Source organism: Thalassolituus sp. (assembly GCF_984348125.1).
Map to the genome: position 1 here is coordinate 1 of NZ_CFHJLR010000022.1, position 53,981 is coordinate 53,981.

Sequence of the window (53,981 nt, forward strand, 5' to 3'; positions counted from 1 at the left end):
GGTAGATTACGAGAAATTAGCAAATTAATGTGTCCGGTTTTGTTGACCAGAACAGGGCGTATTTATATATTGGTGGTATTCGAAAAAAGAAGGGTCGATGTCAGCAGATAGAAGTATTGGGGACTGGATATTGCTGGTGTTTACGATCATTGCTTATGCTTGGCTGGCGATTGGTTTGGTGGTGCTCCCACTTGCACAATAATGAATCCATAGTCACGAGAGTAGTCACATCTACAGAATACTTGCTCTAACAGCCACTTAAAAATGCCTAGAGGGAAACGTTATGCTTGATATAGCAGAAGAAAATGAACTGGTCCGAATTAAAGCCAGAGGTACGCCCGGAGGTTCAGATTATGATCGCTTCGTGCCGATCTTCGAGCGCATAGCGGCCAAGGAATCAGCTTCAGTTCCCATGCTCATCGAGCTCGCGTCCAACTTCTCCGGCTGGGACTTAAGCGGCCTTTGGCGCGATTTAAAGTTCGATGCGAAACACCAGGATAAGTTTGGCCGAATTGCTATCGTGGGTAACAAGAACTGGCAGGAATGGGGAACGAAGCTTTTCGACCCATTATTCCCCTCCGCTGAAATGCGCTTTTTTGACTCCAATGAAATAGACAGCGCTGAATTATGGGCGAGTGCTGGTCATGGAGATATTGCCTATGAGTGAAGCCAATTTTGATCTCGATTCGGCTGACAAGCGTCGCACGCTTTGGATTGTGCTCTGGCTAAACGTGGCTATCGCGGTGGGGTTCTTGGCGACGGGTTTTGTCGGTGACTCCAACGCGCTTATCGCCAACGGCCTTGATAACTCATCCGACGCTATTGTGTATGGATTAAGTCTGCTTGCCTTATCTCGTTCTCGCACGTGGAAGCGCGGCGCGGCACGTTTTTCCGGGATTATGCTATTAATCTTCGCCGGCGGCGTGGTGCTAGATGCGATTCGTCGCTATTTTGAGGGATCGGAACCTGCGGGCGCAATGATGATGACGATGGCTGTCATCGCAGCGGTGGTGAATCTTCTGTCACTCTACCTGTTGAAGAAATTGCAAAGTAAAGATGTAAATTTGCGCGCAGCGACCACTTTCAGCATGAATGATTTTGTCGCAAATGGCGGCGTGATACTTGCGGGCATCATTGTTATCTGGACAGGTTCAAATTTGCCGGACTTGCTGGTAGGGATCGCTGTTGCATGCATTGCACTCTATGGTGGCATCGATATTTTGCGGGATGCTCACATGGATAAACATGATGAGCATGGCACCAAGCATGGCGAATAAAGCAAGTATTGACGAGCATCACAAAAACGCAACGGCGATCAATACACTGATTCCACAAGGCGGCGGTGATCATTATCAAAACCAACGCTGTCCTGGAGAATAGATCGCCTGCCGGCAATACCCGAAAGTCATTTCATCCTCCAAAATGTTCGTATTAAAAAGCGCGAATAACTTTGCCCCCTATTCGGATTTATTGGTGGCCGACCGGCGAGAGTCTAGAGTGCTTTGTTGATCAAAGCGTCTATTTGCTCAACAGTCTTTTTGCCCCGTACGACCTTGCCATTAACAACAAACGTGGGCGTACCGATTATATCAAATTCTGTTTTGGCTTGCAGTTGCACGGCTATTATAGCTTGGTCTTGACTCGGATCATTGATGCAGACATAAAAGTCTTCCTCATCTATGTTGAGGGCGGCAGCCTGCTGAATCAGCGCTCTGTCAACATCATCCGCCTCGGCCCAAGCTCCTACTCGCGCGAACAACACATCTAGCATCTTATAGTATAGGTCACCAGCACAGCGCGCAGCCACCGCGCCGCGTATTGCCGCATTGCTGGTTGGAAAATTACGATAGATAAAACGCACTTGGCCAGTATCGATATATCGTGATTGTATGTGCGGCAGTACTTCTCTGTGAAAATAGATGCAGTAGTCGCATGTTAACGAGCCGTACTCGATGATAGTCACCGGTGCCTGTACGCGGCCAAGCGCAACCTCGTCATCAGCAGTTACCGGATATACTGACAGCATCACAATGGTAAAAAGCAGAAATTGAATCCATAAAGTTGGTATTTTTTTCAAAAGTATTTTCATTATATTTCCCTTGCTTTGAAGTTGCTGACGGCAATTTCAGGCCTCTGTTATTATAAATAATTTAGTACATCAGCTAATCGCCACGACGACTCAGCCGGAGTTAGCTACCCCGGCTTTCGCCGGGGTATGACAATTATTTGCTAACTTTGTTATCTCGGCGGTGGACCCACTGATACAGCACCGGAAGTACGAGCAAGGTTAAGATAGTTGAAGAGATAATCCCTCCAATCACAACTGTCGCGAGTGGTCGTTGAACCTCTGCACCGGTACCGGTATTCAGTGCCATCGGCACAAACCCCAAACTTGCGACAAGTGCCGTCATTAAGACTGGCCGTAGTCGGATCATGGCTCCGTCTACGATGGACTGGGTCAATTCTCCCGTCTCATGCCAAAGTTGACGTATGAAAGCGAGCATCACCAGACCATTCAAAACGGCTACGCCTGATAAGGCAATGAACCCAATGCCAGCAGAGATCGATAACGGCATATCACGTAAATACAGTGATAACACGCCACCAGTGAGCGCGAGGGGCACACCACTGAAAATAATCAATGCGTCTTTGAGTGATGCAAAAGCCATGACCAGTAAACCCAAAATCACCATCAAAGTGAGTGGCACCACAAGGGATAGTCGCTGACTGGCCGATTCCAACTGTTCAAAGGTGCCGCCGTAATCTAACCAGTAGCCTGGAGGGATATCGGCTTGTTCGTGAATTTCCTTTTTTACCTCACTAACAAAACTTCCCAGGTCTCGCCCGCGCACGTTTGCTGTTACCACAACACGTCGTTTCCCATTTTCTCGACTAATTTGTGCCGGAGAAGGCGCAATAGTGAGAGAAGCCACTTCTTCCAGAGGGACATAGTCGCCGCTGGGAAGAGGAACAGGTAAGGATTTCAGTCCTTCGATATCCCGTCTGAGCAACTCGGGAAGGCGCACGATCAGCTCGAAGCGACGATCTCCTTCGTATAAAACACCCGCTGATTCGCCACCTATTGCTGCAGCAATCCAATCCTGTAGTTGAATCACATTCAAACCATAGCGACCGAGCGTTTCTCGTTTAGGACTTACTGATAACGATGGTAACCCCTCAACTTGCTCCATTCGGACATCGGCCGCGCCTTCAATCTTGCTTACAACCTGTAGGATGTCTTTTGCGGTAAGGGTCAGTTGGTCCAGGTCATCACCAAAAATCTTTATTCCTAGATCTGCTCGCACACCCGAAATGAGTTCGTTAAAACGCATTTGTATGGGTTGGGTAAATTCATAATTATTACCGGGTAGTTGCCACAGCGCTTCTTCAATTTCTTCAAGTAATTCATTCTTTGTTTTTGATGGTTCTGCCCATTCATTCCTGGGTTTTAGAATCACAAACATATCAGCAATACTTGGCGGCATGGGATCAGTGGCCACTTCTGGTGTGCCTATTCGAGCAAAGACTTTATCGACCTCCGGAAACGCTTTAATGCGCTGTTCCAGAACCTCCTGCATTTCGACAGATTGTTCCAAGCCTGTACCGGGTATGCGTAGCGCTTGAAGAGCAATGTCACCTTCGTTTAATTGCGGCACAAATTCTGAACCTAGAGTGGTCGCCAGCCAAATGCTGAACGCCACAAGTAGAGCAGCACCTGAGACGACTACCCAGCGAAACTTGAGTGTGGCAAGCAGTAACGGACGATAAACAGATTTGGCTGCGCTGATGACGACGCTTTCTTTTTCACTAATTTTTCCATTCATAATCACCGCGACGGCTGCAGGAACCAGCGTTAACGACAATATCATGGCAGAAATTAGCGCCATCACGACGGTCGCAGCCATCGGGTGGAACATTTTTCCTTCAACGCCAGTCAAGCTAAATATCGGGATGTAGACGATGGTAATGATGGCGACACCGAACAGGCTTGGGCGTATCACTTCGGATGTAGCTTCAAATACCGTATTCAATCGTTCACGAAGATCTTGCCGTCCACTCTGATGCTGTGCTTCAGCCAAGCGTCGAATACAATTTTCAACGATAATTACAGCGCCATCGACAATCAAACCAAAATCGAGCGCTCCCAAGCTCATTAAATTGGCTGACACGCCCGTTTTTACCATGCCGGTTATCGTCATCAGCATCGCCAAAGGAATGACTGCAGCGGTGATAAGTGCAGCACGTATATTCCCCAGCAATACAAATAACACAACAATAACGAGTAGCGCGCCTTCTAATAAATTTTTGCTTACTGTCTTAACGGCCTTATCAACCAGGCTTGTGCGATCGTATACCGCTTCCGCAATAACGCCTTCTGGCAGCGAGGCTTGTATATCCGCCAGTTTAAGCGCGACATCTCGAGCAACAGTACGAGAGTTCTCGCCTATCAACATCATGGCGGTTCCCAGCACTGTCTCCACACCATTTCGCGTTGCGGCACCGGTACGGAGTTCCTTGCCTATCGCAACTTCTGCGACATCATCTATTTTCACAGGCACACCATCATTTTGTTTGATGATGACCTGACGAATCTCTTCAATCGTGGCTAATTGACCTTGAGAACGAACCAATAGTTGCTGACCATTGGCTTCGATGTAGCCGGCACCTCGGTTATCGTTATTTGACCGTAGGGCATCAGCAACATCTTCGAGACTGACCTGGTGGTATAACAGTTTTTCCGGGTTTGGTAGCACATGGTATTGCTTGTTGTATCCGCCAATACTGTTAACTTCGATGACGCCTTTTACTTGGGCGAGCTGAGGTTTAATAATCCAGTCCTGAATCTCTCGTAACGCAGTGGCTGTATACGGCTCGCCATTACTCATGCGCGCAGACGGATCTGCTTGAACCGTATACATAAATATCTCACCAAGGCCCGTTGATATGGGGCCCATCTCTGGCTCTAGCCCTGCAGGTAACACACTTTTAATCGCACCAAGGCGCGCATTAATCAGGTTTCTGGCGAAATAGATATCGGTGCCTTCTTCAAATACCACCGTGACTTGAGATAAGCCATAGCGAGATAAAGAACGCGTGTGCGAAAGCTTGGGCAAGCCGGCAAGAGCCGTCTCAACGGGATAGGTGATCCGTTGTTCCGCCTCCAGAGGCGAATAGCCTGGTGCCGAGGTATTAATTTGTACCTGTACATTGGTGATATCCGGTACTGCATCGATGGGAAGTTTTTGATAACTCCACACGCCAATACCAACAATCACCAAAATAAAACTTAAAAATAGAAAACGCCTCTCTATCGCGAGGCGCAAAATTGATTCAATCATAATGCACCCCTAGTCGTCGTCTTCAGCTTCGGATTTCAAAATATCCGCTTTGATTAAGTAGCTATTTTCTGAAACATATTCGGCCCCATGTTCCAGTCCTGAAACAACCTCAATGAAATTGTCGTCGGATTTCCCTAGTACCAAAGGCGCAAACTCATAAGCTTCACCTTCTTTAACAAACACGCCTAATCGTTCCCCCAATTCTTGTACGGCGTCTTTCGTCACCACCAAAGAAACGTCAAATTCATTGGTATGTATTTTCCCTTTGGCAAGCAGACCTGGAGAAAGCCTTAATTCATCGTTATCAAGCTTGACGCGCGCAAGTACGTATGGTTTATCTTCAGCCGGTATTAGGTGGGCTACATCGGAACGAATAGTCTTATCGTTGATGGTGATAGAAACAGGCTGTCCCGCGCTCACTTTTGCCTGCTTTTCCGGGTAAATACGGAACTCTATCCACACCGTATCCAAGTTGGTAATCGTCAATAACCGCCGTTGTTGTGTCGGTTCACCTGGGTTCGCGTGGCGTTGCACAATAACCCCGGATGCCGGAGCGTGTATTGGATAGCTTTTTAAGCTTTCATTTGACTCAATGGTCGCGATGCGATCCCCTTTTTTAACGGTATCACCGATTACAACATTGACTGATTTGATAATGCCGGGGAAACGCGCATAAATTTCGTGACTGTTCTCAGGCGCTTGTGTCACGTTCCCATAGACGGTAACGGTTTGACTGATTGTCCCGGCAGTTGCTTTTGCGGTAACAATGCCTACCTTGGTAGATAACTCGTCGTTAATTCGACTGATTTCTTCATATTCATCATCGTCGTCATCCGCCAAGGTGCTTTGAATCGGCGCTAAAACGCCAAGCAATAGAAATAGTGTGAGTAAGTATTTATTCATTGTTAGTCCTGTTTGATCCATGTATTGATGGGTCATTTAAATTGTTCAAAACGGTTTATTCAGAGATCGATGCACCGGTTAACTGTTCGATCAGTACCTGGCTTATCTGCACATTCGTGGCGGCATCAATAAGGGCTTGTTTTGTCGCGAGTAACTCTTCCTGTGCTGCGACGAGATCTTGATATCGATATCGTCCGTTTTCATACGCTTTTTTGGTTAATTGAAATGCCTTTTCCAGAGCGGGGATGGCCGTGTCTTCCATCTTCATCACAGCGTCCATGTTTTGGTTTCGTAGAGACCAAGCTTCGAAGAGTTTTGCATGCAAACGCAGGAGGGAGTCTTGCTTGGCATACTCAGTGGCGTTGCGTTCAGCGAGTGCGGCTTTAACTTCACCTCGGTTTCGCTTGGATGCAAACAGCGGCATTGACAGGCCAGCGGTTAACGCAGAATCACCGGTATCTTCAAAGCGCCTAACACCTGCACGCCAGGTAATATCGCTGCGACCACTTGCGCGAGCTAACGTGACTTCCGCATCTTTTATTCGTGCATCACTCGCAAATACCTGAAGAGAAGGCGATGTTTTAATGCGCGCATAAAGCTGATCGAAACTCTCGCTCTTACCAGATTCGAATAAATTTCCATTTAGGTGACTAAATTCGGGAGATGTCTCGCCCCAAAAACGTGCCAGCAGTATTTTTTGTCGTTGAAGCTTTGAGGTCAACGCCGCTAATTGAAGCTCCGCCCGAATGACGGCAGCCTGCGCACGCATAACCTCGGCTTCAGGTGTCGCGCCTTGCCTGGCTCGTGTTTGTACGGCCTTGAACAGTGATCGCGACAGATTCAATGAGTTGTTAGCAAGGTCGATATTTGCCTGCGTTGACAAGCCTTCGATAAATACTTGGGTCAGTTGACCCAAGACATCCAATGTGGCCGCTTGCTGTTCCCAATGATTTTTATTGATTCGAGCATCTACTAGGGACATACGCGCCTTGCGCTTGCTCCCTAGTTCAATAACCGATGAGAGTTGTAGTGTGGTTTCTGCACCGTCAAACCCTTGGGTATCGCCGGATCCCGCAAAGTTTTCTACTTCGAGTTCGAGTTCTATTGCTGGACGCAAAGAGTGGGTTTGCTTTCGAGCTTCAAATATTTCAGTAGCGAGGGTGTACTGATATAGCTGCGGGTTCCGTTCTAGCGTCTGGGCAATGGCGTCTTTTAATGTAAGAGCGGGGTCAGTACTTGCATAGCTAGGAGACGCGGATATACCGGCGACCAAAACTATAGCTGACAGGCAAATCGCCCGACACCGATTAAGTGGGTTAATTCGCATAAAATGATCCTGATTAAGTCAATCTATTCCGCGTTAGCGGAGTGAATAGTTTGTTTAATTAAGATCGTAAGATAGGAGGGCGTAAGAGAGGACTAGGCACTTCAGAGGAGATGCGTTTACGATAATCAGGGACATTTGTTCGTGCTTTTTGAAACGTAAAACTCAACGTTTTAACTAAAATCACGGGACAACCATGTCCATGGCAAAGGCTGCAGTGACTGCAATCGTGCTCCTCTTCAAGCGGATCAATATTTGTTTCAGGCGGATCAATCTCGCCGAGCCCAATTAGAATATTATTAATTGAAAAATTATCAGAGCCTGACTGTGTTATCTGGTCTACATCCCCCATAGCGATACTTGACTGAAAAACCGTCAATACGAGCATCAAATATATTAGGGTGGGTTTTACCATCAGGACTGCCACTAGATTTCGATTAAAAAATACACAATAGGATGTCAAGAATTCACATTTAACTTGGGAACAATAAATATTTCTGTCTCGCGATTTAACACAAAGATGAAGTGTTCACTCTAACCAAATTTTGTGCCGCCAACCAACCTGCCGCCATAAGCTTTTACTTGAATGGGTGCTAGTTCTATATTGCCTTTCATCAATAAATACAGGCTGTGTATCGCTGCAGGGTAAAAATGTTTTAGCCAATATTCGCGATCTTTCGATAATTGAAATTCCGAAATATTCGCAAATTGTATCGTTCGTTCCTTGCAATAGCGGAAATGCACCTCGATGGAGGAATCTATGTCTGTTGAAAAGTTTTGAAATCCTAACTTAGGTAGGTTTGAGTCCCAAAACCTTAGGGTCCAGTTATAGTCTGCGTCATTGAAATGCAGATCGGCAACATCGAGCCAATCCCCAGTATATGTGGCTGTGTTATTTAGGCGTATTTTATTGGCCTTGGCTTGTTCCTTTAAAGCATTGGTTATATCTTTGGCCGCTTGATCGAAATTGTTTGTTTTTTCCTGTACTACGGGGCTTAAATTGTCAAAAATAATGGCATTCACTGCCTTTTTTTGAGTTAAGTCCTCGATACCAATAGAAGTAATATTGTTTGGCCGATTGTTGCTAACGCAAGCGCAGAGCACGCCACTGATGAGCAATAGCATCAATGGCTTATTGGTGAGTAGTTGTCGGATTGTATTGACCATATCGCGTTTAATTCAGTCGCAAGATGCGAACCGCCCCCCACATAACCAGGCCTGCTATTAATAGGCCGATGACCAAATCTGGCATTTGAGACCCTGTCACCGCCACTAGAACTCCCGCTGTTATCACGCCCGCATTGGCCAACACGTCATTGGCAGAAAATATCCAGCTCGCTTTCATATGGGAGCCTTGGTTTCGCGATTTGAAGATCAACAAGAGACAGGTAATATTTGCTATCAAGGCCACGGCGCCAAAGCTCATCATGAGCACCGAGACCGGTTCACTTCCATATAAAAAGCGTCTGGCAACCTCCGATAGAACACCCAGAGCAAGTGCAATCTGCAGCCAACCCGAAAAGTGAGCCGCTTTGAGTTTAAACTTGGCCGCCTTGCCCACTGCATATAGCGACACGCCGTAGACCGCCGCATCGGCGAACATATCCAGTGAGTCGGCGATAAGCCCTGTCGATTGCGCCACAATGCCCACGCCGAGCTCAAGTACAAACATGAAGGCATTAATGGCCAGCAGCCACTTTAATGCCTGAGCCTCCCGCGTTTCATTGATTGTTGTGACTTCCAAGGCAGCCTGAACCGCATTGTGATCTACTGACTCGAATGAGACCAAGCTTGCCCCGAGGCCAACAGACTTCATGGCTTTTTCCACTTTATCCGCCATATTAGGGTGATATATATGCACCTTGCGTCCGGGCAAGTCGAATTCGAAGACGACGGTTGCTTCAAAGCTAGCAAAAGCCGTACGAATCAAGTTCTCTTCGGATGGGCAATCCATCTTAGGAACGTCAAATACGCTCAGGTGGCTCATTTCAGCCTGAGCATCACTTTCTGCTTGCGATTCAGGTTGCAATGACGTGTCTTGACTGGCATTGCAACCACAAGTCTTCGAGTCTTCAGTCATAGCTGGCTCTTGTTTATACAGTAATAGAAACTGTAAACTCTGTAGTAACTATAGAGTCAAGAGGCGGGTTGAAGAAAGATGAAAATTGGTGAGCTGGCAAAACGCAGTGGATGCTCGATCCAGACAATTCGCTACTACGAGAAAGAAGGCTTAATTTCGGCGCCTGAGCGTACCGAAGGAAACTTTCGTTTGTATAACAGTGTGGTATTAGAAAAACTGTCTTTCATCAAAAACTGCCGTGCGCTGGACCTGACCTTAAGCGAAATTAAACACCTGGTATCGTTACAAAACTCGCCGGAGACGCCGTGCGAGGCGGTAAATGAGATGATTGATACGCACCAGCTCGCTGTAGAGTCTCGTATCGAGGACTTACAAAAGCTTCATGGCAACCTCAAGCAGCTACGGCTTAAATGCGGCAACGCGAGATCGGTCGACCAGTGCGGGATATTGGGAGAGTTACTACCAAAACCCGAGCGCTCGCCAAGCGGTACAAGGAACGAGCGCTCGCCAAGCGGTACAAGGAACGAGCGCTCGCCAAGCGGTACAAGGAAATAGGCATGACAGATGTAGATCACTACATCCGAGCGATAACACTCGGTTAAGTTACCGTGCGGCGATTGAACATTTTGAAAGTCATTGGGGTGGCTTTCTTCCTGCAACGGCCGACAGTGTGGCGAGGTATCTGGTGGATTATGCCAATACATTGTCCGTGAATACACTGCGTCAACGACTAGCCGGTTTGGCAGCTTGGCATCTTGATCAGGGCTTCCCTGATCCCACCAAAGCCCCTCATGTGAAAAAAGTCTTAAAGGGTATTGCCGAATTACACCCGGTCGTCCAAAAGCAAGCCAAACCGATTCAACTTGACCAGTTGTCGCTGTAAGCGACACGAGAACGATTTCAGGAACCGAGGTAACAACAGCTTTCAAAGCTTTCCACCACTCGGCTGTAAGATGGTGTGCCTCGTCCAAAACGACAACCTCTATGCCGCCTTGAGCAATCACAGCCAGTAGCGCCTTAGCATCAGGGGTAGCGCCTTAGCATCAGGGGTAGCGCCTTAGCATCAGGGATAGATGACTGATCGTCAGTCTCAGGCGGTTCAGGCTCATCATCAGGTGGAACCTGTGCACCCTGCCTCACGGCTTTTACATGCACTGCCTGATAAGTCGCAGACGTCAACAGAGCAGGCCGGGATAGATCAGTACTTATCCAGTGAAGATCGAACGGTTCACCTTCCACCCCAAAATCCGTGAGGCGACGTATCCACTGATCCCTGATAATACGGGTGGGCGAAAGCACCAGTGTCGGGCGACGCAATTTCCGGAACACTTCCAGACCCAGGACGGTTTTACCGGCACCCGGGCGCTCACACCAGTTACGCCTGCATATGCAGCAGATCGGGCACCCGATTGTTGGCGATACACTCTACGCAGGAGAAGCCGCAAAAACTGAGCCTCGGCTGTGTCTGCATGCCAAGGAACTGGATTTTGATCACCCGACAACAGGTGAGCGGATGGAGTTTAAGCTTGAGCCGGGGTTTTAAGTTCAGACTCGTCAGTGTCTACCATGCGGGATGACACCCACGAATACCAGATTGCGCCAAGAGTAATCCAAACGGGACTCAGCAATATCTGAGCCACTCCCACATAATAGACGGCTACAGCTGCCATATCGTCTGGATAATCATCGCTCGCTACCAAATAAAAAACCAAATGGCAGCAAATAATCGACAGCAACAGCGCAAGTCCCCAAGGTTTAAGCCACTGTCGCCAGCGACGATACCGCCGCACATCTATCCATCTGAAATAGCACGCGACTCCTAGTAAGGCAGAAGGCAAAACAAGCACAGGGCTAGAAAGCAACGTAAAGAAAATGAATCCACCTGCTGCCTGAGGAAATATCCCCGAACAAGCGACGCACAATCCAAGAATAAGGACATTGATGCCCGCAGGCAGGAGCAAAAGCTCACACGGAGTCAGGTGACGGATTGCCACAACTTCTACCTGACTAGGCGGCTGACAAGAAGCAGATACAGGCCGAAGATAACAATCCCCAGACCACCTATCGTCGCCCCAATCCCGCCAAACAGGTCCGGCGCCTTCATCATGGTGCTCATCAGTGACTCCTGATAGTAAAAGAACCATTGGTGGTCATCCGGAAAAATCCAGATGTGCAGCTGGTAGAACACGGCGGTCGGGCCAGCAATCAGAAGTACAAGACCAACGGCAGCGAGCAGCCCGCCAAGCAAAAGGCCTTGTTGTTTCCACTGGATCACGACACGACGCCGAACCAGCATAAAGGTGCCGATAGCGGCAATCAGAAGACTCACAGCGCCCGCAACTGACAGAACATCAATCAAGTTGGCAACATCCTGAAGATGTACGATTTCTGGCTCGCGCAGCAGCGGCTTAGTGCGGCCTCGATCGTCGGTAAATTCAAGTTCAGCAAGCCCATCACCCTGGGCGTGAACAGCATCTACGATGCCGCTAAACAAGTGGAGGTGCTGCACCCGGTCGAGGTCGTCAAATCCACGAATGTAGCGATTCTTCGGCCCGTAGTGGTCGATATGCCCTCTAATATCCATCTGGTCGTACCAGAACCCATAACCATAATCGACGGGCTTATGAAGCATCCAGCTGGTCGCAAGAGACGCCAGTAAGGCGCTCACAAGAACGACAAACCACAATGACTGTTGTATGGCAGGGGTGGAGCGCATCAGAGTCCTTTCCAGAAAGTGTTTACCGCATCGGCAATTGCCGGGGCAGCCTCCTCCTCCAGATGAAAGTGGTGATGACCAGGCAACTGTATAGAATCGACATTCTGCAGGTATCCCATGCGATGTTCAAAGAAACTGCCGGGTAGCAGCCCATTTTCAGCACGAACACTCAATACAGGACATTTCACCGCACGCATGAGATGCTCAACCTGAGCTTCACTCAAACGCAGGTCAGAAGTCAGCTTCAGCTGCGGGTCCGTTCGCCACTCATAATGGGATTCACATTTTGCCAGATTACGCTCAACCAGTAGCGCCAGCGCACTATCACTGAGTTCGGGAGTTGCTTTCCTTCTTGCTGTGACAGCCTCCTCGAGAGAATCAAACTGGCGCGACAGACGCAGCTTATCGCGAGAGAGAATACCGTCTCTCAGTTGCGATGCGATTTGATCCTCGGGCGTGACCATAGGGCCCGGGGAATCAAGAAGAACGATGGAACGGACAAGTTCGGGAAATGCAGCGGCAAGGCACAGAGCCAGAGAGCCCCCCAAAGAATGAGCAACCAGATCAACCGGTGACGCCATCGAATCGGCAACCGCCTTAAGCTCATACGTGTAGCCCCAAACGGGGTATCCCTGACCAGCAGCATGCCACGGAGACTTACCATGCCCGGGTAAATCAACCGCCACAACGGAATCACCCAGCAGATTTGCTAGCCTGTCCGCTAAAACAGCAAAGCTTGCGGCATTATCCAGCCATCCATGAAGACAAAGAACTTTGCTGTCTCCCTGCCCCCAGCGAAGACCAGCCAGCAGCTTTTCTTTTAACTCAACGGCCACCCAGTAACTCTCTGATTGTGTGATGAATAAGATCAGCCGTCGGTTCAGGGTTCTCCAACGGAAACATATGAGTCCCCTCAATCCAACGAAGCTTCATGCCAATCGCCTTCATATATGCGCCATTTAAAGGCTTGAAGTATTCACTGCTTCTGCCGCCGATCACCGCAGCAGGCACCTTCAGTTTGCCCTTAACCCGTGAGTGGATGTTGTGAGGAATGGTGCGCCAGATATTGGCTTCCAGTTGCGGATCATAAGTCAGCTTAAGAACCCCATCCTCTACCCGGGTACCGCTACGAATATAATCCTCGAGGCAGCGCGGATCAAAATTTTTCATCAGAGACTTACCGCTGAAATATTCCCGCGCGTCATCGAAATCTGTCCATTCCGTTTTACGCTCTTCGATTCTGCGGATAGGAAACAACCTCTCATTCAGGCGGGTCAACTTGAGAAAGCGCATGCCGTGCGCCTGCCAGGCAGGCATAACAGGAGAGTCAAGAATGATGAGTGCTTTGACGAGATCAGGCCGTCGCAAAGCAACCAACAAACTCAGCACACCGCCTAACGAATGGCCAACTGCAATCACCGGCTGATTAAACTGAGTTTCGAAATGATGAATCAGCTCCTGAACCAGGTGATTCCAGTTATCCGTGACTGGATACTTCGGGTTATGTGCTATCTGGTCAATCGCGTCGACGCGGTAATGTTCAGACAACCGATCGGCGAGAACGTTGTAGGTTCCACCCGTGAAGCCGTTGGCGTGGGCAATATGTAACGCTTGAGTCATAGCCTGTCGCTGTAGATATAAACAAACGCCAGACACTACCCTGCTAAATAACTGACCTCAAGGTGGAAAAGGTCCTTTATTCAGTGATTTGATGCCTCACCGTAGCGATTTTCCAGCGCGGGATACCAGATCTGCTCAACCGTCATGCAGCCGGGTGCAAAAACATCTCCACCGAGAACCCATCCTTCTGCCGGCGACCAAGGCTGATCGAGCGCACGACCATCAACGAGTAGCGAAGCGAGACGACCGACCAGCGGGAGGTGAGACACGACGATCACATCACGGGTCTCCTCAATGAGGAATTCCGAGACTGCCGAAGGATCCCCCGACGGTGTCAGCCCTGGCCAGACTTCTGTTTCACAGGGGGTGTTGAGGGCCAGCGCTGTTTGCTGCGCCCGAAGGTAAGGGCTGACAACCAGGCGGGTATCAGCAGAGATCAGAGGCGCCAGCCACTGCCCTGCGCTCCTGGCCTCGCCTTCGCCCAGAGGCGTAAGAGGTCGATCCGAATCGAGATCCATGCCCGGAACTGCCGTGCCATGTCGAAAGATGAAGAGCCTGGGCATACATACACCCCCTGTGGTTGCAGGCAACCGCAGGGGTCGCCTTAAATTTTATGGCTGGGCAATGCGAATTCCACATCCGACGCAAACGCGCCTGTCATAAGCCCTTTTGCCACATCCTTTGGGTCGGCATGATTAAACAGAATCTCATACGCACCCATTACCAAAGGCATATATATATCAAGTTCGAGGGCTTTTTCCCTGACATAGCGCAGGGTATTCACACCTTCGGCAACTTCTCCCAACTCATCCACCGACTCTTCAAGCGACTGACCTGAGCCAATGGCGTAACCAACCCGATAGTTGCGACTCAAGGGCGACATACAGGTAACAACAAGATCGCCAACGCCAGCAAGGCCCAGGAAGGTCAGAGGGTTCGCTCCCATCGCTTCGGCAAAACGGCTCATCTCAGCCAGCGAGCGGGTGATAATCATGGACTTGGTATTCTCACCCATCCCCAGTGCAGCAATAAAGCCCGATACGATGGCGTAAATATTCTTCAGCGCCCCGCCAAGTTCGACGCCATACAAGTCATCAGAAGCATAAACACGGAAGTAACTACAGCTCAAAGATTCCTGAAGATTCCTACGTAAGTCACTGTTTGTACTAGCAATAACTGTTGCGGCAAGCTCACGCTTGGCAATCTCTTTAGCCAGATTAGGGCCACTGATAACCGCTACCGGGTTGTTCGGGCAAAGCTCCTGAAGAACCTGACTCATCAATAGGAAACGGTCCGGCTCGATACCTTTCGTCGTACTGACCAAAGCTTGAGCAGGTTCCAGGTCATCAACAAAAGACCCGACGACCTGGCGCACGAACTTGCTCGGCACAGACACGAAGATGACCTCAGCCCCCCTAACAGCTTCCTGCAGGTCCGTCGTTGCTTTCAATGAAGGATTTAACTTGGTATCGGGAAGGTAATCGGGGTTTACGTGTTCGTGGTTGATAGACTCAGCAACCGACTCGTTGCGCATCCACTGTAAAATTTCGACGCCATTGTCTGCGAGGATATTCGCAATAACAGTTCCAAAACTACCCCCTCCAATGACGGCAGCACGCTTAATAGACACAACATCCCCCTGGTGTGTACATGGTTCTATCAGATTAACTCAGCGACCCGCTTCTAGCGTGTCCACTAATTCGCGAAAGGTTTCTTCGTTTTTATGATTAAGGCTCATCAGTACTTTATGCGCCTCGATCACTTGCTCGCGAGCGCACTCTTCATCCACCGCATCCGCAGCCCAGCGCTCAAAACCCCCGTCGTCTTCAATTTCGCTATCAACGATATGAAATACCTGATCAAACCCCATACTGAGAAGGATTCGGGTAATACCAGTATTAGGGCTGCTTATGGTGGGAGTTATATCGAAACGATCGCGGCAAAGAATGGATATTTTAGCAAGCTGACCCAGCGTCGTGCTGTCGATGCCTTCAGCGGCAGAAAGGTCAATCATCACGTTGTGAAAATGTCCCTGTGCCAGAAATTCATCGACGTATCGCTCAAGGGTTGAGCACAGGTTCAACCTGACATCGCCGCTGAGGCGAATTACATGAACGCCCTCTTCGAAGGCGACTTCAACCACACCTGAAGTCATAAAACACCTCTACACACTGTGGCTACGGCTATATCATCCGGCACTTCTTCGTGCCCGGCAACGCCTGCTATTGACCAGAAGGTGTCCAGCTTACCTTCCGACTCTCTGGCCATCGCCAGCAACTTACTCTCCTTATCATTCAAGGACGCTTCATCAATTATTTCCAGTATTCCATCTGAAAACATCATAAGACGAAAGTCATCTGCCAACTCGACATCAATCGACTTGTACTCCGCTTCCTTGAATAACCCAACCGGCATCCCGCGCCCTTCAAAGAACCGTGCCTCGCCTTTACTGATCAGGACAGGCATAGGAAAGTGTCCTCCCACAGAATACGAGAGAACACCCGTCGACAGCGTCAGCACTCCGTAAAACATCGTCAGGTGTTTATCGAGTTCAGACGCCAGCAGCTCATTATTAATACGACCAAGAACCAGATCTGGTTTCAGAATGTCGTCACTCGAGCCCCGCTGAAAGTTTCTTTTCAATCGGTAGGTAAGGTTCTTAAGAAGAACAGTGACAAACGCCGATGACGCTCCATGCCCTGACACGTCTGCGATGTAAAACGCCAGGCGGTCGTCGTCAACTTCCATAAAATCCAGAAAATCGCCACTGAGCATGAGAGATGGCTGAAGTTTGTGCTCACAGGAAACATCACCCATATTCAATGGTTCGGGGAGCATACGCAACTGGGCATGGCGTCCAGCCTGCTGATCAGCACGAAGCTCATCCAGACCGAGCTTCAGTTCTCGATTCGTTGCTTCAAGGTGCTCCCGATAAGCTTTGTTTTCGCGCTGCAAAGTCTGGTGACTCAGGGCTTTGCGCAATGAATGAACCAATACCTCCAGATCCAGGATTGGCTTCACCAGAAAATCCGCAGCTCCGAGGCGCAACGCACGCACAACATCATCCATTACCCCGGCACCAGAAACAACGATCACGGGCAGATCCGGGTGGTTTTCGCGTAGCTTTTCAAGAAGCTGAATACCATGCATGCCCGGCATTTTCAGGTCGCAGATAACGGCATCAGGAACGGAAACATCTATCAGGTCCAGGGCCTCCTGGCCACTGCCAGTAGACTGCATGTCGTAGTCGCAATCATCAAGGTAAGCAACCACACTGTCCCGAACAGTGGAATCATCATCAATGACCAGCACGGTCGCGGCCATCAGCCTCTCCCCAGCGTCGAATATCTGGCGAACGGTACCTCTAACTCATAAGCAGTGCAACGATTATGAAGCAATTGTCAGAAGCGCCGCGGGCTTAGCGGGCAATGGCATGAACTCTGCTAGATATCTGCTATTGATGTAAAAGTGGCCTTGAAACGTACCGCAGCCTACCGAAGGGGAACGCATGCAAACACTGTCTCGCACCTACGAAGAAAAACGTCGACACATGAGAATGCAGATCGACGCACCGGCTCAATTAATCACTGACGACGGAGAAACGCGGCAGGTTACGTGCATTGACCTCAGTAGTCATGGGATTCAGCTGGAAAGCCATACCGAACTGCAGGACGGCGACGTGGCCGATTTTGTGCTCGCGCCGGGAAGCGGTCCCGTTACACCCCTGCAGGCAAGAATACGTGTTTGCCGCGTTGAGGAGGTCGCACCGCAGGTATTCCGGGCCGGGGCTACCTTCGAATCACTCCAGTAGGTGCTACCCGAGGTAACCAGAACCACACAGAAACACCGGTTTCTGTTACCTCGCGACACTGGCGTGAATGGTATTTTGAAGACTATGCAATCGTGCAGGTAGGGTTCAGGTGCCCCGGCCTGGGCACCTGACAGGTATTACTTGAAACAGGTATTACTTGAAACAGGTATTACTTGAAACAGGTATTACTTGAAATAGGCGTTTTCAGTCTGCGTGTGGTCGGTCACGTCACGAACACTCTGGATCTCAGGCACCTTAGCTACAAGCGTCGCCTCTACCCCATCTTTCAGCGTCATATCTACGGCACTGCACCCCTGACAACCACCGCCAAACTTCAGGATGGCCACACCTTCCTCAGTCAGCTCCACCAGACTCACTTCGCCACCATGCGAGGCGAGCCCAGGATTGATCTCGGTGTAGAGGATGTAGTTGATTCTCTCTTCTACCGGGCTGTCTTCAGTGACCTTCGGCATTTTGGCATTCGGTGCCTTGATCGTAAGCTGACCACCCATGCGGTCTTTAGCAAAGTCGATTTTTGACTCTTCGAGATAAGGAATACTCATTGCTTCGACATACACGTTGAGCTTATCCATCTGCTGCAGCTCATCGTTCGGATTAACCTCATCCGGGCGGCAGTATGCCAGGCAGGTTTCTGCGTAGCGTGTACCAGGCTGCGTAATAAAAATGCGGACCGACATGCCTTCGACCGTCTGTTTCTCCAGAAGGCCAGCCAGATACTCTTCTGCGTCCGGCGTAATCTCAACGTATGTAGTCATATGACTCCCTCGTAAACTTGCGCGCATTGTAACGTATATGGGGCCTCATACGAAATACCCAAGCAAAACACTCGGGTTTTGCCAGCAGAACGTCTTTTGCACCCGAAACAGGACAGGCCACGTCCACTCTGGTAATATTTGCCGCCATTTTTCGCCAGTTAACCAATAGTGTTATGAGTTCAAACAACGACATCCTGATTCAACAGCGCCAAGAACGGATTGCCACCCTAAAGAAGAACATGCAGGAGCGCATTCATATACTTGATGGCGGCATGGGTACTCTTATTCAGAGCCATCAGCTGGAGGAAGCAGATTACCGCGGTGAGCGGTTTGCCGATATCAGCCAGGACGTCAAAGGCAACAACGACCTGTTGGTTATCACCCAGCCTGAGATCATTGCCGGTATTCACCGCCAATACTACGAAGCCGGTGCAGATATTGTTGAAACAAACAGTTTCAACTCCACCCGCGTTTCTCAGGCCGACTACGACATGGAAGACCTGGTACCCGAGCTCAACCGCGCAGCAGCGGCAGTCGCTCGTCAGGTCGCTGACGAAGTGGAGGCCGAAACAGGCATTCCGCGTTATGTTGCCGGTGTTCTGGGCCCAACCAGCAAGACCTGCTCTATCTCGCCTGACGTAAACGATCCGGGTTATCGCGCCATCACCTTCGACCAGCTCGTCGAAGAATACATCGAGGCCACCGAAGGTCTGATGGACGGCGGCGCCGACATCATCCTGATCGAAACCGTATTTGACACGCTGAACGCAAAAGCGGCCGTGTTTGCGGTACAGGAAGTCTTCGAGCAGCGCGGCGAAGAGCTGCCAATCATGATTTCAGGCACCATTACCGACGCCTCCGGCCGTACCCTGTCGGGCCAGACGGCAGAAGCCTTCTACAACTCGCTGGCGCACGCCAAGCCACTGACCATCGGTCTGAACTGTGCTCTGGGTGCAGAAGAGCTGCGCCCGCACGTCGAAGAGCTGTCCAATAAATCGAACTGCTACGTATCCGCACACCCGAACGCGGGTCTGCCCAACGAATTCGGTGAATATGATCAGTCGCCGGAAGAAATGGCGGTCATCGTTGAAGAATTCGCAGCCAGCGGCTTCCTGAATATCATCGGTGGTTGCTGTGGTACTTCACCGGCGCACATCAAAGCCATTGCTGAAGCCGTGAAGAAGCATAAGCCGCGCACGATCCCCGAGATCAAACCAGCCTGCCGTCTGTCTGGCCTCGAGCCGTTTAACTTTGATGAAACCAGCCTGTTTGTTAACGTCGGCGAGCGCGCCAACGTCACAGGTTCTGCGAAGTTCAAGCGCCTGATCAAAGAAGAAAATTACGACGAAGCGCTGGAAATTGCCCGCCTTCAGGTTGAAAACGGTGCTCAGATCATCGATATCAACATGGACGAAGGCATGCTCGATTCTGAAGCGGCCATGGTTCGTTATCTGAATCTGATTGCCTCTGAGCCGGACATTGCCCGTGTTCCAGTCATGGTCGACTCATCGAAGTGGGAAATCATCGAAGCTGGCCTGAAGTGCATTCAGGGTAAAGCTGTCGTGAACTCCATCTCGCTTAAAGAAGGTGAAGAGGAATTCATCGAGAAAGCCAAACGCTGCAAGCGATATGGCGCCGCCGTTGTTGTCATGGCGTTCGATGAAACAGGCCAGGCCGACACCGAACAGCGCAAAAACGAAATCTGTGAGCGTTCTTACCGCGTTCTCGTCGACAAAGTGGGCTTCGCGCCAGAAGATATTATCTTCGACCCGAACATTTTCGCTGTGGCCACCGGCATCGAAGAGCACAACAATTACGCTGTGGACTTTATTAACAGCTGTAAGTACATCACCGAAAACCTGCCACACGCCAAAATCTCTGGCGGCGTGAGTAACGTTTCCTTCTCGTTCCGTGGGAATGAGCCGGTACGTGAAGCCATCCACTCGGTATTCCTGTACTACGCCATCAAGAACGGTCTGAGCATGGGTATCGTCAACGCTGGTCAGCTGGCGGTGTACGACGACTTACCGGCAGAACTTAAGGACCGCGTCGAAGACGTCATTCTTAATAAGCGCGAAGACGGTACTGACCGCCTTCTCGAAATTGCTGAAAAGTACCGCGGCGATGGTTCTGCTCAGGAGAAAGAAACCGAAGAGTGGCGTTCACTGCCAGTGGCTGAGCGCCTGACCCATGCCCTAGTAAAAGGCATCAACTCGTTCGTCGAAGAAGATACCGAAGAAGCCCGTCAGATGTTCGATCGCCCGATTGAAGTGATCGAAGGTCCTCTGATGGACGGCATGAATGTGGTCGGCGATCTGTTTGGCTCAGGTAAAATGTTCCTGCCTCAGGTCGTAAAAAGCGCCCGCGTAATGAAACAGGCGGTTGCCTACCTGCTGCCGTACATCGAAGCAGAGAAAGACGGTAAGTCTGAGTCTCAGGGCAAGATCCTGATGGCCACTGTTAAGGGTGACGTACACGATATCGGTAAGAACATCGTGGGCGTGGTCCTGCAGTGTAATAACTTTGAGGTCGTTGACCTTGGCGTGATGGTCCCTGCCGACAAGATTCTGAAAGTCGCCAAAGAAGAAAACTGCGACATCATCGGCCTCTCTGGTCTGATCACTCCGTCACTGGACGAAATGGTCCACGTTGCACGTGAAATGCAACGTCTCGACTACCAGATCCCACTGATGATTGGTGGTGCGACAACGTCTAAGGCGCACACGGCCGTTAAGATCGAACCTCAGTTCCAGAACGACATTGCGGTCTACGTGCCCGACGCATCCCGCGCGGTAGGTGTCGCACAAAAGCTCGTTTCGCCTGAAGCCAAGAAGGCCTTTATCGCTGAGCGCCGCGAAGAGTACATCGCCGTGCGTGAGCGTAACGCTAACCGCAAGGCCAAAGCGCTACTGCCGTACGAAAAAGCCTGCGAGAACGCATTCACTGCAGACTGGGCGAGCTATCAGGTGCCGAAGCCAAACAAGCTTGGCCTGAGTGTGTACGAAAACTTCGATCTCGCCGAGCTGGTTGATTACATCGACTGGACGCCGTTCTTTATGTCCTGGGAGCTGGCCGGCAAATTCCCGCGCATTCTCGAAGACGAAGTGGTTGGCGAAGCCGCAACTAACCTGTTCAAAGACGCTCAGGCAATGCTGAAACGCATCGTCGATGAGAAGCTGTTCAATGCCCGTGGCGTTGTCGGTCTCTGGCCAGCCAACAAGCGCGGTAACGATGACATCGTCGTCTTCAACGAAGATCGCTCGGCGGAACTCGCTGTACTGCATCAACTTCGCCAGCAAACCGACAAGCCAACGGCACAGCCAAACTACTCACTTGCCGACTTCGTTGCTCCCGAAGGCACAACCGATGACTACATGGGCGGCTTTATTGTTACTGCAGGCATCGAGGCTGAAAAACTGGCCAACGATTACGATGCGAACCATGACGATTACAACAGCATCATGATGAAAGCCCTGGCCGACCGCCTGGCCGAGGCCTTTGCTGAGCGTATGCACGAAATCGTCCGCAAGGATCTCTGGGGCTACGCGCCTGACGAGGCTCTCGACAACGAAGCGCTCATCAAAGAAAAGTATCAGGGTATCCGCCCGGCACCAGGCTACCCGGCTTGTCCGGACCATACCGAGAAAGCGACCCTGTTCCGCCTGTTGGACGGAGAAGCGAATACCGGTGTGTCTCTGACTGAAAACTTTGCCATGACACCAGCAGCGTCCGTCAGTGGCTGGTACTTCTCCCACCCTGAGTCGAAGTACTTTGGCCTGGGTAAGATCGACAAAGATCAGGTTACGGACATCGCTGCCCGCAAGGATATGGATCTGGAGCAGATGGAGCGCTGGTTAGCGCCAAACCTGTCTTACGACCGCTAAGGAGTTCTGAGCTGATATGCAGTTCAGCCGTCTACTGCTGTCGAGGTTAAGCCGCGTCGAACTGACACGGCTTAACCGTATCCTCATCATTGGTATCCCAATTATTGGCAGCATGCTCTCTCAGAGCATCACCAACCTGATTGATGCCGCTATGGTCGGCCTGCTCAATGATATTGCTCTGGCGGGCGTCGGCATCGGCAGTTATGCGAACTTCCTCTGTGTATCCGTTATGATGGGGCTATCTGCCGCCGTGCAAGCCATCGTATCCCGGCACTACGGCGCTCAACGTCATCACAGAACCACTGAGCCTCTCTTCGCAGGCCTGTTTCTGACGCTTCTGATTGGTATTCCATCGACCATTCTATTTGTTGCTTTTGCGGAACAGTACATAGGGCTGTACACCGACGACGCAGCCGTTATTGCGGTTGCGTCTGAGTACTTTTCATGGCGCACCGCCGCCCTCACCTTCGTCGGCATGACCTTTGTATTCCGTGGGTTCTGGAGCGGAATTGGCGAAAGCGGCGTCTACCTTCGTATCGCTCTGATCATGCATCTGAGTAATATTGTATTCAGCTATTTTCTTATCTTCGGACTGACAGCTTTTGGTACCACCTACTGGAATGGTTTCGGCGCCGTAGGTTCTGGCATAGGGTCAGCGGCATCGCTCGTACTTGCCGCAGGACTCTTCTATTGGCGTACGTTTGCGCTGGACACCCGCTTCCGCCAGCTTTATCACTTAAGCCGCAAGACCATCCGCCAACTGGTGCGCCTGGCAATTCCAAACTCGGTTAGCCAGACACTGTTCGCTCTCGGCCTGAGTGTACTCTTCTGGATCATTGGTTTAATCGGCACCCAGGAGCAGGCGATTGGCCACATTCTAACGCAGCTGTCCCTGCTACTGATCATGCCTGCCGTAGGCCTCGGCATCGCTGGCGCAAGCCTTGTGGGCCATGCTCTTGGAGCAGAAGAAAAGGAAAATGCTCACCGCTGGGGCTGGGATGTCCTGAGATTATCTGTCGTCATCATGGCCCTTCTCGGCCTGCCGATGTGGATAGCCCCACACGCGGTACTGACTATTTTTACGAACGATGCCGCACTCATTGAACTTGGCACATGGCCTTTGCGTATTCTCGGCTTCGCCATCGCTTTTGAAGTCGCATCCATCATATTCAATCAAACACTGCTTGGTGCAGGTGCCAGCAAGCAAGTGCTTAAAATCAATCTGGTGATGCAGTGGGCGGTTTTCCTGCCGCTCGCCTGGGTGATCGGACCATACCTTGGACTTGGCCTGACAGGCATCTGGATTTTACAGGCTTGCCAGCGCATGGCTCTCGCGATCATTTACGGAACCATATGGAGCCGTAAGCACTGGGTGCACATCAAGGTTTAATGATCTAAATTTGTCTTGCTCAGGGAAAGATCACGTATTAGCGTATGCGGATAAGACGGACTCAGAGTTTACTTTATGCCTGTTCAGCTACCTGGAACACCGCCATCAGCCTATAAAGGTATTTCGCGGGTGATCGCACACCGTGGAGCAAGTGGTAGCGCACCGGAGAACACAGCGTCGGCCATGATCGAAGCCGTTCGTCAGGGCGCAGACTGGGCAGAAGTCGATGTCACTATCAGTGCTGACGGTCACGCCATCATTTTCCACGACCATAACCTCGTTCGATGCACCGATGGCAAAGGTCTGGTGATTCAGAAGACATTGGCAGAGCTGAAAGCGCTCGATGCCGGTAGCTGGTTCTCCCCCTTTTCATCCGACGAACGGATACTGACGCTTGAAGAGTTGCTCATTCTGGCGGACTCACTCAATCTCAGTCTTAACCTCGAAATAAAACCCACTATTGGCCGCGAAGCTGAAACCGTCTGGGCGATGCAGCAGGTTTTACGCAAGACCCCTTTTGGTCAGTCGATACTACTCTCGAGCTTTAACTACTTCGCTTTAAAGGAAGCGCAGTCGCTACTCTCTCATTACACCCGCGCTCTGAACGTTGAGGCGATTCCTGCTGACTGGCAGGACCGCATGGAATCGGTGGGCGCAACCGGCCTACATTTCGATGCCGAATTTATTGATACCGACATGATCGGGGAAGTAGTCAGCGCAGGCACTCCACTCGCCTGCTTCACCGTTAATAGCCTTGAGTTAGCCCAGAAGCTTTACCGCGCTGGTGTGTCCTCCGTTTTCACCGATTACCCAGACAGACTCCTGCTTGATGCGAGACCTGTTTCCCGCCATTGAGCGCAACAAGAATAATCGGCAAAACCGATTAGTAATATTCGCATTTTCTGATTTTCAGATAAGCCGTTTCAGTTTAAAGTTCGCCCCTATTCCTATAATTCCAATTACTGCAACCGGATCACTATGTACGTATACGATCAGTACGATCAGCAATTGCTGAACGAGCGCGTCGCCCAGTTTAAGGGCCAGATGGAGCGCTATCTGGACGGTAAGATCTCTGAAGAAGAGTTTCTGCCGCTGCGACTTCAAAACGGCATTTATGTGCAACGCTATGCACCTATGCTGCGCGTGGCTGTGCCATATGGCGCACTTAATTCCGCTCAGGTGCGCAAGCTGGCTTATGTTGCCCGCACTTACGACAAAGGGTATGCGCATATCTCTACGCGCCAGAACGTCCAGTTTAACTGGCCAGAACTGGAGCAATGCCCTCAGATTCTCGCGGACCTCGCTGAAGTACAGATGCACGCTGTTCAGACCAGTGGTAACTGTATCCGTAACACCACGACTGACGAGTACGCCGGTGTGATCGCTGAAGAAATCGTTGATCCACGCCCTTACTGCGAGATCATTCGCCAGTGGTCAACCTTTCACCCTGAGTTTGCCTTCCTGCCGCGTAAGTTCAAGATCGCTGTAAACGCAGTACCTGGACAGGACCGCGCAGCCATCACGATGCATGACATCGGCATCAACATTGTTAAAAACGATGCGGGTGACATTGGCTACCGTGTTCTCGTTGGTGGTGGCCTTGGCCGCACCCCGATTCTGGGCGAAGAAATCTGTGCCTTCCTGCCAGAAGAAGACCTGCTGGCCTACCTTGATGCCGTTATTCGCGTGTACAACCAGTTTGGTCGCCGCGACAACAAGTACAAAGCTCGCATTAAAATCCTGGTTAAGGCCCTTGGCGTTGACCGTATGCGCGAGCTGGTCGAGGAAGAGTTCAACCGTCTCAAAGATGGTGAAGGCAAGCTGACTCAGGCTGAACTGGAGCGCGTTAAGCAGCACTTCATCGACCCTGAGTACAAGACGCTCAGTGACAACCCGGTAGAGCTCACTGCAGCTAAGGAAGAGAACAAAGCCTTCTCACGCTGGATGGAGCGCAACGTGCGTCAGCACAAGAAAGCTGGCTACGCTGTCGTTACTCTGACCTTGAAGCAGATCGGTACGCCACCGGGTGATATCACCGCAGAGCAGCTCGATCAGGTTGCTGACCTGGCCGATGAGTACAGCTTCGGCGAACTCCGCTCTACCCACAACCAGAACCTGGTACTGGCTGACGTCGAACAAACCGAACTGTTCGGCTTGTGGCAGAAACTGAAATCATTAGGCATGGCGACACCAACGCTGGGTCTCCTGACTGACATGATCTGCTGCCCGGGCGGTGACTTCTGTGCGCTTGCAAACGCCAAGTCTATTCCAGTTGCAGAAGCTATCCAGGCACGTTTTGAAAATCTTGATTACCTGTGGGATCTGGGTGAAATCGACCTGAATATCTCAGGCTGCATGAACGCGTGTGGTCACCACCACGTTGGCAATATCGGCGTTCTGGGTGTCGACAAAAAAGGCGAAGAGTTCTACCAGGTATCACTCGGTGGCAACTCTGGCGGCAACGATGCAGATGGCTCTTCACTGGGCAAGATTCTTGGACCTTCGTTCGCACGTGAGGCCATGCCTGATGTGATTGCCAAAATTCTCGATTTCTACGTAGACCAGCGTACTGACGGTGAATCTTTCCTCGAAGTCTATCGCCGCGTTGGCCACACCCCATTTAAGGAGGCTGTCTATGGCAAACCTGATTAATACCCAGGGCCCGGTTCAGGACACGGAGCTTACAACTGTAACACTCGAACAGTGGCAGGAAGAGAAAGCTTCTTTCGCTGGTCAGTCACTTGAACTGACCGTTTCCAGCGACCAAACGGCAGATCTCTTTGGTGAAGATGCGGCGAATTTCGCACGCATCTCCATCGATTTCCCTAAGTTTGCCGATGGCCGTGGTTATTCTGCGGCCAGATTGCTGCGTGAAAAATACAAATATACCGGTGAGCTGCGTGCCGTCGGTGACGTACTGATTGATCAGGTATTTTTCATGAAGCGTTGCGGCTTCGATACGTACGCACTGCGTGAAGACCAGATCGTTGAAGACGCTATCGCCGCCTTCTCAACCTTCACCAACCCGTACCAGAATGACGTCCATGATCAGCGACCGCTGTTCAGACGCCGCCTGAGCTAAAACACGCTCTCTTTTCTGTGGCGCTCCCGCCTTCTGTGTCTTAACCTTAAGTCACATTTGGGGGAGTTATGCCACAGGATATCGTTTTTTCTTTCTTTCTTATTTTTGCCGGTGCACTCGTTCTCGCGACTTTCGCACTCTACACACGCCAACCCATACTCGTCGCCTACATAGCACTCGGTGCCATTGCAGGCCCGTATGGCATGGGCTGGATTGAGCACCCAGATGAGCTCACAGACATGGCTCATATCGGGATTATATTTCTTCTCTTTCTCCTCGGGCTGGATATGCAGCCTTCTTCGCTGTTTGCGGTACTGAAGAAAGCGATGTCCGTTGCACTACTCAGCTCGTTGCTGTTCTTTGGCCTAGGGGCCGGCGTCACACACCTGCTTGGCTACGGATTTATGGATGCCATCATCGTTGGCCTGGCGCTTATGTTTTCGAGCACCATCATTGGTTTAAAACTCCTGCCCACGACGGTTCTCCACCACAAACACAGTGGTGAACTCATGGTCGGTCTTCTCCTGATTCAGGATATGATCGCTATCCTGACTCTCATACTACTTGGCGTGCTGAGCGGTGAATCCGACCAGCCTGTCTGGCAGCCGTTTCTGGCCCTGCCTGTACTCGCGGTAGCCTGTTACCTGATCGTGAAGCTAATTCTTCTTCCGCTCATTCAACGCTTCGATCGCTATCAGGAATACCTGTTCATTATGGCCATCGGCTGGTGTCTGGCTGTTGCCGAGGCCGCTGCTGTGATCGGACTTTCCGAGGAGATAGGTGCATTCATTGCCGGGGTGACTCTGGCAACCAGCCCTATCGCTCAGTTTATGGCGATCAGCCTTAAGCCACTGAGAGACTTCTTTCTGGTCATGTTCTTTTTCACACTGGGTGCGGGCGTCAATCTTGGAATGCTGGAGGAGGTGCTGGTTGGCGCAGTGTTACTGGCGGGGGCTGTTCTGACGCTGAAACCATTGACGTTCCGGGTGCTTCTCGGGCGTTTCAGTGAAACACCGAAGCTAGCCTGGGATGTTGGATTCCGGCTGGGGCAAATCAGTGAGTTTTCACTGTTGGTAGTATTCGTGGCAATTGAGAGCGCACTCCTGACAGAGCGCGCATCCCTTCTGGTTCAGGCAACAGCGATTATCACATTCGTCCTGTCCAGCTATATCGTCGTTTTTAACTACCCCAACCCTATCGCCATCAGCGACAAGTTGAGGCGTGACTGACTCAGTCTTTATTGAGGTTGACGCGGTAACGACCGACGCCTTCCCCTTTGATGATCCGGGAGAGAACATCAGGAAGTTCTTTCCGGCCGATCTCAGTGGTCATGCTTTCAAGGCTTTCCAGTTTCCAATCGCCTGCAGCCTTATCCAGTACCGCTTGCTTGTCCGCTCGTGGAATCTCAACCGAATCCACACCGAGAAGACTGACGCCACGCAGAATAAACGGGAACACACTCGCTTCAACCTTGACGCCAGCAATCATACCGCAAGTAGTCACAGCGCCCTCAGGCATCAGCTGCGGCAGTATGGCTGACACCATATCCCCACCGACGGTATCAACAGCCGCCTGATAAACAGGCTTCGCCATCGCTTTACCTTTCAGTGACAGCAAGTCATCGCGGCTTACGATGCGTTTTGCACCAAGAGATCCAAGCCAGTCGTTTTTATCTGCTTTACCTGAAAGAGCAACAACACTGTAGCCGAGTTTAGACAGCAGAGAGACAGCCACAGAACCAACGCCGCCTGTCGCACCCGTAACCAATACAGGGCCGCGATCTGGCGAGATACCTGCGCGTTCAAGTTTTTGTACGCTCAGAGCCGCAGTAAAGCCAGCGGTACCCCACGCCATCGCCTCTGACGCTGAAATACCCTCAGGTTTCTTCAGCACCCATGCGGCAGGCACACGAATATGCTGGCCATAACCGCCGTTTGTATTCATGCCCAGGTCGTAACCGAATACGACAACCTCGTCACCCTTCGAGAACGCGCTATCACTGCTTTCAAGAACAGTACCTGCGGCATCAATACCCGGTGTGTGCGGATAGGCTTTTGTGACGCCACGATTACCACTCGCTGAAAGTGCATCTTTGTAGTTCACCGAGGAGTAGGCAACCTCGATAAGGACGTCCCCCTCCGGCAAGTCGGCATCTTCCTGCTCAACCCACGAAGCCTCGAATTTCTTATCCGCTTCCTCTACCCGATATGCTAGAAAACTCATCGTATTACCCTTTTGTCTGCATCTGATTCTGAACGGCAGTCAGGACTCGCGTCACGGCACGCTCAAAGCCTGCCTGAGCAGCAAAGCCCATACGCTCCTGGAATGACCGACGGTACTCATACGCGACCGTATACACATCCGCGCGTTCGCATGCTGAGACAAGATAATCATCACTTGTTCCCACTTCGTCTATCAGCTTTTGGTCGAGTGCCTGCTGGCCGTACCAGATATCTCCGGTAGCAACCGCATCAATGTCAACACGAGGGCGGAACTGTTTCACGTGCTGCTTGAAAAGAACGTGAGTATCGTTCAGATCAGACTGAAATTTCTCTCGCGCTTTATCAGTATTTTCACCGAACATGGTTACTGTGCGCTTATATTCACCCGCAGTGAACATTTCGAAATCTACATCGTTCTTTTTGAGAAGCTTATTGAAGTTCGGGAGCTGGGCCACAACGCCAATAGAACCAACAATTGCAAACGGAGCAGCAACCACCCGGTCTGCAAGGCAGGCCATCATGTAGCCACCGCTTGCGGCGACTTTATCGATGCATACAGTGAGCTGGATACCTTTGTCACGGATGCGCTTTAATTGCGATGCAGCAAGGCCGTAGGAGTGCACCATACCACCGCCGCTTTCGAGGCGGATAACGACTTCGTCATCCTTAGTGGCCATGGTCAGGATGGCCGTAATTTCACGGCGCATAAGATCAACATCAGATGCTTTGATGTCACCATCAAAATCGATGACGTACACACGTTTTGTTTCTTTGGAAGCATCCGCCCCAGCAGAGGCTGCTTTCTTCTCTGCCTTCTGTTTTGCCTTGTCTTCTTTCTTCCGGTCTTTTTCCAGCTGTTTCAGAGTAGCTTCTGTATTGATCTCATTTTCGAGCTGCTCTTTATAGTCTTCCAGCTGCTCGTTCAGCTTACGAATTTTCAGTTCACCCTCGGAGCCCGACTTTTTCTGTCGGCTACCTAGTGCGATCATTCCACCGACGACCACCAGAATGGCCACGACGAGTGTAACTGTCTTCAAGAGAAAGCTGCCGTAATCTGCAATAAACTCCACTCAGATATCCTTTAATCCTGTATTTGGGAAGAGCCAGCATAACGAAAACCGGGCGTGCCGCAAGCTCTGTCAGGTAAGAGAAGTAACCGCAGTCTGAAATTCAAACAATCGTTCGAATTTCGTTGACACCCTACAGAGGGCCACTTAGAGTGTCGACAGGCCTGAACGGGCACGAATCAACGGCAGTACTTCCGCCGCCGTAGAACAACACGTAAGTAACCGAAGGATATTGATATGTCATCTGCTGCTGAATTCATCAATGAAATGAACGCTAAATTCAACCCAGCTGCCGCTGAAGGCCTGGATCTGGTTTTCCAGTTCAACATCGAAGACGCGGACAACTACCACCTGATCGTTAAAGACGGCGCCTGCGAAGTTGTTCAGGGTGAAGCGGGTGATCCAAACGTAACTCTGATCATGAACAGCGAGACCCTGCAGGGTATCGTTAATGGTGATCTGGACGGCATGATGGCATTCATGTCTGGTCAGCTGAAAGTCGAAGGCGACATGATGCTGGCGACTAAGCTGGGTGAACTGTTCCCTGCTTAATATCGACAGATACGATAAAAGCGGCCGATGGCCGCTTTTTTTGTACTTGTGTTTTACCACTGCCCGGCGATGGCGCTCTCCGCAACGTCATTCACCGGCCGAGCGACCAGTCCTTTCGTGGTCCGGACAACACTGAACACAGCACCATTCTCCATAGGCATATAGACTGCGCTGCCAAAATCTGCATCCAGCCACAGATCGTAGTTGCGTAACCAGCTCCAGACATCAAAGCCTTCGGAACCACCAAACCCATAAACCGTTCTAGGTGCACTACGTTCCTGCTCAAGACTCAGATAACGCCCTGACAAGCGATCAAACCGATACAAAGGTTCCTTGCCCAGTGCCAGTAATGGGCCAGTCCATACCAGCATACGTACATCGAGCTGCCATTGATCGCCTTTTACAACGAAGCGCTCTTCTTCGCCTTCAGAGTCAACCAATGTCAGATCAAATACCTGTGGCTCGATTTCATAAATGCTTACCGACGCCAGAGGCCGTTCCTGAATGGCGGATCGATAGCTGGCCAGATCCCACACGACCAACCCTAACCAGATAGCCCCAGCAATAAGGATCATTCCTGTAGTTCCTCGGAGCCACTGCCTGAACCAGCCTTTGCCGGCCCAGAGAAAGAGTGCCACAACGACCGCAATTAGAATTGCGCCACTGCTGATTAGTGTAAGACTAGTTTGCAACATGACCGGCTCTCAACTGCACCATACTCTCTTCAGCCATGCGTAATGCATCACTGCCGCCAGAGGCTGGAGAATCATACGTGTCCAGATAGTACTCAACTGCAGTTACTGCGTCAGCAAAGGCATCCATATCCTGAGACGAAGGTGCCACTCTTGAGTCCATCACCTGATGCTCGACGAACTCCTCCAGCTCAAGCAGCATCGCGCGTAAATCGGCCTTACCCAGAAAAATAACTGCACCACTTACGTCCCGCAGGCTCTTGCCTACATTCTTCACGTGCAGTTTATCTCCGCTATCAACGTATGAAGCCACGGCTCTCTTCACCATGACCAGCGCAGTTACCGACTCAGCGACCACAGCGATATTCGCCTCTTTAAGCGTCACGGGATCAATAACCTGGGAGCCTTTCAGGCTGTTAGACTGAACAATTGCCTGAACATCCTGTTCTATACGGATAATGTCGTCAGCCAGCCCTTCAATATCCGCCTGTCCCGACCGTATCTGACGGATTACTCCGTCAGCGAGCTCGGCCGTCGGATTCATATCGACCATGATCAGGGTATCTGAGATACGCTCCAGCCGCTCGATCAACTCAGAGTCTTCGACAGCAAGTTCGGGGTTGCGCTGACTGCGATCAATGATGTCTTTTAATGCTTCAATTTCGTCCTGCAGAGCGCGTGCGAAGGACACCAGCGCAGACTGGTCCGGACCACTAAGATCGTTACGGGTGACCCTCAACTCCCGTTCGCGAACATGATCCGCCAACTGGAAACTGCTATGCAGCAGTTTCAGACGGTCAGACTCAGGCTGAGCCAACGCAACCAGGTACAGGAACTCTTTCAGCAAAGCGTCAGATGGCTGCTCGTTGAATGCTGCACCTTCAGTTGCCTGAAGTTTACGGACCTGACGATCCAACTGACCAACCAGAGAGATACGCTGTGGTGTGACGTCGAATTCATCCTGCTGCAAAGCATCCAGCGCTCCAGAAACAACTTCCCAGAATATCCAGCTGTGAGATCCTCTGGCCGCCAGCTCAAGACGTTCAACAGCCCTGACGAGCACCTGTAAGGGGCCACGTTTGCCGGAGCCACGAATTAGTCCCAGCAAGCCCAGTTGAAGCATCTGCCGCACACGACGATAAGCGACTGCACGATTCGCAGCGGCCTTCGGCTGGTCCAGCTTCGGGCGCAGGTTATTCAGAAAGAAATACCCTTCAGGCAAGCCTTTTTCTGCTCGCTCACGTCTCACGAGATTGATGGTAGGTATCAACAGCGATGGAGCAACATCCTGACCTGTAATCACAAATTCTATGTATCGTTTCAGGTACACCACAGCCTGAGTGGACGCATCAAGAAGGCCTTCACTGACACCTGAATTGAGTGATCGGCGGATGGTTTCGGTAAGCTCCTCACACAAGCGCTCACCCGCACGGAAGTCGAGCATCTTAAAAGTGCCGCGAAGCTGACGAATTTCTTCCAGAAAAGTACGGATGGTCTCTTCACTGTCATCGGTACTGTAGGTATCCAGCTGAACCGCCGCATGGTCCAGCGCGTTTTCAATCTCTTTGCGCACCACGTGTAACGACGATGCGAACTGATTTGAAACTTCTGCGCTAGGTAAATCTGCCATTTTTATTGTCTTCCTGTCCGACCAATAAAGCCGCCGGGTTATTTATTACTGAATAGTCGCTCTGGCGGATTCTACCGGAGTGATGGGTGTTTTCATCAACTGGCAGACAGACGCACCGATATCCCGTAGAAACGGCATAGTTCAACATAACCTGTCTGGTTGATAAATCCGTGCTCGCCTTCGCAGTTTCGCCATTCAGTTTTTTATTATTAAGAGCGACGCCACAGCGCCCCTTCACTTTTCTTGTCTATCAAGTCCAGAAACGCCTCGTGGGCGGCTGCTTCCTCTGTAGTGGCCTTTACTACTTTCAATGCCGCTGCATCGACTTTGATGTCGCCCAGATCAAGCTCGACAACCCCCGAATCTGATTCGTCCTCCCCAAGGGCGAGATCCGTCTGGCCGCCGGTCATCATCAGATAAACATCGGCCAGAATTTCGGCATCGAGCAAAGCGCCGTGGAGTTCACGGTGCGAGTTATCAATACCATAGCGTTTACACAAGGCATCGAGGCTGGCACGTGCACCCGGGTGCATCTGGCGGGCCATCACAAGCGTATCAAGGATGCCACAGAAATCGCGTGTTGGCGTCATATTCAAGCGCGAGAATTCCGCATCCATCATACCGACGTCAAACGGCGCGTTGTGAATAACGAGCTGAGCGCCATCAATAAACGTGCGGAAATCATCAACGACCTGACTGAATACAGGCGCGCCCTGTTCAATCAGCCACTCGTTGGTAATGCCATGGACCTCTGCTGCTTCTTCATCAATAGGCCGCTCAGGGTTGATATAAACGTGATAATGCCGTCCGGTCAGCTTGCGTTTAATAACCTCAACACAGCCGATTTCTATGATTCTGTGACCATCGCCAATACCGGTGGTTTCTGTATCAAGTACTACCTGTCTCATTTAACTGCCTCTGCTGCACCACGATTTGCCAGTTGATCCGCACGTTCATTACCATCATGGCCGGCATGCCCTTTTACCCAGTGCCACTCAACCTCATGGCGCGAGCACTCCTTATCGAGAGCTTGCCACAAATCTTTATTTTTCACCGGTTGTTTTGATGCCGTCTTCCAACCGTTTTTTTTCCAACCAGCCAACCACTGATTAATGCCTTGTTTTACGTACTTTGAGTCTGTTGTCAGAACAACCTGACAAGGGCGGGTCAAAGCCTTCAGGCCCTCGATTGCAGCCATGAGCTCCATACGATTGTTCGTCGTATTGTTTTCGCCGCCCCACAGCTCTTTTTCGTTTTCGCCGTATTTTAACAATGCGCCCCAGCCTCCCGGGCCCGGGTTACCTTTACACGCACCATCGGTGAACAGCTCTACTTTCATGTCTTACAGTGATCCTCTGGTTCTGGATACAGGCTTTCTGGTCGCAGGAATCGCGAAGCCCAGTTTCGGTTCGCGCCGCACTTTACGCCCTGAACGTATAGTTGTCATGCCTGCTACGGTTTTCCGTGCCACCAGAAGGTATATATTTCCGGCGACAATCCGATTGCCTGCCAGAACACGATCAACCCGGCGGCTCATAGCTTCAGATCCAATTTTTACAGGCCATAAATGCGCAGCGGTAGTGATATTTTCAACCCGGAAGTCCAGTAGCATCAGCCAGTCTGACAAGCGTAATGGTGCGACAGGGTTTGACACCCAGGGCAATTCTGTCGACATGGTTCGCAGCCACCGAACACCACCCCAGGTGCTGTAGGGATTAAATCCAACAACAACCAGATAACCGCCCGAAACAAGCGAGCGAGTGGCCTCCCGCACCAACTGGTGTGGCCGGTTTGTCATATCGAGCGCATGCTGAAGAACCACGACATCAAGCGCTTCATCAGGGAACGGCCAGCGCGTATTATCGATCTGAGCCTGACAATCAACCAGGCCTCTCTGCCAGGGCAAACCCACGCGAAAGGTATGATCCGCCCGACTACGACTCAGGAACTTAGGGTCTGAATCTACGCCGGCGTAAAGAAGATGACGTCCTCTTAAGTGGGAGACTCTTTCCTCAAGCCACGAGCCCTCCAGCGCCATCAGTCTTTGTGTATCCTTGCGACTCAACCATCGCTTCTGAACCTGAGTTTTTATTCTGTGGCCGTGTTTCATTTGACACTGTTCGCCTTGCGGGCATGGATTATGCTGATAGACTGACAGGAAAACGTAGTCAGACACCAGTTGTATGAAGTTATTGCAAGTATGCCTGCTGACGGCAGTCCTGTCAGCGTGCAGTTCCATCGCCCCTAAAACCGAGCCTGCCTCAGAAGACAATATCGCAGGCATCGCGCCAGGTCAGCCAGTCAGCGACACCGCACCAACCCTCCAGGCCGAACCAGTTCCCGAAGAAGAGTTTACGGAGCCTCTGGCGCCAGCAACTTCCTGGGATCATGTTGTTCGTAATTTCGGACTTGAGCTCGATACATCAAACTCGCGCGTAAAACGTCACATGGACTGGTACATCAGACACCCACGACACCTGGAACAGGTATCTGATCGTGCGCGCCGCTATCTTCACTACATCGCAAGCGAAGTTGAACGTCGCGAGATTCCGGGCGAACTGGCTTTGCTCCCGGTTGTCGAGAGTGCCTTCGACCCCTTCGCCTACAGTCATGGCCGTGCTTCAGGCGTGTGGCAGTTTATACCGTCGACAGGTCGCGCCTACGGGCTCCATCAGGACTGGTGGCATGACGGTCGCCGCGACATTCGCAGCGCTACCAACGCGGCCCTCAATTACCTCGAATACCTTGCAGGTCGCTTCGATGGCGACTGGATGCTCGCGCTTGCCAGTTACAACTCTGGTGCAGGCACCGTAAGAAAAGCCATCAGAAAGAACAAACGCAAAGGGCTGGATACCGATTTCTGGAGTCTGGATCTTCCTAAAGAGACCCGTGCTTATGTGCCTAAGCTCGTCGCTATTTCCTACCTGTTGAAGCATAGGGAAGATTACGACATCGCCTGGAGAGATATTGAAGATGCTCCCTACTTCGCTATCGTGCCAACAGGTGGTCAGATTGACCTGTCACAGGTCGCCGAACTTGCAGACACCGACCTCGATGAGATCTATCGCCTGAATCCACAATTTAATCGCTGGGCAACTCATCCTGACGGCCCTCACGAAGTCCTGATTCCTGCGACGCAGGAGTTTATCTATCGAGAGAACCTCGCCAACCTGGATGAGAACTCGAGACTGAAATGGCAACGTTACGTGGTCCGCTCCGGCGACAGCCTGATCACTATTGCCCGGAAACATAACATCACGGCGGAAGTTGTCCGCAGCGCCAATCAGTTGAAGTCAGACACCATCTACGCGGGTCAGCAGCTTCTTATTCCTTCTGCACTAAAAGCCGGCGGCGAATATGGTTTGAGCCTGAGTGAGCGCCTGACCCGCAAGCAGAATGCAGGTCAAACGGCAAACCGCTCACAGCGCGTAGATTACCGCGTTAAGAATGGCGACAGCTTCTGGAAGATTGCTCGCATGTACGACACCTCGGTCAATAAACTGAGTCGTTGGAATGGCATGGCGCCTGGCGACCCACTCAGAGTCGGTCAGAAGCTGACCATCTGGACCACGGAGTCTGACGGTCAGCGAGAGGAAGTGCGTAAGGTGTATTACAAAGTGCGCAGCGGTGACAACCTGAGCACCATCGGTTCCCGCTTCAATGTCACGGTGTCCGACATCAAGCGCTGGAACTCAAGCAAACTGGGGGGCCGTTATCTGAAGCCCGGCCAGAATCTGACTTTGTATGTAGATGTCATTCGCTAAACCCTACCTCGCTGCACTGGCGCTCTGGCTGACCCTGAGCGCCTCAATGTCCTTCGCCCTCGATGTATTTGTTGAAGATGCCAGAACGCTACCAGAGCTACCTGTCGTCGATGTCATAGAATCAGAGTCAGCCGTCAAGATAGCAGGTGCGTTCACCACCCTCACCACTACGCTCCCAAAAAACTGGAAGCGCCTGCCGTCAACACCATCAGACGACCTCCTGGACGATCTTTATGTTCCTCTGGCAGGAAAGCCGGGGACGGATGGTCTCCGGCCACCGCTTCTGGCAGCAAGCTGGCGTGACGAGCCAGACAACCACAAAATCATTTTCCGCATCCATCCAGGGGCAACCTGGAGCGATGGCATACCCGTCACAACAAAAGACGCTATATACACTCTTTTCTACTTGTCAGAGCTAACGTCCGGGACACCCTATCAACGTCAGCTGATTAATCAGTCTTTGACGGGGATTACGCAATACGATGCCGAACACTTCGCTCTCCACTACTCACAAAAGTATGACAGAGCACCCGAAGCATTATTTGGATTACGAATCATGCCCGGGCACGCCGCGGGCATGGCCGCTGATGCACGTCCACCAGTAAACGGCCCTTACCTCCCTACCGATCTGAATGGCACCACCATGAGTCTGGAGAGAAACCCTGACTGGTGGGGAGACAATGTACCTGCACTGAGTGATCGATTCAGAATACGGAAAATAGTCTTTCATAAAGCTTCAGCGGAGAGGTTCGATCAATTCATACAAGGCCAGGTTGACTGCATCAGCACGACATCAATATCCGACAGCGCCGATGAGTGGCTGAAGACACTGCTTGAAATCAAAAACATTACTCACATTATCAGTGAAGCCGAGAACCCACTCAGCGTTTTACTGATTGCTTCTGGCAGCCTGGATCAAGATCGCTTTACTCTTCTGAAGGAGCAAGTATTCAGCGCAGTTGATGGTGAGAAGTCCGAAGGCCTGGTTGCCGATGTTATTTTCAGCCCCGCACCAACACTGAACTGGGCCAGCCAGGCTGAATACTCTCAAGTGCCATCACGGATATTCAAATCCCGGGTACGAACCGGGTTTTATGAGGCGGCAATAATCGCCCTTCCGCAAAGCAAGATCGCAAACCATGCAGAAGTACTACGTTATCTTTCGTCGAATGACAGCAACCTCCATATTGCCGCTCTATACGACATTCCCTATTATCAATACGCATGCTGGCCCTGGGTGACACTCCCGGAGCCGGGAGAAGAAAAAGGTGACCTCCTCTCACCGACAGACATCTATCAGGGTGGCTACATCGGGCTAGACCGGCGACAGAGAGCGCGCGTTCTTGGCAGGCCTGACCGGGACGAGGATGAAGAGCCCGTGGTAATACGCTACCCCGCAACCAACAACACGACACAACCAGAATAACAGGAGCCTAGTGTGGGTCTACTCAGTGGCAAGAAAGCCCTTATTGTTGGCGTGGCCAGCAAACATTCAATCGCCTATGCCATTGCAGAGGCATTTCACAGAGAAGGTGCCGAGCTGGCGTTTACGTATCAGGGTGACAAGCTCGGCGAACGTGTTAAAAAAATGGCTGCAGACTGGAATTCAGATCTGTGCTTCCCCTGTGACGTATCATCAGATGACGACATTCAGGGCGTGTTTGATTCGCTTAAAGAAACATGGGACGGCATAGATATCCTCATCCACTCCGTAGGGTTTGCTCCAGCTGAGGAACTCAATGGCGATTATCTCGACGTCACCAGCCGAGAAGGTTTCCGGGTGGCACACGACATCAGCTCCTACAGCTTCGTGGCACTGGCAAAGCACGCAAAACCAATGATGGAAGGCCGGAACGGAGCCATGCTCACGCTGACGTATCACGGCTCTCAGCAGACACTGCCAAACTATAACGTCATGGGGCTCGCTAAGGCCTCGCTCGAAGCGTCTGTGCGCTACCTCGCAGGCTCAACCGGACCTGATGGTATCCGCGTCAATTCAATTTCTGCCGGGCCTATAAAAACGCTGGCTGCGTCCGGCATTAAGAGCTTCCGAAAAATGCTCAAGAAAAACGCAGAGCGTGCTCCACTCAAACGAAACATCACGGCTGCGGAAGTCGCAAATACCGCGGTATTTTTGTGTTCCGACATGGCATCAGGTGTAACGGCACAGAATATCTATGTCGACGGTGGGTTTAACACCTGTGCCATGAGTCTGGAAGAGATGGACGATTAATAAATCGTTTTTGGGGCAGTGACCCGACTAACCAATAAAAAAGGCAGCCCACGGCTGCCTTTTTTATTGTTCGGACTAACTACTGAATTACCTTACTGGGAAATCTCAGTATTAGCTTTTGACCATGCCTGGTAGCTCACCATATCGTCACGGGCAGACTGATTGCGAACAGAGGTTTTAAGCTCATCCGTTAACGCCATATCTTCCCATGACTTACGATCAACAGACGTCAGTTTGACCACTGTATACCCAGCAGGTGAAGACACTACATCTGACTCGCCTTCAGCCAGTGCAAAGGCCTTCTGCTGTGCAACACGAGGCGCATCTGTTGATTGACGCAGTGTGGTCGTCACCTCACTCCAGTCAGCATCTGCCTCACCTGCGAGAATAGCTTGAGCCTTCTCAGAAGCAGCCTCAAGCGCTTTCTGGCTGGTCAGAGCAGCAACAACCTGACCACGAACTTCATCGAGTGGCTTAGGCTGAGCATCCTGATAATCATCAACAACGAACACCATAGAGCCTGCTTCCATATCGACAAGGTCACTCAGCTCACGATCAAGCTTCATGTTATCTTCAAAGGCTGCCCGGCGAACCTGATCTGAATCAGCAACACCCTGACCACTTGTCTGGGTAAAATAATCACTGGTCTGAACCTCGAGGCCTGAACTTGCTGCCAGCTCTTCAATCGTTTCAGCCGAGAACGCTGAATTAGCGAGTTCCTGGCTACGCTCAGCGAACAGGAAGCCTGCCTTCTCAGCTTTTACGATATCGACCAGTTCATCACGAACGTCAGCCATCGCGGGAACATCTGCAGACTGAACGGATACAGCCTTAATAATGTGAACACCGAATTCAGTCACGACTGGCTCAGACACTTCGCCTTCTTCGAGCGCATAAAGAGCATCGTCGAATGCTGGGTCAAACGCACCACGAGGGTTAACACCCAGCGAGCCACCCATGTCAGCCGAACCGCCATCTTCTGATACATCCGCTGCGACAGTCGCGAACGACTCACCATTCTCGAGGCGCGTACGAGCAGCTTCTGCCAGTTCAAGCGCTTCGCTTTCAGAACGGTCTTCGGTCAGGAACAGAATATGCGCAGATTCACGCTGTTCATTCTGTTCGATATCAGCAACGTAATCCTGATATGCCACTTCGAGATCTTCTTCAGTGACTTCCTGTGCATTTTCAATACTGTCGCGAGACAGGAGCACATAACGAATGCGCGCACGCTCTGGAGTCATGAAACGCTGAATATTCTCGTCGTAATACGCAGTAATTTCGTCATCAAGCACTTCGACAGAATCTTTAAACTGATCCGCAGATACCGAAGCGTAAGAGAATGTGCGCTGTTCATTTTCAAGAGACTGACGCAACTGCATTTCGAATGGAGTTTCAATGGTCGACAGCATGAAGGCTGCACGAACCTGATTCTGACGAACACTGTCAGCCAGCATTGCACGGTACTGCGCAACCGAATAACCATTCATCCGCAGAACCAGCTTAAATTGTTCCGGATCGTACTCGCCCGCCGTCTGGAACGAAGGCGTATTTACGATCATCTGATCAACGATACCTTTCGCTGCGTACAGGTCGAGTTTATCCGCCTGAGTCTGTGCAACTTTCTCGTTAATCAATTGTTCTACCGCAGACTGCTCAAGAAACTTGTCATTGAACAGACCTTCATCGTACTGATCGCCAAACTGACGACGCAGCTGATTTTTCTGCTCAGCAACCTTCTGCTGAACTTCGACGCGGCTAATCTCATAGTCGCCAACCGTCGCTACGGGTTTTTCGCCACCGCCAAGATTGACAATACTTTCAACACCCCAAAGTGCGAAAACAACAATAATAAAACCTACGATGATTTTGGCGATGATGCCCTGCGCATTATTACGCATGGTCTGTAGCATGTTTCCTCCCTAATGCCCGGTGATTCCGGACTTAGTGCCTACCGCGACAAGCGGCATTAATAATTATGAGAGCTGATCGTCAGCAACAGCACTATACACAAAAAAAGCGCATCAAGGATGCGCTTTATTCTGGCGGACCGGACGGGACTCGAACCCGCGACCCCCGGCGTGACAGGCCGGTATTCTAACCAACTGAACTACCGGTCCTAACCCTTACAACGGTGTCTTAGTTGACAGCGTCTTTCAGCGCTTTACCAGGCTTGAAGCCAGGTACTTTAGCCGCTTTGATTTCGATCGGAGCGCCAGTCTGCGGGTTACGACCTGTACGAGCAGCACGCTCTTTAACCAGGAAAGTACCAAAGCCAACCAGAGCAACCTGGTCACCTTCTTTCAGAGCACCGCCCACTGCCTCAATCATGGCATCCAGAGCACGACCAGCCGCTGCTTTTGGCAGATCAGCAGAAGCCGCAATAGCATCAATCAGTTCAGACTTGTTCACACTTATCCCCTTATTGCATCCATATCTTTAGTTTTGTTGTGCGACTGGATGATCGCTACAGAAACTTGAGAGCGTTGATTTATACCAACTACCCCCAAGAGCGTCAAGCGACCTTAGTGTGTACTTGGCCGACCTGAGTCATCTTTTTTCGTGTTCGCATCGTCAGTGGTCATAATTTCACCAATTACATCCTCTGGCTTGCTCTCGAGCGCAACATCCAGAACTTCATCAATCCAGTCAACAGGGAGAACCTGCAAGTCGGCTTTAATGTTATCCGGGATATCCTTCAGGTCTTTTTCATTCTCTTTTGGAATGACAACCGTCTTAATTCCACCGCGATGCGCCGCAAGAAGCTTCTCTTTCAGACCACCGATCGCTAGCACTTTACCGCGCAGGGTAATTTCACCCGTCATGGCAACATCGGCACGAACCGGAATACCCGTCATAACAGAAACCAGAGCGGTTACCATACCAATACCGGCACTTGGACCATCCTTCGGTGTAGCACCCTCTGGTACGTGAATATGCAGATCGTGCTTCTCGAAGTAGTCTTCCGCGATACCCATACCCGCAGCACGCGAGCGAACGACCGTGAGTGCCGCCTGGATAGACTCCTGCATCACCTCACCCAGCTTACCGGTTTTGACGATACGCCCTTTACCCGGCGTTGCAGCGCCTTCCAGAGTCAGCAGCTCACCGCCAACCGACGTCCACGCCAGACCAGTCACCTGGCCAACCTGATTATCGGCAGCCGCCAGCCCGTAGGAGAACTTGCGCACACCCAGGTAATCCTGAAGCATTTCCTCACTGATTTCGCGCTGCACATTCGATTTATCAAGCATATTTGCTTTCACTACACGACGGCACAGTTTCGCGACCTCACGTTCAAGGCCACGCACACCCGCCTCACGTGTGTAGTAACGAATAATCTCGCGCAGACGATCATCAGACACTTCAATTTCACTGTCTTTGAGGCCATTCAGCTTAATCTGCTTAGGCAGCAGATAACGACGCGCAATATTTACTTTCTCGTCTTCGGTGTAGCCCGGGATACGAATAACTTCCATACGATCCAGCAGCGGACCAGGAATATCCATACTGTTCGAAGTACAGACAAACATCACATCAGACAGATCGTAGTCGACTTCGAGATAATGATCGGCAAATGCAGTGTTCTGCTCCGGATCAAGCACCTCAAGAAGTGCCGACGCCGGATCACCACGATGATCCATGCCCATTTTGTCGATTTCATCCAACAGGAAAAGTGGGTTCTTCACTTCAACCTTGGACATTTTCTGGATCAGTTTGCCCGGCATAGAGCCGATATAGGTACGACGATGACCACGAATCTCAGCTTCGTCACGCACGCCACCGAGCGCCATTCTTACAAACTTACGATTGGTCGCACGGGCAATGGATTTACCCAGTGACGTTTTACCCACACCCGGAGGCCCTACCAGACACAGCACCGCGCCCTTCACTTTCTTAACGCGGCTCTGTACTGCCAGGTACTCAAGAATACGTTCTTTTACTTCCTCAAGACCGAAGTGATCCGCATCCAGGATCTCGCTGGCTTTAGCGATATCGTTGTTTACCCGACTGCGCTTCTTCCAGGGAATATTGATCAACCAATCAAGATAACCGCGAACCACAGACGCTTCTGCAGACATTGGCGACATCATGCGCAGCTTCTTCAGCTCAGCATCGGCCTTTTCACGAGCGTCTTTGCTCATGCCTGACTCTTCAATACGATTCGTCAGCTCTTCAAATTCATTAGAGCCGTCTTCCATATCGCCAAGCTCTTTCTGAATGGCTTTCATCTGCTCATTCAGGTAATACTCACGCTGGCTTTTTTCCATCTGCTTCTTAACACGGCCGCGAATCCGTTTCTCGACTTTGAGAAGATCAATCTCGGACTCCATCAGCTCCATCAAGTGCTCGACACGATCTTTCGCATTGAGAACCTCAAGAACGTCCTGCTTCTCTTCCAGCTTCAGGGAGAGGTGTGCAGCAATGGTGTCGGCCAGACGGCTGGCATCTTCGATATTCGAGATAGTTGAAAGAACTTCACTCGGGACTTTCTTCGACAGCTGAACATACTGTTCGAAATGACCGGTTAATGAACGGAGCAGCACTTCATTCTCGCGCTCGCTTAATTCTTCCTCTTCGACAACCGTGATGTCACCGCGGTACATGTCACCGGCGTCGACCAGATTGTCCAGTCGAGCACGGACATCACCTTCAACGAGTACTTTCACAGTACCGTCAGGGAGCTTCAGTAGCTGCAGAATGGTGGCTAGCGTTCCTGTCTCGTGCATACCTTCAAGAACAGGTGCATCGTCGGCGGCATCGCGCTGTGCAGCCAGCATGATGCGTTTATCTCCATCCATTGCCTCCTGCAGTGCGTTGATCGATTTTTCACGTCCGACAAACAGAGGAATGACCATCGCTGGAAACACCACGACGTCACGGAGAGGCAATAACGGAAGGTTTTGCTGTGACATATTTACAACCTGTTCAAAGTATCTGTAACACTATTGATATTGGGGATGGCAACAGAGGATTACAAGGGGACAGAAAAAGAAAAGGAGCCATTCGGCCCCTTCTCTGTAACGCAATTCTAAAAGTGTGGATCAGTCGTCATCTGGTGAGACTTTACCAACATCATTGCTTTCATAAATAATGAGCGGTTCGGCTTCGCCGCGGATAACGGAATCCTCGACCACAACTTTGGCGACATGCTCTTCTGACGGTACACGGTACATACTATCAAGCAGCGCCGCTTCAAGAATTGAACGCAAGCCACGAGCACCGGTCTTTCTTTCCATCGCCAGTTTGGCAATGGCGTCCAGCGCAGTGTCACGGAACTCGAGCTCAACGTCTTCCATTTCGAAGAGACGCTGATACTGACGTACAAGCGAGTTCTTCGGTTCGGTCAGAATACGTACAAGCGCGTCTTCATCCAGCTCATCCAGCGTTGCCACAACCGGCAGACGACCAATAAACTCAGGAATCAGACCGAACTTAACCAGATCTCCTGATTCAATTTCGCGCAGAACTTCACCAACCGCCTTCTCGTCTTCTTTGCCCTTCACAGTGGCAGAAAAACCGATGGAACTCTTCTCAGAGCGGTCACGGATGATATTGTCCAGTCCGGCAAAAGCACCACCACAGATGAACAGGATATTGCCCGTATCTACCTGCAGGAACTCCTGCTGCGGATGCTTACGTCCACCCTGAGGCGGAACAGAAGCAACAGTACCTTCGATCAGTTTCAGAAGTGCCTGCTGAACACCCTCACCCGATACGTCACGAGTGATGGATGGGTTGTCAGATTTACGCGAGATCTTATCGATTTCGTCAATATAAACAATGCCGCGCTGCGCCTTGTCGACATCGTAATCACACTTCTGCAGCAGTTTCTGAATGATATTCTCAACATCCTCACCCACGTAACCCGCTTCAGTCAGCGTTGTTGCATCGGCGATAGTAAATGGAACGTTCAAAAGACGCGCCAGCGTTTCAGCCAGCAGCGTTTTACCACTACCAGTAGGACCGATCAGGAGAATATTACTCTTAGAAAGCTCTACGCCAGTCTTGCCACCATCGTGCTGCAGGCGCTTATAGTGGTTGTACACGGCAACTGCCAGCACCACCTTCGCCTTATCCTGGCCAATTACGTATTCATCCAGAGTCGCCTTGATCTCCTGCGGAGTTGGCAACTGATCTGAGCTCCCTTTTGTTTCGGCGTCCTGTACTTCCTCACGAATGATGTCGTTGCACAAATCAACGCATTCGTCACAGATAAACACCGAAGGCCCGGCGATCAACTTACGGACTTCATGCTGGCTTTTACCGCAAAAAGAGCAGTAAAGCAGCTTACCGTCGTCGCCTTTGCCTTTTGTTTCGTCGGTCATTCGACTGCCTCGTCGTCTTACTTACTGTTTATTCAAAGATGGATGCTTCCGACGGCAATTTCAAGCCGTCGGAGAGAATTAAAGCGGAATATTTCGTTATGCCCGTTTTGTCAGGACTTCGTCGACAATCCCGTAGGCTTTAGCCGCTTCTGCATCCATAAAGTTATCGCGTTCGGTATCCGCAATAACTTTGTCCAGAGGTTGGCCCGTATGTTCCGCAAGAATGCGATTCAGGCGGTCTTTCGTGTCCTGGATGTTCTGAGCGTGGATAAGAATATCGGTCGCCTGACCCTGAGCACCACCACTTGGCTGGTGAATCATCACGCGTGAATTCGGTACGCTGTAACGCTTACCTTCTGCGCCCGCTGCAAGCAGGAATGCACCCATTGAGCACGCCTGACCAATAACCATAGTGCTCACATCCGGCTTAATGAACTGCATGGTGTCATAGATCGACATACCCGCAGTGACCGAGCCACCCGGTGAGTTAATGTAAAGGTGAATATCTTTATCCGGGTTCTCAGACTCAAGGAACAGCAGCTGGGCTACGACCAGGTTTGCCATATGGTCTTCGACCTGACCAACCAGGAAGATGACACGCTCTTTCAGCAGGCGTGAGTAGATATCGTAAGAGCGCTCGCCGCGCGCGGACTGCTCTACCACCATTGGTACCAGAGCGTTATCGATAATTTCTGATTGTTGCTTCATGGAGTCAAACATTCGACCCTGCACTCCCTGACGTGAGTAAAAAGAAAAACAGCCGTTATCCTTAAAGGATAGCGGCTGTCTTTCAGTTTAGCCATGTCTTGGCTGAAAGTCAGGTCTGAATGGTAAGTTCTTACGCAGGCTGGTTAGCCAGACGCACAATTTCCTCATAATTAGACTCAACTTCGCTCACCTGAGCAGACTCAAGAACCTTCTCTACTACCTGGTCTTCAAGAGCCAGAGCTTCAACCTGAGCTTTCTGCTGCGGGTTGCTGTTGTAGTATTCGCGAACCTGTTCTGGCTCCTGATAAGCAGACGCCATCTCTTCGATCAGCGCTTCAACTTTCTCTTCGTCTGGCTTCAGATCTGCAGATTCGATCGCTGCATTCATCAGCAGGCCGATAACAACACGCTTTTCAGCCTGTTCTTTAAACAGTTCAGCCGGAAGCATGCTTGCATCCATCTGCTGACCACCACCAAACTGCTGAACAGCTTGCTGACGCAGACGATCAATTTCCTGATCAACCAGTGCAGAAGGAACTTCAACTTCGTTGTTTTCCTGCAGACCAGCAATAACCTGCTGCTTGGTTAGGTTGCGGATCGCACGACCGAGCTCACGCTCCATGTTCTTACGAATCTCAACCTTGAACTCTTCCAGGTCAGCAGTTTCGATACCGAAACCTTTGAAGAAGTCTTCGTTCAGCTCTGGCATTTCAGGCTTCTTAACTGCTTTAACAGTCACTTTGAACTGAGCTGGTTTACCCTGAAGATCTTCTTTGTGGTAATCCGCTGGGAAAGCAACATCAAGTGTTGTTTCTTCGCCGGCCTTCTTACCAACCAGACCGTCTTCAAAACCTGGGATCATAGAGTTAGAACCCAGAGTCAGGTTGTAGTCGTTTGCCTGACCACCTTCGAACGCTTCACCGTCGATGAAACCTTCGAAATCTACAACAACCTGGTCGCCATCAGCGGCGGCTTCTTCGCTTTCGTTCCACTTAGCCTGCTGCTTCTGCAGGTTTTCAAGCATAGTGTCGAGGTCAGCATCAGTAACTTCAGCGCTGCGCTTCTCGATTTTGATGCTGTCGAAGCCAGCCAAAGCGATCTCTGGGTACACTTCGAAGACTGCTTTGAACTCAAGATCTTTTCCTGCTTCATCAACAGTAGGCTCAAACTTAGGCATACCTGCCAGCTTGATTTCCTGCTCCTGAACCGCCTTAAAGAAAGTCTGCTGCATCTGGTTGTAAACAGCTTCCAGGCGAGCCTGCTTACCGAAACGCTGCTTCAGAACCTTCGGAGGCAGAGGCTTACCAGTACGGAAGCCAGGAGTTTTCTGGTTTTTCTGGCTTTGTGCGATGCGCTTTAACTCTACAACTTCTTGCGCTTCTACTTCCGCAGCGGGTACACCAACGGTCATGCAACGTTCAAGACCAGAGGTTGTCTCAATGGACACTTGCATAGATGCCTCTCATATCAGTTTTCGTGGGAACGGCGAGCCTCCGGCCAACCGTCAATAAATAAAGGTCGCGGATTATAGCTCAAGGAGCAATACGTTAAAACCACCAGAAATAGAGGAACGAAGATAGGCCCGAAAGGGCTATAAAACTATCAAGACAAGGGGGAGAAAGTGGGGTGGCCGACGGGGATCGAACCCGCGACAACAGGAATCACAATCCTGGACTCTACCAACTGAGCTACGGCCACCACATAGACTGCTGAGCTGCCATTAAAATGGCGCACCCGGCAGGGCTTGAACCTGCAACCCTCGGCTTAGAAGGCCGATGCTCTATCCAGTTGAGCTACGGGCGCATGTCCATCTAATCCGAGAGATTAAATGGTCGGGGTAGAGAGATTCGAACTCCCGACATCCTGGTCCCAAACCAGGCGCGCTACCAGACTGCGCTATACCCCGATCTAACAACTTAAAAGGCTGTGCCCCTCAAGTGGATGCGCATATTATAGATGGCTTAGATTCCCGTCAACGGGTTTTTCAAAAAAATGTTTAAAAACAAATGCTTCGGTTAATTTCTCACCAGACTGATGAAAGTCCGCCCCGCCCCCTTTGTTTTACGGCCCGGGCATGAGAAAATCGCGCGTTTTACAGCTTACTGTTAGGGTTGATACTCAATGACCGCACAACTGATTGACGGCAACGCCACCGCCAAAGCCATGCGCGAATCCATTAAAGAGCGTGTTGATGCACGCCTTGAGCAAGGCAAGCGTGCTCCCGGCCTCGCCGTCATTCTGGTTGGTACCGACCCAGCATCTCAGGTCTACGTATCGCACAAGCGCAAAGACTGCGAGCAGGTAGGCATAAACAGCAAAGCATTCGACCTCCCGGCAACAACCAGTCAGCAGGAATTGCTCGATCTTATTGACCAACTCAACAACGACAACGACGTCGACGGCATTCTGGTTCAGCTGCCGCTGCCGGAAGGTCTTAAATCTGACGAAATTCTTGAGCGTATTGATCCAACCAAAGACGTCGATGGCTTCCACCCTTTCAACGTTGGACGTCTGGCTCAGCGCATGCCTCTGCTGCGACCATGCACACCTGCAGGCGTGGTCGATCTTCTTGACGGCACCGGCCAGGACATTACCGGCATGCATGCAGTCATCGTAGGCGCATCGAACATTGTCGGTCGCCCCATGGGCCTTGAGCTTCTGCTGAAAGGCTGCACAGTGACTACATGCCATCGCTTCACAAAAGACCTTGAAGGCCACGTAAGACAGGCAGACATCGTCGTTGTAGCCGTCGGTAAGCCTGGCATCGTTAAAGGTGAATGGGTGAAAGACGGCGCTATCGTCATCGACGTAGGCATCAACCGCCTGGACAGCGGCAAACTGGTTGGCGACGTTGATTTCGATGCAGCGGCACAGCGCGCATCACACATCACCCCTGTTCCCGGCGGCGTTGGCCCAATGACTCGCGCCAAACTGCTTGAGAACACCCTATTCGCTTGCGAAGAACTGCACGACCAGTAATCGCAATAGAAGTTACACATCAAAAAAGGGCGCTTAAGCGCCCTTTTTTACGTCGCTCCACTTATCCTTTTTCACGACGACTAACATCCTGCTCTCCGATCAGAGTTTCGTGCGCATTGCTCACTTCGTGATAGCCCACATCGTCCACCAGATAACACGCAACAAGAGCATTTGCAGACTCTGATGCAAAACGATTCCACTGGTGATTACTGCGCTGAACTACAAAAACATCAGAAATAGGATTTGTTTCTGCGGACTTAGCCTGATAATCCCGGACAGGCTCACACAGAAAGTGATTGCAGACATCCGAACGCATATCACGCGGCAATCCGCACCCGGCTTCACCTTGATTAATGCAACCACCATCAATAGCGGCCTCAGGGATGCTACCAATATAAGCCGACAATAAACTCTCAGGAGTTAATTCAGGGTCAGCGTCCAACTGACGCCTTAACATAACAGCAGAGACATAAGCGCTATCGCCGCCCTTCATACAGCAGCCGCCACGACAGATCTCACAAAAAACATCCGACCGCCTTGCCAACTCCGGGTTCTCTGCCAGAAAGGCATCCTGAGCGATCCGGCGATCAATCAGAGTGTAGTGCTGATCATGGGGTAGTTCAGAAACATCTTCACACCCTACTGCCTCTGCCATTTCAGTTTCAAGGTGCCTGATGTATTTCTTCCTTCGTTCCTCGCTTAACGGGACTGTATGCTGAGGCACCGACGGCAAAGTTATCAGGTCGATATCTTTACTCCGGCCGCTAGCCGTGACGTATTCCTGCAATGCCAGACGGCCTTCCTCATCCTCATCACTGATGATACGAGCAACTTTCGCTCTATTCGCAGCCGCTGCAGACCTTCGCTCCCGGATAAGAGATTTCTGAAATGCCAGGTACGGTGCATAAAGATTCGGGGCCATTGTTAAACGCTGATCATGCAATCTCCGACATTGAACATCAGCACAGACAACGTCCCGATCTACGGAAAGAGCAGGAGCAACAAAACAATCACATATCAGGCACTGGTTTCCCACGATCGAGAGCTCCTTCCTTGGCTTATCCTATTTTTTGTTAGTCGAGACGCCACAACTCACCCGCATCCGTAGCAATAAAGATGACACCTTCGCTGTCTTCAAGCAACGCACGCAGCCTCTGACCACGCTCTTCAAAGTAGCGCTCTTCATCTACAGGCTTACCGTCCTTCATAACAATTCTATTCAGATGCGTCAGCTTGAGCGCCCCAGACAACAAATCACCTTTCCAGCCGTACTTGTCGCTTCTGACTGAGATCAGACTCCCCGGCGCAATCGACGGCACGTAAACTTTCGCCGCTGGCTGCATCCCATCCTTTTCCTTAACACCAACATCAAAAGGCCCCCAGTATTCCTTACCCTGAGAAACCACAGGCCAGCCATAATTCTCGCCTTTAGCAATCAGATTCAGCTCATCACCACCCCGAGGGCCATGCTCGATAACCCACAGACGCCCCTCTGCATCAAAAGTAATGCCTTGAGCATTGCGATGCCCATACGACCAGATTTCATCCAGCCCCTGCTCTGACTCAACAAACGGATTATCCTCAGGTACAGAACCATCGCGCTTCAACCGGATCACTGCGCCAGCGTGTGTTCTGAGATCCTGACCATTTTCACGGACACCGCGATCACCGACAGTAAAAAACACATGATCGTCATCAAACGCAATACGGCTGCCAAAATGGCGGGAGGTGTCCGATACTGAGGTCGTCACCAACAGAGTCTGACGGTCAGTCAACATCCCGCCCTTCAGATTCAACTTTGCTCGCGCCAGAGCGGTTGCAGCCTCACCCTGAACAGGGGCACTGTAAGTAAAATAGATCCAACCACCGGCTTTATAACTACGCGGAACAGCCACATCGAGAAGACCACCCTGACCATTCGCGACGACCTTGGGTGCGCCAGCGATGTCACGTGCATCCCCAGACTGCACATCAACAAGAACGAAGTTACCCCCCTTCTCAGAGACCAGCAATTTACCCGGCGCAACCTCAGCCATTCCCCAAGGGCTATCAAGCCCGCGATAGACGACCTGAACCGAAGGCGCAGCGGATCCAATTGAAGAGAAGCCTGCCAGGAGAACAGACAGACCTATAAGAAAGAAATTAAAGAGACGCATAATCCATCATTGCCCTGCTTAAGAGTTTCTGTTTAATGGCCACTATATCGGCATTATGTGGTCACTATGTCGACAGCAAGGTGCGAAATAGGTTCGCAGCTTTCCTATGAGCTAGTAGTGACAACCTCGGTCATGCCAGCCCAACCCACACCAACCCAACCCACACCAACCCAACTAGGCCCAAGCCAATCAGGCGGGCCACAGCATGTGGGTTAACTCTTTTGCAGAAACTTCACGACAACCGCTTCTCTCCGTACCCGACCACAAAGGCGTAAAGTCCGAGCGACCGACACCCTCCGCCGCGGTGCGCAATGGGCCTAACGCTACTGAAGCGTATGGAAACTCAGGAACTCCCGAAAAAACACAATCAAGGTCATTCATCACCCGGTTTTTAATTCCACGAGCGAGACGTCCTGAGAACACATTAGTCAGTGCCGTGACCGAGCTTTCATCCATAATCGCAGCACGATGCAGCGCACTGGTCTTTGCTTCGTAGCAAAGCAAATAAGACGTACCAACCTGAACCGCTGCAGCCCCCTGACCTAAAAGCGCCTTCACATCAGCGGAAGAGGCAATACCACCGGCAGCAATCACAGGGATAGACAATTCAGCGACGAGCCCCGAGAGCAACTCTGCCAAGGGCAACTGAGAGTCAGCATCGTCGGTAAGAAACATCCCACGGTGACCGCCAGCTTCAACTCCCTGAGCGATAACAACATCGGCGCCATTCGCCTGAAGCCAGACACCCTCTTCAATCGTTGTTGCAGTAGAGAGAACGACCGAACCCCAGGATTTCACTCGATCAAGCAACTCAGGCGACGGAAGACCAAAATGAAAACTGACAACAGGCGGCTTAAAGCTCTCAAGGGCATCCGCAACTTTATCGTCAAACGGCAAACGAAGGCCTGACATACCTTCTGGTGGCGACACGTCAAACTCGTCATAGTAGGTAGCCAGGGTCTTCTTCCAGGCACTTAGCGCAGACTCATCAACGCCCGGCATCTCATGACAAAAGAAATTCAGGTTGTAAGGTTTCGTGGAGCGCGCTGTAAAATTCTCTACCTCAGACACGATCTGGTCGGCCGACAACATACCGCACGGGATAGAACCCAGTCCGCCCGCTTCTGAAACAGCGAGAGCCAGCTCCCAATTCTGAACGCCCGCCATTGGGGCCTGAATAATCGGGATATCAATACCCAGAGTTTCACAGATGTCCATTTAAAGTGTTCCTGATACAGTAGCTCAATCCTAAACACTATTAAGCGGAGAGTCTCTAAGTGGAGAGTCTTTAAGCGGAGACTCGTTGCTTTTCACCCGAACTCTCACCGATATTTCTGGAGGCATTCCCTCTACTTTCAGCAATCCCAGCCGTCCCGAGGTTCTTTCCTGAGATGAATATGCCTGACCAGCCTGATCGACGGACGAATCAGAAACTGAAAACTCCCGAGAATAAACAACCAGATCGCCGCATGCTCAAATTGAGGGAACAGGAACAATATACTGCCCACCAAAAACCAAAGAGCAATCACAAAATCATTAGCGATGCTGATCACTTCGTATCTACGCTGAATAACCAACCTCTCCTGACCGATACGCAACGTCAGTTGATCTTCAGACTCAGAGTTACTCATATAACCTCCTATGTTTAACCAATCGATAAACCTGGCGCGTTAAATAATGCCGTAGATGGTCGACAGCAATAAGGGAGGGATGTTCAGGTGGAGGGTGTGAAAGCAGAATTTAAGAATGATTGAAAGAAGTTAGGAATTGTTCCGAGCAGATCAAGAGGCTTCTGCCTCACTCGCGAGACGTATACTTTTCATGGAAAATCCGACCAATTAACGCCTCAAGCAGAGGCGCCAGATTCTCTGGCGTCCTGCTGACTTGACTTGTTAGCCGCTTCTGGTTTCTTTTGTCCTAGCTGAATACATAACCGATAGTATGCTGCCAATGATTGAGACTGTTCTGTTGGTGATGGAGCAAAACAAGAAACTGGGGCACGCAATGCAGATACAAAGCAAAGAAAATCAATTGCTCCAATTGATTTATAAAAATTCAAGGGTTCACCATAATCAGCATCTGCGAATGCACCATGAAGAATTCCATGCCTATTGGTATTGTCACTCAGAGAATAATTGTTCGAATTGATATAAAGATGATTATCTGTGAATTCAATGAAGGCATCCATCATTGAGACAGTTTCACCTACGGCACCGACATTATTGGTCGTTACATCATCCTTGCAATCAATAGCTAAATTTTGAAAAACACTCTTTATGCTTGTTACCGTAACCGAGCGACTATCTGCTAGCTTTCTTCCTGCACCCTCAATCACGGGCATTAAACCTGAAACAGCAATGTGATTAAGACCGAGAAAATGAGCCTCTACAGACTCAGCGATAATTTCATGATACTCATTGATATATGGAACCGCGTGGTAACGCTCCGAAACCATGGCTGACAAATTTTCAGGGGAATAAATTTGCTCAAGATAATGGGTAAGTGTGCTTTCGCACACATTGTTGTCATTAATTTGTTTTGCGATATTGTCAAGAAATCCTAGCTGAACATATGGAGGTATAAACCAGCCGACATTGTTAAACGCTTGTTTATGAAAGTCCAAATTGTTCACTTTTCTCTCCTTGGCGGCTAACGCCGCAAATTACCGGGTGATCTGCTACCACTTTCGTGGACACTTCAGGCACACGCCCTTGAATAATTTTC

50 protein-coding genes and 4 tRNA genes are annotated in these 53,981 nt (G+C 50.8%); 17 read left to right on the top strand and 37 right to left on the bottom strand.

Annotated elements, in window-relative coordinates:
* Nucleotides 1-283: 283 nt before the first annotated feature.
* Nucleotides 284-667 (top strand): SpoIIAA family protein, encoded by a 384-nt coding sequence (locus AC5E51_RS13675; protein ID WP_068436090.1) that lies wholly within the window; start codon nt 284-286, stop codon nt 665-667.
* On the top strand, nt 660-1,277 hold the full coding sequence (locus AC5E51_RS13680; protein ID WP_301378794.1) for a cation diffusion facilitator family transporter: 618 nt from the start codon (nt 660-662) through the stop codon (nt 1,275-1,277). The genes AC5E51_RS13675 and AC5E51_RS13680 overlap by 8 nt, the downstream gene beginning before the upstream one ends.
* A gap of 215 nt (nt 1,278-1,492) precedes the next feature.
* On the opposite strand, the gene AC5E51_RS13685 is transcribed toward AC5E51_RS13680, so the two are convergent.
* The 6 genes from AC5E51_RS13685 to AC5E51_RS13710 all read right to left on the bottom strand — a co-directional run bounded on the left by AC5E51_RS13685 (nt 1,493) and on the right by AC5E51_RS13710 (nt 9,646).
* Nucleotides 1,493-2,089 (bottom strand): DsbA family protein, encoded by a 597-nt coding sequence (locus AC5E51_RS13685; protein WP_491778703.1) that lies wholly within the window; start codon nt 2,087-2,089, stop codon nt 1,493-1,495.
* A gap of 133 nt (nt 2,090-2,222) precedes the next feature.
* Nucleotides 2,223-5,339: an efflux RND transporter permease subunit gene (locus AC5E51_RS13690; protein WP_068436098.1), complete on the bottom strand. Its 3,117-nt coding sequence runs from the start codon at nt 5,337-5,339 to the stop codon at nt 2,223-2,225.
* 9 nt (nt 5,340-5,348) lie between these two features.
* A complete protein-coding gene (locus AC5E51_RS13695; protein WP_068436100.1) occupies nt 5,349-6,242 on the bottom strand; it encodes an efflux RND transporter periplasmic adaptor subunit in 894 nt (297 codons plus the stop codon).
* 55 nt (nt 6,243-6,297) lie between these two features.
* The gene (locus AC5E51_RS13700; protein WP_068436103.1) at nt 6,298-7,569 is read right to left on the bottom strand and encodes a TolC family protein; all 1,272 of its coding nucleotides are present in this window, start codon (nt 7,567-7,569) and stop codon (nt 6,298-6,300) included.
* A gap of 531 nt (nt 7,570-8,100) precedes the next feature.
* Nucleotides 8,101-8,733 (bottom strand): hypothetical protein, encoded by a 633-nt coding sequence (locus AC5E51_RS13705; protein ID WP_491778704.1) that lies wholly within the window; start codon nt 8,731-8,733, stop codon nt 8,101-8,103.
* Between the two features lie 7 nt (nt 8,734-8,740).
* Nucleotides 8,741-9,646, bottom strand: a complete 906-nt coding sequence (locus AC5E51_RS13710) for a cation efflux transmembrane domain-containing protein (protein ID WP_018275126.1) — start codon at nt 9,644-9,646, stop codon at nt 8,741-8,743.
* Between the two features lie 78 nt (nt 9,647-9,724).
* Between AC5E51_RS13710 and cadR the strand changes: the two genes are divergently transcribed.
* Both cadR and AC5E51_RS13720 read left to right on the top strand, forming a co-directional pair.
* A complete protein-coding gene (gene cadR, locus AC5E51_RS13715) occupies nt 9,725-10,201 on the top strand; it encodes a Cd(II)/Pb(II)-responsive transcriptional regulator (protein WP_491778705.1) in 477 nt (158 codons plus the stop codon).
* 130 nt (nt 10,202-10,331) lie between these two features.
* Nucleotides 10,332-10,529 (top strand): hypothetical protein, encoded by a 198-nt coding sequence (locus AC5E51_RS13720; RefSeq protein WP_297532673.1) that lies wholly within the window; start codon nt 10,332-10,334, stop codon nt 10,527-10,529.
* Between the two features lie 140 nt (nt 10,530-10,669).
* Here AC5E51_RS13720 and AC5E51_RS13725 read toward each other — a convergent pair whose 3' ends face one another.
* Complete coding sequence (locus AC5E51_RS13725) at nt 10,670-10,975, bottom strand: hypothetical protein (protein WP_491778706.1); 306 nt, start codon at nt 10,973-10,975, stop codon at nt 10,670-10,672.
* 58 nt (nt 10,976-11,033) lie between these two features.
* On the opposite strand from AC5E51_RS13725, the gene AC5E51_RS13730 reads away from it, so the two are divergent.
* On the top strand, nt 11,034-11,189 hold the full coding sequence (locus tag AC5E51_RS13730) for an RluA family pseudouridine synthase (RefSeq protein WP_348655036.1): 156 nt from the start codon (nt 11,034-11,036) through the stop codon (nt 11,187-11,189).
* Nucleotides 11,190-11,645: 456 nt separating this feature from the next.
* Here the strand turns inward: AC5E51_RS13730 and AC5E51_RS13735 are convergent, their stop codons facing one another.
* The 7 genes from AC5E51_RS13735 to AC5E51_RS13765 all read right to left on the bottom strand — a co-directional run bounded on the left by AC5E51_RS13735 (nt 11,646) and on the right by AC5E51_RS13765 (nt 17,306).
* Nucleotides 11,646-12,362, bottom strand: a complete 717-nt coding sequence (locus AC5E51_RS13735) for a lipoprotein intramolecular transacylase Lit (RefSeq protein ID WP_488046518.1) — start codon at nt 12,360-12,362, stop codon at nt 11,646-11,648.
* Nucleotides 12,362-13,198, bottom strand: coding sequence for an alpha/beta fold hydrolase (locus AC5E51_RS13740; protein WP_488046519.1), 837 nt, complete (start codon nt 13,196-13,198; stop codon nt 12,362-12,364). The genes AC5E51_RS13735 and AC5E51_RS13740 overlap by 1 nt, the downstream gene beginning before the upstream one ends.
* The gene (locus AC5E51_RS13745) at nt 13,188-13,982 is read right to left on the bottom strand and encodes an alpha/beta fold hydrolase (RefSeq protein ID WP_491222458.1); all 795 of its coding nucleotides are present in this window, start codon (nt 13,980-13,982) and stop codon (nt 13,188-13,190) included. Before AC5E51_RS13745 ends, AC5E51_RS13740 begins: the two co-directional genes overlap by 11 nt.
* An 80-nt stretch (nt 13,983-14,062) precedes the next feature.
* The gene (gene sixA, locus AC5E51_RS13750) at nt 14,063-14,545 is read right to left on the bottom strand and encodes a phosphohistidine phosphatase SixA (protein ID WP_491222459.1); all 483 of its coding nucleotides are present in this window, start codon (nt 14,543-14,545) and stop codon (nt 14,063-14,065) included.
* A gap of 41 nt (nt 14,546-14,586) precedes the next feature.
* Nucleotides 14,587-15,612 (bottom strand): NAD(P)H-dependent glycerol-3-phosphate dehydrogenase, encoded by a 1,026-nt coding sequence (locus AC5E51_RS13755; protein WP_068438855.1) that lies wholly within the window; start codon nt 15,610-15,612, stop codon nt 14,587-14,589.
* Between the two features lie 39 nt (nt 15,613-15,651).
* Nucleotides 15,652-16,137, bottom strand: coding sequence for an STAS domain-containing protein (locus AC5E51_RS13760; RefSeq protein ID WP_068438859.1), 486 nt, complete (start codon nt 16,135-16,137; stop codon nt 15,652-15,654).
* Nucleotides 16,134-17,306, bottom strand: a complete 1,173-nt coding sequence (locus AC5E51_RS13765; RefSeq protein WP_301387266.1) for a fused response regulator/phosphatase — start codon at nt 17,304-17,306, stop codon at nt 16,134-16,136. The genes AC5E51_RS13760 and AC5E51_RS13765 overlap by 4 nt, the downstream gene beginning before the upstream one ends.
* A 184-nt stretch (nt 17,307-17,490) precedes the next feature.
* On the opposite strand from AC5E51_RS13765, the gene AC5E51_RS13770 reads away from it, so the two are divergent.
* Nucleotides 17,491-17,793: a PilZ domain-containing protein gene (locus AC5E51_RS13770; protein ID WP_068439134.1), complete on the top strand. Its 303-nt coding sequence runs from the start codon at nt 17,491-17,493 to the stop codon at nt 17,791-17,793.
* 185 nt (nt 17,794-17,978) lie between these two features.
* On the opposite strand, the gene nfuA is transcribed toward AC5E51_RS13770, so the two are convergent.
* Nucleotides 17,979-18,569, bottom strand: a complete 591-nt coding sequence (gene nfuA, locus AC5E51_RS13775) for a Fe-S biogenesis protein NfuA (protein WP_068439136.1) — start codon at nt 18,567-18,569, stop codon at nt 17,979-17,981.
* Nucleotides 18,570-18,742: 173 nt separating this feature from the next.
* Here nfuA and metH point away from each other — a divergent pair, with 173 nt between their 5' ends.
* The 6 genes from metH to AC5E51_RS13805 all read left to right on the top strand — a co-directional run bounded on the left by metH (nt 18,743) and on the right by AC5E51_RS13805 (nt 28,154).
* Nucleotides 18,743-22,453 (top strand): methionine synthase, encoded by a 3,711-nt coding sequence (metH, locus tag AC5E51_RS13780; RefSeq protein WP_491778707.1) that lies wholly within the window; start codon nt 18,743-18,745, stop codon nt 22,451-22,453.
* A 16-nt stretch (nt 22,454-22,469) separates the two neighbouring features.
* On the top strand, nt 22,470-23,843 hold the full coding sequence (locus tag AC5E51_RS13785) for an MATE family efflux transporter (RefSeq protein WP_488046524.1): 1,374 nt from the start codon (nt 22,470-22,472) through the stop codon (nt 23,841-23,843).
* Between the two features lie 75 nt (nt 23,844-23,918).
* Nucleotides 23,919-24,698 carry a glycerophosphodiester phosphodiesterase family protein gene (locus AC5E51_RS13790; protein ID WP_076517798.1) on the top strand — a complete coding sequence of 260 codons (780 nt, stop codon included), beginning with the start codon at nt 23,919-23,921 and terminating at the stop codon, nt 24,696-24,698.
* Between the two features lie 123 nt (nt 24,699-24,821).
* Nucleotides 24,822-26,495 (top strand): nitrite/sulfite reductase, encoded by a 1,674-nt coding sequence (locus tag AC5E51_RS13795; RefSeq protein ID WP_068443540.1) that lies wholly within the window; start codon nt 24,822-24,824, stop codon nt 26,493-26,495.
* Nucleotides 26,479-26,925 carry a DUF934 domain-containing protein gene (locus AC5E51_RS13800; protein WP_068443537.1) on the top strand — a complete coding sequence of 149 codons (447 nt, stop codon included), beginning with the start codon at nt 26,479-26,481 and terminating at the stop codon, nt 26,923-26,925. The genes AC5E51_RS13795 and AC5E51_RS13800 overlap by 17 nt, the downstream gene beginning before the upstream one ends.
* Nucleotides 26,926-26,993: 68 nt before the next feature.
* The gene (locus tag AC5E51_RS13805) at nt 26,994-28,154 is read left to right on the top strand and encodes a cation:proton antiporter domain-containing protein (protein WP_068443534.1); all 1,161 of its coding nucleotides are present in this window, start codon (nt 26,994-26,996) and stop codon (nt 28,152-28,154) included.
* A gap of 1 nt (nt 28,155) precedes the next feature.
* Here the strand turns inward: AC5E51_RS13805 and AC5E51_RS13810 are convergent, their stop codons facing one another.
* Both AC5E51_RS13810 and sohB read right to left on the bottom strand, forming a co-directional pair.
* Nucleotides 28,156-29,148, bottom strand: a complete 993-nt coding sequence (locus tag AC5E51_RS13810) for a YhdH/YhfP family quinone oxidoreductase (RefSeq protein WP_068443532.1) — start codon at nt 29,146-29,148, stop codon at nt 28,156-28,158.
* Between the two features lie 4 nt (nt 29,149-29,152).
* On the bottom strand, nt 29,153-30,217 hold the full coding sequence (gene sohB, locus AC5E51_RS13815; RefSeq protein ID WP_068443529.1) for a protease SohB: 1,065 nt from the start codon (nt 30,215-30,217) through the stop codon (nt 29,153-29,155).
* Between the two features lie 234 nt (nt 30,218-30,451).
* On the opposite strand from sohB, the gene AC5E51_RS13820 reads away from it, so the two are divergent.
* Nucleotides 30,452-30,766: an SCP2 sterol-binding domain-containing protein gene (locus AC5E51_RS13820; RefSeq protein WP_068443527.1), complete on the top strand. Its 315-nt coding sequence runs from the start codon at nt 30,452-30,454 to the stop codon at nt 30,764-30,766.
* Between the two features lie 53 nt (nt 30,767-30,819).
* Here AC5E51_RS13820 and AC5E51_RS13825 read toward each other — a convergent pair whose 3' ends face one another.
* The 5 genes from AC5E51_RS13825 to AC5E51_RS13845 form a co-directional block, all read right to left on the bottom strand.
* Nucleotides 30,820-31,341 (bottom strand): cation/multidrug efflux pump, encoded by a 522-nt coding sequence (locus AC5E51_RS13825; RefSeq protein WP_139325875.1) that lies wholly within the window; start codon nt 31,339-31,341, stop codon nt 30,820-30,822.
* Nucleotides 31,342-31,447: 106 nt separating this feature from the next.
* On the bottom strand, nt 31,448-33,088 hold the full coding sequence (locus tag AC5E51_RS13830) for a FimL-related protein (protein ID WP_068443522.1): 1,641 nt from the start codon (nt 33,086-33,088) through the stop codon (nt 31,448-31,450).
* A 209-nt stretch (nt 33,089-33,297) separates the two neighbouring features.
* A complete protein-coding gene (dnaQ, locus tag AC5E51_RS13835) occupies nt 33,298-33,996 on the bottom strand; it encodes a DNA polymerase III subunit epsilon (RefSeq protein WP_068443519.1) in 699 nt (232 codons plus the stop codon).
* Nucleotides 33,993-34,427, bottom strand: coding sequence for a ribonuclease HI (gene rnhA, locus AC5E51_RS13840; protein WP_068443516.1), 435 nt, complete (start codon nt 34,425-34,427; stop codon nt 33,993-33,995). Before rnhA ends, dnaQ begins: the two co-directional genes overlap by 4 nt.
* 3 nt (nt 34,428-34,430) lie before the next feature.
* The gene (locus tag AC5E51_RS13845) at nt 34,431-35,198 is read right to left on the bottom strand and encodes a methyltransferase domain-containing protein (RefSeq protein ID WP_297532635.1); all 768 of its coding nucleotides are present in this window, start codon (nt 35,196-35,198) and stop codon (nt 34,431-34,433) included.
* Nucleotides 35,199-35,271: 73 nt separating this feature from the next.
* On the opposite strand from AC5E51_RS13845, the gene AC5E51_RS13850 reads away from it, so the two are divergent.
* From AC5E51_RS13850 to AC5E51_RS13860, 3 genes are read left to right on the top strand one after another with little or no spacing between them, the layout of a single operon-like run.
* On the top strand, nt 35,272-36,852 hold the full coding sequence (locus tag AC5E51_RS13850) for a lytic transglycosylase (RefSeq protein WP_491778708.1): 1,581 nt from the start codon (nt 35,272-35,274) through the stop codon (nt 36,850-36,852).
* Nucleotides 36,839-38,278, top strand: a complete 1,440-nt coding sequence (locus tag AC5E51_RS13855; protein WP_297532631.1) for an ABC transporter substrate-binding protein — start codon at nt 36,839-36,841, stop codon at nt 38,276-38,278. The genes AC5E51_RS13850 and AC5E51_RS13855 overlap by 14 nt, the downstream gene beginning before the upstream one ends.
* Before the next feature lie 12 nt (nt 38,279-38,290).
* Complete coding sequence (locus AC5E51_RS13860; RefSeq protein ID WP_076517817.1) at nt 38,291-39,085, top strand: enoyl-ACP reductase FabI; 795 nt, start codon at nt 38,291-38,293, stop codon at nt 39,083-39,085.
* A gap of 92 nt (nt 39,086-39,177) precedes the next feature.
* Here the strand turns inward: AC5E51_RS13860 and AC5E51_RS13865 are convergent, their stop codons facing one another.
* The 10 genes from AC5E51_RS13865 to AC5E51_RS13910 all read right to left on the bottom strand — a co-directional run bounded on the left by AC5E51_RS13865 (nt 39,178) and on the right by AC5E51_RS13910 (nt 48,028).
* Complete coding sequence (locus tag AC5E51_RS13865; protein ID WP_491778709.1) at nt 39,178-40,998, bottom strand: SurA N-terminal domain-containing protein; 1,821 nt, start codon at nt 40,996-40,998, stop codon at nt 39,178-39,180.
* A gap of 130 nt (nt 40,999-41,128) precedes the next feature.
* A tRNA-Asp gene (locus AC5E51_RS13870) sits at nt 41,129-41,205 on the bottom strand.
* 19 nt (nt 41,206-41,224) lie between these two features.
* Nucleotides 41,225-41,497, bottom strand: a complete 273-nt coding sequence (locus AC5E51_RS13875) for an HU family DNA-binding protein (RefSeq protein ID WP_068443502.1) — start codon at nt 41,495-41,497, stop codon at nt 41,225-41,227.
* A gap of 113 nt (nt 41,498-41,610) precedes the next feature.
* On the bottom strand, nt 41,611-44,001 hold the full coding sequence (gene lon / locus AC5E51_RS13880) for an endopeptidase La (protein WP_068443500.1): 2,391 nt from the start codon (nt 43,999-44,001) through the stop codon (nt 41,611-41,613).
* A 129-nt stretch (nt 44,002-44,130) separates the two neighbouring features.
* Nucleotides 44,131-45,414, bottom strand: a complete 1,284-nt coding sequence (gene clpX, locus AC5E51_RS13885) for an ATP-dependent Clp protease ATP-binding subunit ClpX (RefSeq protein WP_068444342.1) — start codon at nt 45,412-45,414, stop codon at nt 44,131-44,133.
* A 96-nt stretch (nt 45,415-45,510) separates the two neighbouring features.
* Entirely contained in the window at nt 45,511-46,134 is a 624-nt protein-coding gene (clpP, locus tag AC5E51_RS13890; RefSeq protein WP_068444339.1) for an ATP-dependent Clp endopeptidase proteolytic subunit ClpP, read from the bottom strand.
* A 118-nt stretch (nt 46,135-46,252) separates the two neighbouring features.
* The gene (gene tig / locus AC5E51_RS13895) at nt 46,253-47,575 is read right to left on the bottom strand and encodes a trigger factor (protein WP_491778710.1); all 1,323 of its coding nucleotides are present in this window, start codon (nt 47,573-47,575) and stop codon (nt 46,253-46,255) included.
* A gap of 169 nt (nt 47,576-47,744) precedes the next feature.
* Nucleotides 47,745-47,820 (bottom strand) — tRNA-His (locus AC5E51_RS13900).
* A 28-nt stretch (nt 47,821-47,848) separates the two neighbouring features.
* Nucleotides 47,849-47,925 (bottom strand) — tRNA-Arg (locus tag AC5E51_RS13905).
* Between the two features lie 26 nt (nt 47,926-47,951).
* Nucleotides 47,952-48,028 (bottom strand) — tRNA-Pro (locus tag AC5E51_RS13910).
* 215 nt (nt 48,029-48,243) lie between these two features.
* On the opposite strand from AC5E51_RS13910, the gene folD reads away from it, so the two are divergent.
* Nucleotides 48,244-49,101, top strand: coding sequence for a bifunctional methylenetetrahydrofolate dehydrogenase/methenyltetrahydrofolate cyclohydrolase FolD (gene folD, locus AC5E51_RS13915; RefSeq protein ID WP_488046528.1), 858 nt, complete (start codon nt 48,244-48,246; stop codon nt 49,099-49,101).
* A 61-nt stretch (nt 49,102-49,162) separates the two neighbouring features.
* Here the strand turns inward: folD and AC5E51_RS13920 are convergent, their stop codons facing one another.
* The 5 genes from AC5E51_RS13920 to AC5E51_RS13940 form a co-directional block, all read right to left on the bottom strand.
* A complete protein-coding gene (locus tag AC5E51_RS13920; protein ID WP_491778711.1) occupies nt 49,163-50,023 on the bottom strand; it encodes a hypothetical protein in 861 nt (286 codons plus the stop codon).
* A 151-nt stretch (nt 50,024-50,174) separates the two neighbouring features.
* Nucleotides 50,175-51,257 carry a PQQ-dependent sugar dehydrogenase gene (locus AC5E51_RS13925; protein ID WP_491778712.1) on the bottom strand — a complete coding sequence of 361 codons (1,083 nt, stop codon included), beginning with the start codon at nt 51,255-51,257 and terminating at the stop codon, nt 50,175-50,177.
* A 189-nt stretch (nt 51,258-51,446) separates the two neighbouring features.
* Nucleotides 51,447-52,475 (bottom strand): NAD(P)H-dependent flavin oxidoreductase, encoded by a 1,029-nt coding sequence (locus AC5E51_RS13930; protein WP_491778713.1) that lies wholly within the window; start codon nt 52,473-52,475, stop codon nt 51,447-51,449.
* A 137-nt stretch (nt 52,476-52,612) separates the two neighbouring features.
* A complete protein-coding gene (locus AC5E51_RS13935; protein WP_076517835.1) occupies nt 52,613-52,888 on the bottom strand; it encodes a YrhK family protein in 276 nt (91 codons plus the stop codon).
* Nucleotides 52,889-53,103: 215 nt separating this feature from the next.
* A complete protein-coding gene (locus AC5E51_RS13940) occupies nt 53,104-53,889 on the bottom strand; it encodes a hypothetical protein (protein WP_491778714.1) in 786 nt (261 codons plus the stop codon).
* Nucleotides 53,890-53,981 lie beyond the last annotated feature (92 nt).

What these genes read in the sequence shown, in the direction of transcription:
- AC5E51_RS13675 (WP_068436090.1), top strand. Translation starts at nt 284, where the DNA reads ATGCTTGATATAGCAGAAGAAAATGAACTGGTCCGAATTAAAGCCAGA.
- AC5E51_RS13680 (WP_301378794.1), top strand. Translation starts at nt 660, where the DNA reads ATGAGTGAAGCCAATTTTGATCTCGATTCGGCTGACAAGCGTCGCACG.
- AC5E51_RS13685 (WP_491778703.1), bottom strand. Translation starts at nt 2,089, where the DNA reads ATGAAAATACTTTTGAAAAAAATACCAACTTTATGGATTCAATTTCTG.
- AC5E51_RS13690 (WP_068436098.1), bottom strand. Translation starts at nt 5,339, where the DNA reads ATGATTGAATCAATTTTGCGCCTCGCGATAGAGAGGCGTTTTCTATTT.
- AC5E51_RS13695 (WP_068436100.1), bottom strand. Translation starts at nt 6,242, where the DNA reads ATGAATAAATACTTACTCACACTATTTCTATTGCTTGGCGTTTTAGCG.
- AC5E51_RS13700 (WP_068436103.1), bottom strand. Translation starts at nt 7,569, where the DNA reads ATGCGAATTAACCCACTTAATCGGTGTCGGGCGATTTGCCTGTCAGCT.
- AC5E51_RS13705 (WP_491778704.1), bottom strand. Translation starts at nt 8,733, where the DNA reads ATGGTCAATACAATCCGACAACTACTCACCAATAAGCCATTGATGCTA.
- AC5E51_RS13710 (WP_018275126.1), bottom strand. Translation starts at nt 9,646, where the DNA reads ATGACTGAAGACTCGAAGACTTGTGGTTGCAATGCCAGTCAAGACACG.
- cadR (WP_491778705.1), top strand. Translation starts at nt 9,725, where the DNA reads ATGAAAATTGGTGAGCTGGCAAAACGCAGTGGATGCTCGATCCAGACA.
- AC5E51_RS13730 (WP_348655036.1), top strand. Translation starts at nt 11,034, where the DNA reads ATGCAGCAGATCGGGCACCCGATTGTTGGCGATACACTCTACGCAGGA.
- AC5E51_RS13735 (WP_488046518.1), bottom strand. Translation starts at nt 12,362, where the DNA reads ATGCGCTCCACCCCTGCCATACAACAGTCATTGTGGTTTGTCGTTCTT.
- AC5E51_RS13745 (WP_491222458.1), bottom strand. Translation starts at nt 13,982, where the DNA reads ATGACTCAAGCGTTACATATTGCCCACGCCAACGGCTTCACGGGTGGA.
- sixA (WP_491222459.1), bottom strand. Translation starts at nt 14,545, where the DNA reads ATGCCCAGGCTCTTCATCTTTCGACATGGCACGGCAGTTCCGGGCATG.
- AC5E51_RS13760 (WP_068438859.1), bottom strand. Translation starts at nt 16,137, where the DNA reads ATGACTTCAGGTGTGGTTGAAGTCGCCTTCGAAGAGGGCGTTCATGTA.
- AC5E51_RS13765 (WP_301387266.1), bottom strand. Translation starts at nt 17,306, where the DNA reads ATGGCCGCGACCGTGCTGGTCATTGATGATGATTCCACTGTTCGGGAC.
- AC5E51_RS13770 (WP_068439134.1), top strand. Translation starts at nt 17,491, where the DNA reads ATGCAAACACTGTCTCGCACCTACGAAGAAAAACGTCGACACATGAGA.
- nfuA (WP_068439136.1), bottom strand. Translation starts at nt 18,569, where the DNA reads ATGACTACATACGTTGAGATTACGCCGGACGCAGAAGAGTATCTGGCT.
- metH (WP_491778707.1), top strand. Translation starts at nt 18,743, where the DNA reads ATGAGTTCAAACAACGACATCCTGATTCAACAGCGCCAAGAACGGATT.
- AC5E51_RS13785 (WP_488046524.1), top strand. Translation starts at nt 22,470, where the DNA reads ATGCAGTTCAGCCGTCTACTGCTGTCGAGGTTAAGCCGCGTCGAACTG.
- AC5E51_RS13790 (WP_076517798.1), top strand. Translation starts at nt 23,919, where the DNA reads ATGCCTGTTCAGCTACCTGGAACACCGCCATCAGCCTATAAAGGTATT.
- AC5E51_RS13795 (WP_068443540.1), top strand. Translation starts at nt 24,822, where the DNA reads ATGTACGTATACGATCAGTACGATCAGCAATTGCTGAACGAGCGCGTC.
- AC5E51_RS13800 (WP_068443537.1), top strand. Translation starts at nt 26,479, where the DNA reads ATGGCAAACCTGATTAATACCCAGGGCCCGGTTCAGGACACGGAGCTT.
- AC5E51_RS13805 (WP_068443534.1), top strand. Translation starts at nt 26,994, where the DNA reads ATGCCACAGGATATCGTTTTTTCTTTCTTTCTTATTTTTGCCGGTGCA.
- AC5E51_RS13810 (WP_068443532.1), bottom strand. Translation starts at nt 29,148, where the DNA reads ATGAGTTTTCTAGCATATCGGGTAGAGGAAGCGGATAAGAAATTCGAG.
- AC5E51_RS13820 (WP_068443527.1), top strand. Translation starts at nt 30,452, where the DNA reads ATGTCATCTGCTGCTGAATTCATCAATGAAATGAACGCTAAATTCAAC.
- AC5E51_RS13825 (WP_139325875.1), bottom strand. Translation starts at nt 31,341, where the DNA reads ATGATCCTTATTGCTGGGGCTATCTGGTTAGGGTTGGTCGTGTGGGAT.
- AC5E51_RS13830 (WP_068443522.1), bottom strand. Translation starts at nt 33,088, where the DNA reads ATGGCAGATTTACCTAGCGCAGAAGTTTCAAATCAGTTCGCATCGTCG.
- dnaQ (WP_068443519.1), bottom strand. Translation starts at nt 33,996, where the DNA reads ATGAGACAGGTAGTACTTGATACAGAAACCACCGGTATTGGCGATGGT.
- rnhA (WP_068443516.1), bottom strand. Translation starts at nt 34,427, where the DNA reads ATGAAAGTAGAGCTGTTCACCGATGGTGCGTGTAAAGGTAACCCGGGC.
- AC5E51_RS13845 (WP_297532635.1), bottom strand. Translation starts at nt 35,198, where the DNA reads ATGAAACACGGCCACAGAATAAAAACTCAGGTTCAGAAGCGATGGTTG.
- AC5E51_RS13850 (WP_491778708.1), top strand. Translation starts at nt 35,272, where the DNA reads ATGAAGTTATTGCAAGTATGCCTGCTGACGGCAGTCCTGTCAGCGTGC.
- AC5E51_RS13855 (WP_297532631.1), top strand. Translation starts at nt 36,839, where the DNA reads ATGTCATTCGCTAAACCCTACCTCGCTGCACTGGCGCTCTGGCTGACC.
- AC5E51_RS13865 (WP_491778709.1), bottom strand. Translation starts at nt 40,998, where the DNA reads ATGCTACAGACCATGCGTAATAATGCGCAGGGCATCATCGCCAAAATC.
- lon (WP_068443500.1), bottom strand. Translation starts at nt 44,001, where the DNA reads ATGTCACAGCAAAACCTTCCGTTATTGCCTCTCCGTGACGTCGTGGTG.
- clpX (WP_068444342.1), bottom strand. Translation starts at nt 45,414, where the DNA reads ATGACCGACGAAACAAAAGGCAAAGGCGACGACGGTAAGCTGCTTTAC.
- clpP (WP_068444339.1), bottom strand. Translation starts at nt 46,134, where the DNA reads ATGTTTGACTCCATGAAGCAACAATCAGAAATTATCGATAACGCTCTG.
- tig (WP_491778710.1), bottom strand. Translation starts at nt 47,575, where the DNA reads ATGCAAGTGTCCATTGAGACAACCTCTGGTCTTGAACGTTGCATGACC.
- folD (WP_488046528.1), top strand. Translation starts at nt 48,244, where the DNA reads ATGACCGCACAACTGATTGACGGCAACGCCACCGCCAAAGCCATGCGC.
- AC5E51_RS13920 (WP_491778711.1), bottom strand. Translation starts at nt 50,023, where the DNA reads ATGGCCCCGAATCTTTATGCACCGTACCTGGCATTTCAGAAATCTCTT.
- AC5E51_RS13925 (WP_491778712.1), bottom strand. Translation starts at nt 51,257, where the DNA reads ATGCGTCTCTTTAATTTCTTTCTTATAGGTCTGTCTGTTCTCCTGGCA.
- AC5E51_RS13930 (WP_491778713.1), bottom strand. Translation starts at nt 52,475, where the DNA reads ATGGACATCTGTGAAACTCTGGGTATTGATATCCCGATTATTCAGGCC.
- AC5E51_RS13935 (WP_076517835.1), bottom strand. Translation starts at nt 52,888, where the DNA reads ATGAGTAACTCTGAGTCTGAAGATCAACTGACGTTGCGTATCGGTCAG.